The organism is Ruegeria sp. BA12 (assembly GCF_056539625.1).
Window position 1 is genome coordinate 288357 of sequence record NZ_JBQFVF010000003.1, and the last position, 57671, is coordinate 346027.

A 57671-nucleotide genomic window follows, 5' to 3' on the forward strand; every position below is an offset into this window, starting at 1 on the left:
ATAATCCACCTCGGCCCCCAGCTTCTCCAACTCATCCAGCAGCACCAACGCCGGGCTGCGGCGGGTGTCTTCGACATCGCGCTTATAGGCGATGCCCATCAGCAAAATATTCTGCCCGGTCAGCGGCTGCCCGGTTTCCGCCAGCGCCGAGCCGTTGCGTGCCGTCAGCTCTGCAGCCATGCGCGCAGCCAGCATCTGCGGGACGGCGTCGTTGCTGGAGCGTGCCAGGTTGATGATCGGCGTATCCGAGCCCGCATCCGCCGCACGCCAGGCCAGATAGGCGGGGGATACCGGAATGCAGGCCCCGCCAATGCCGGGGCCAGGATAGAAGGGCATGAAGCCAAAGGGCTTGGTGGCCGCGGCCTCGATCACCTCCCAGACGTCCACATCCATTGCCTCAAGCGCGGTTTTCAATTCGTTGACCAGGGCGATATTGACGGTGCGAAAGCTGTTTTCGACCAGTTTGACGGCCTCGGCGGTAGCGGCTGAACTGACCGGCACGGCGCTGGTGACGATGGCGCGATAAAAATCTTCGACCAGTTGCCGCGACAGCGGGTCGTCGGCACCCACCACTTTGGGAATGCTGTGCGTGTCGAACTTGTCATTGCCGGGATCTTCGCGTTCGGGTGAGAAGGCCAGAAAGAAATCGCTGCCCGCACGCAGACCGCCGGCCTCAAGAATGGGCTGGACCAGAGTTGTCGTGGCCCCGGGCCAGACGCTGCTTTCCAGTACCACCATCTGACCCGGACGCAGATGCTGCGCGATGGTTTGGGCTGCGGCAGCAACAAAGCGCATGTCCGGGTCCTGCGCATCGGTCAGCGGGGTCGGAACGCAGATCAGCACGATATCGGCCTCGACCAGTGCGGCAGGGTCCTGCGTGGCGCGAAAACGCCCGCTGTCCACAGCCTGCGCGATCCGGTCGGATGCCAGATACGAGATGACCTGATCGCCCTGATTGATCCGCGCCACCCGATCGGGGTTTAGGTCAACACCGGTCGTGTCGAACCCCTCATCATAGGCGGTCAGCGCCAGCGGCAGGCCGACGTAGCCCAACCCCACCACCGCGACCCGCGCGTCGCGCGCCGCGATAAGCTGCCCGAGGGACTGATGGTGCGAGGTTTCGTAGTTCATAATTTACCCTGATCTTACAAAGTCAGACTGAAATCAATTCACGGTATGGCTGTCGGAAATTCTAACCTTTTCCACGGATAGGAGGAAGGGGGTGCGAATCCAACAAATTTGTCAGCCTGGTTCCAGACTGCCGTACCGCGTTTCCAATAAGGGTTCAATTCTTGGACGGACACAGAATTGTTGCGGGAAGTTTGAAAAAGGCGCGCCTGGGAAAAATTTCTTTACTTCGGGCTTAGCGCCGTTCGAAACGATGCCTCGGCCAGTTCTGCACCTTTGTCCCAGCTAAAGTTTGAGGCTTGCGCCATGGCTTTTTGCGACAGGTCACTTCGTAGTCCGGGTTCTGTCAGTAAGCGGATGGTTTGATCCGCAAGGGCCTGGCTGGATAGGGGGTCGAAATAAAGCCCGCCATCACCCACCACCTCGGGCAGACTGCCGCGATCCGAGGACAGAACGGGCGTGCCGCATGACATCGCCTCGAGCGCGGGCAGACCGAACCCCTCCCAAAGCGAGGGAAAGACCAGCGCATCGGCCGAATTGAGCAGAGCGGCAAGTTCGGGGTCATCAATCTCGCCGGTGAATAGGATGCGTTCGGACCGGGTGGCATCAGCGGCAGCACTGGCCTTGAGGTCTTCGACATTGTCCCAGAACCGCGCCCCGGTGGTGCGCCCGACAATAGCCAGCCGCGTTTTTGGCGCTTTCTGAAGGATCTGAGGCATGGCCTCAATTAGGCGCAGCACGTTTTTATGTCGGTTGAACCCGCCCAGATAAACTAAAAGCGGTGCGTCAGGTGGGATTCCATAGGTCTCTCGGGCTTTCACCAAAACCCGATTGTCGTGAATAGGCTGAAAGATGTCCTCGGCCCCTTCCGTGATCGTGTCAATTCGCGCGCGGGGAATGCGCAGAATACGCGTCAGGTCATTTGCCGAAGCGTCCGAAATCGTCATCACCCGCGTCGCCTGCACCTTGGCCAGCCAGCATTTGGCCTGCCACAGTCGGAAGTTCAGACGTTTTGGAAAGATCAGGTCGGGAAAGCGTTCGGGTATCGTGTCGTGATAGCAGACTACCGTGGGTCGCCGGGACGGCAGCGGAAAATAGGAATAAACCGCCGGGTAAAAGAACACGTCGCAGTCGATGTGTCGGGCCGCCTTGGCCATTGTCAGCAAATCGGCCCCGCCCCGGGCTTTGGCTCCCGATGAGGCCTCGGACATCGAAAATTCAGAGCCTGCAATGCGGGTTTCGACACCTTCCGGCACGGGTCGTGTCGGTTCCTGATCAAACAGGAGCGTATATCGAAAGCCGGTATCGCGGGCGGCCAGAGCAGTGACCAGATTCCGGGTGAACCGGCCAAAGCCTCGTTCGTTATCCCAGGGTGTTGCGTCAATGGCGATGTGGGTCAAAGGCCTTGGTCCCTGATAACATGCAGTAACTGGTTGCAATTAAACTATTTTCCATACCTGTTGCGCAGATAATCCTGCGTGGCCTCCAACCCAGAGTCGAGGTCGTATTCCGGTGCATAACCTAGTCTGGCCCGCGCATGGGTGATCTGGCAATGCCCCTTGGTCGAGAACAGTTCCAACATATAACGGTCCGGGTAAACCTCGCCCTGTTGCGGCAACCGTTGTTTCACCATTTGCACTATCCCCTCAAACCTCTCGCGACCGATCCAGCCTCGGGCAGCGGCGCTGATCCGGGCAGCCAGCGGCGGTGTGTCCGGGATTGTGCCGGGTTCCTCGGGTGGCAACCGTTCTGCGAGATCGGCCAGCGGAACATAATGAGTGCTGCCCCGACCGATGATGTTGGCATAGCCGGTCAGCAGAGAGGACCATGAAAAAGGACGCGCGCCTGAAATGATGAACCGTTCTTGCCCAAGCCCCTCCAGCACTGCGGCGCGCAGCATGGCCTGTACCAGATCGTCGACGAACACTGCGTTGCACAGCCCCTCGGGTTCGGGCAGCACCACACTGCCGGCGGCCATCCAGTCGGCCAACCGGTCCGTCCAGAGCATGCTACCCGGGCCATAAACCAGCGTTGGTTGCAGGATGGCAACCGGGCAATTTCCTTGTATCAGGGTCTGTTCCATCGCCATTTTGGCTTGGCTGTACGGTGTGCCTCCTGCTTGGGACGCGGGGCTGTCTTCGGTCAGATTTTCCTGTGGCCAGCCGTCATAGACGACGATGGAACTGATATGGATGATCCGTCCGACCTCGACAGCTTCGGCGGCCTGTCTGAGGGTGTCGAATGTTGCAAGGTTTTCGGCTGCAGGCGCGCGCATGTCATAGGCCAGATGAAATAGTACGTCCTGATCGCGCAGGGCGGATTTCATCGCAGCCCCATCCCCAAGCGATCCTGTCACAACCTTTGCGCCCATTGCCGCAAGTGCGTGCGCGCCATGGCGACTGCGCAGCAGAACGGTGACCTTGGCACCCGCATCCAGCAAGGCCGGAACAAGCCGTTTACCAACAAAACCGGTTGCCCCGGTCACGAAGACCGATTTGCCATTCAGGCGGTCCAATCCGGTGATGCTCACACTTCAAATCCTCTTTGATCTCGTTTTGTCGGCAAATGTCATCCTTCAGAAACCTAGCGTGGAGGCAGCGTCTGTGCTACTCCGCTTATAGGTGAATTGTTGTTAAAGATGCCGGGTGTAGCCCTGTTGCGCACCCGTGATTGTTAATGAGGAATTGAATGAAGATCGGTGTGATCGGGGCGGCCGGAAAGATCGGCCAAATGCGGGTTCAGAACATTCTTGAGTCTCCTGATGCTGAATTGGCGGCGGTTCTGGACTTGGAGTTTCATCGCGCTGTGGCTGTGGCGGATGGCGCGCCTGCCTTTACCGATCTCGACCGGTTTTTTGCCACGTCGATGGATGCGGTGGTGATCTCGACCCCGGCACATATACGTGAACCGCTCTGCCTGCGGGCCTTTGCCGAAGGCCTGCATGTGCTGACCGAAAAGCCGCTGTCCCCGACCGTGGAAGGGGCAAGGCGCATCGTCGATGCCGCGAAAAAGGCGGGCAAGGCTTTAGGGGCCGGGTTCAATATGCGCTACTACCCGTCGTTCGCGCATGTGAAAGAGGTCGCATCCTCGGGCGAGATCGGAGAGATCGACCATGTCCGCGTATATGGCGGCCATGACGGGTTGGGCCATTTCACCCATGATTGGGAATATCAGGCCGAATTTTCCGGCGGCGGTGCGTTGTGGGATGTGGGTATTCATATGACCGACATGGCGCGTTTCATTCTGGGCGAGATTACCAGCGTTTATGGAGTGGCCACCAACACGGTCTGGAACGTGCCGGGGTCCGAGGACAACGCTGTGGCAATCTTCAAGAACCCCGATGGTATTCCGGCGATCTATCAGGCCTGCTGGAACGATTGGAAAGGCTATCAAAGCGTGATCGAGGTGTACGGTTCGCGCGGTATGGTGCGCGGGGCCTATGCGCCGATGCAGAACCTTGTCATCACCATGGACAAGCCCGGTGGGGCGCCCAAACGGGTGCGTAAGTTTTATCCGGAAATCATGGTGCGCGAGAAATTGAAATCCTGGAAATCGACCGCGATCCTGTCCTTTGGCGACGAACTGGCCGACTTCATTCGCCTAACCCGTGGTGAAACCGGTCTGAACTGCGCCGACGGTCATGCGGGCCTGCGTGCGGTCGAAATCGCCGCCGCCGTGCCGGAAAGCACACGCAGCGGTCAGCCGGTTGAACTGGACAATCTGGGGGACATGACAATCCAATGAGCAGTGATCCGACCCTTTCCATCGTTCTGACCATCGTGCAAGGCGGCAGCTATGTGCGGGATTTCCTTGAAGCAGTACGCAGTTTCGATGATCCGCCACCGCTGGATGTGATTATTCCCTATGACGCCAGTGTCGCGGATGTGGCGCAATATGCCGATGACTATCCAGAAGTGCGGTTTCTGGACCTTGGCGTGATCGACCCGATCCGCCCGATCACCTCCGAGGCGGGCAAGCACGAGCTTTATGATCGCCGTCGTTCGGCCGGGCTGGCCGCGGCCACAGGAGATATTATTGGCATTCTCGAAGACCGAGGTCTGCCGCAATCCGACTGGGCGCGCACCATTGTGCGGTTGTACGAGGAAACCGGAAAGAACGTGATTGGTGGCGCAATCGAGTGCATGGAGCCGGTCAGCCCGCTGAACTGGGCCTTTTACGTCACCGATTTTGGCCGCTACGGGCGACCGTTTGAAACCGGTCCGGCGGATTGGGTGTCAGACGTGAACTTGACTTATAGCCGCAAAGCCTTGGATGAGACCCAGCACCTGTGGAAAGATCGCTATCACGAGCCAATCGTGCATTGGCACCTGATCGAACAGGGTGAGGAGCTGTGGCTCTCGAACGAGGTGGTCGTGCATCACCACCGGCCCAGGGCGACATTTCGGGAATTGCTGCCCGAGCGGTTCGATTGGGGTCGCCTGTTCGGTGAAATCCGGGTGCGCAATCAAAGCAACGCAAAGCGCCTGATGCTGATCCTGGCGGGGCCACTGATTCCGCCACTGCTTTGGGTGCGTCACTATAAGCTGCAGGCCAGCAAGGGGCGGGGGATGCGGTACCTCAAGACGCTGCCGTATGTCATGCTGCTGTCTACCGCTTGGACGCTGGGCGAAGTCTGGGGCTACATCACCAAACGTCCCTGATCTGCGGTCCTTTTTAGCGACCTGCCAGAGTGTAATAGGTCTTTTCGAATTGCTGGTGCACCCAATCCGGATCGAACCGGTCTTCGAGGCTGCGTTTCAAAGCATTTTCCGCAAGGGTTCGGCGGCGGTCTTCGTCTGACAAGACATCCGCCACGGCAGCGCAGATCGCATCGATATCGGCGATGGGCACGACCGCGCCAACACTGTCATCAATCAGTTCGACCACGCCGGAACAGGCGGTGGCCACCGCCGGGGTTCCGGCCTGGAACGCCTCGGCAATGGTGAAGGGCAGCGCCTCCCACCGCGAGGTCAACAGGAACAGATCCGCCGCGCGCAGGTGTCGGATTGGCTTGTCCGTGCGACCAACAAAACGCAAGTGCTTGCCGAGGCCCTTTTCCTGCGCCAGCGCGTGCAGCTGTGCCTCATCCGGCCCGTCACCTGCAACGATGAAACGATAGCCAGGATGGGTTTCTTTCATCCGCGCGACGCAGTCGATCAGAATGTCGATCCCCTTTTGCGGCAGCAGACGGGCCAGTGTGACGATCACCCGGTCACCATCCCCAAGCAACTCAGCGCGCAGGTTGGCAATGTCCTCTGCACTGTCCTGAGGCGGGGGTGTGACGCCCAGACCGATGACTTTCAGCTTGTCCTGCGGCACATTGCCGATGGTGGCCAGATCCTCGGCGGACCGATGACTGGGCGTGATCACCAGATCGCATTTCGCGGCAATCCGGCCGAATGCGGCGATCCGCTCGGGCTCGGACCCGTGATAGGTAACGGCGACGGGGATGCGCCGCCCGGTGCGGGCCAGAATTGCAACCAGCGCAGGGGCGGATTCATGGCAGTGGATCAGATCGACCGGATTGTTCGCCAGCCAGCGCCGCAACCGCCAAGCCGCGACTGCCGTATGGTGCAACCGGTTGGCGATGTTGCCGCCATCGCCAGCGACATAGCGGGTGGGCAGGTCGAGGAAATCCGGCTGCTGATCAGGCCCGCCCCAGATATCGGCGGTGCCAGCCAGCGTGACGCGATGATCGTGTGTCTGCAGCCACTCACTCAGCCCTAGGATATGCCGGGTGATGCCGCCCATACCGAACTGGGTGCCCATTTCGACAACATGAAGGGGGTCTGAAGAGGAATAGGTCTGCATCTGAAGCGGGATCGAGCCAATTTTCTGAACTATTCCCCGATCATAGCATGCGCACAGCATTTGCACATGCTGTGGTCATAGCCCGTGACAGCCTGCGTATGTTTGCAGCATGTCCGCAACACCGGTGGCTATCTGAGTGTCCAAATGGCTTGTTCCTTTCGATTGTCGCAGGGATCGTGTTTCATACCTGAAAGTTATTGGTTGTTTGGTACAATTCACATGCAGTCGCTGCGCATTCTGATGTTCACCACATTTTACCCGCCCTATTCCTTTGGCGGTGACGCCATAGGGATTCAGCGCATGGCCCGGGCGCTTGTGGCGCGCGGTCACGATGTGACGGTGGTGCATGACGAAGACAGCTATTTGATCCTGGGCGGAAAGCCGCAGGCTGAGGGCGACCCCGATGGGGTGCGGCGGATCGGGCTGCGCAGCCGCAATGGCATGATGTCGAACCTGCTGACCCAGCAGCTGGGTCGACCTGTTGTACACGCAGCCCGCATCCGCGAGATACTGGCCGAACGGAAACCGGATATCATCTGGCACAACAATACATCCCTGATCGGAGGACCCGGTCTGTTGCCGATGGGTGAGGGGCTAAAGGTTTATGAGGCGCACGAGCATTGGCTGGTCTGCCCCACCCATGTTCTGTGGCGGTACGGGCGGGAGCTGTGCGACGCGCGCCAATGCCTACGCTGCGTGCTGAATCACAAACGTCCGCCGCAGCTGTGGCGCTATACCGGCGCGCTGGACCGGGCGCTGGATCATATGGATCTGATCATTGCAAAAAGCGAATTCAGCCGCGCCAAACATCGCGAATTCGGTCTGCGGCAAGACATGCAGGTGCTGCCCTATTTCCTGCCCGATCTCGATCAGAGCGCCCTGCCAGAACCAGCGACCCATGAGCGCCCCTATTTCCTGTTCGTCGGACGTCTGGAAAAGATTAAAGGGTTGCAAGATGTGTTTCCGGCCATTGACCGCTATTCGGATGCCGATCTGCTGATCTTGGGCGACGGTGACTATGCGGATGAGTTAAAGAGCCAAGCCGCAGGCAATGACCGGATTAAATTCCTGGGCCGCAAAACCCTTGAGGAGCTTAACGCCTATTACCGCGGTGCGATCGGGTTAATCGTTCCGTCGGTTTGCTATGAGACGTTCGGCATCATCCTGATTGAAAGCTTCCGTCTGGGCACGCCGGTTATTGCCCGTCGGTTGGGCCCATTCCCCGAGATCGTGGAGCGGGCCGGAGGTGGGTCGCTGTTTGAAACCGAGGATGATTTGATCGCGGCGATGCGTGAATTGCAGCACCAGCCGGACCAGCGCGGGGTGCAGGGAACTGCGGCGCGCAAGGCCTTTCTGGACATTTGGCATGAGACCTCTGTGCTTGAAGCCTATGGTGCGGCGCTGGCGCGTGCGGCGCATGGAAAAGGTGATCGGGCGCTTTCTGCGGCTCTGGAAGCCGGTGCGTTAGAGAACGGAGCGCGTGCAGCATCACTTGCATGAATTGAGCGCTAGGGGGTCAGCGTTCCGATGCGATGGGCATTGGCCATGACCGAGAAGGTGATGGTTGTGGCCGGGATGCTGGGCAGGCTCGAGGCATCGACAAGATGCACCCGTGATAATCCATGCGGCCGCCCCAGGATGTCGGATTGCCCCGCGCCGGGGGCCTTGGCCATAGGGACCGAGCCGCCGACGTGAAAGCTGGACCCCACCTCACCCGGACGGCGGGCAAACGCCAGCGGTATGAGGCCGGCACGTTTCAGCACCTGTGCCAATCGGGACGTCACCCACCCCATCACCATTTCGGTTGCCTCATTGGTCTGCACCGTCGGGACCAGCCGCCTGTCAGTGGCCAGCGTCAGGTCGATCCGGGCGGAATGGGCCGAATGCAGAAACGCCTGCGCCACGATCAGCCGCCGCGCCAGCATCCGCCACAGAACGCCCGATCCCGGCAGTTTGGAGCCGTGGCTGTTGATCAGGTCATGGGCATAAAATTCGTTCCAGGTATAGACCTGCGCATGGACCAGATGGGGTGAGATGTTCGGATCATCCAGTTCGATGAACATCTGCGGCAAGGTGTGATAGGGCCTTTGATCCGGGCGGCGCGGTGTGCGCCAGCGGTGCAGGTTGGGCAGAAAGAAATGCTGGCTGTCCTGTAGTTGCAAACTGGTAGACGGATCCGGCGACGACGTCAAAAACAGCCGCGCCGTTTCCAGAACCCCGGCGGCCACAAAAATGCGACTGGCTTGCAAGGCCTCGCCATCCTCCAGCGTCAAGGTGACGTGGTCGGCCTGTTCTTCGAACCGGCGGGCGAGGCCAGCGCGATATTGAAAGGCCGGGTTACGGCGCAACTCAGTCAGCGTTTTCTGGGCTGAATAGATGTAGCCCCAAGGGCATCCATGTAGGCACTGGCCGCAATATTGGCATCCGGGGTCAACGGCCAGACGCGCCAGTCCGGCATGGGCGCCCAGTTCTGACAGGCTGGTTTTCTGATGCTCCAGACGCTGCAACAACTGCTGCGCCTGTGGGGACGGGGTCAGCGGCACCCGGTCCTGCATCGAAAGGGCGGGGAACAGGGTCTGCAATGCATCCTGCTGGCCGCTTACGGGAAGAAATTCGGCGACGGCGCGGTAATGCGGAGCCAGATCGTCAATTCCAATCGGCCAGTCCGCGATGTCCTCGGCGCGGTTGGGCAGAACCGCCGAACCCCAGAGATTGGACAGCCCGCCCACCGCATGTGAGGCCCGCAACCCGATCCGTTCGGGCGACACCAGTGTCTTGGCGCCCGGCACCATGGCAAAATCCGACCCGAACCGGCGCACCTGCCCGGGCGGTGTGTCGAATTGCGGGGCCTGCCATTTTTTTTGGTCATCAACAGACCAGGTGTCGGGATCCGAAGCCGCAAGCTTGTCACGGCGGTCTTGCGCCGGGGCCTCCAGCCTGCCGCCCGGGTCCAGCATCAGAACCTGACGCCCCCGGTTCAGCAAAGCCATGGCCACAGAGACGCCGGACGGCCCGGAGCCGATCACCAGATCAGTCACAGATGGGAACCTGACGGCTCATGCGGAAACCGGGGCCTGCATTTCAGTGATGATATCTTCGATAGTCTGCTGCAGCGTGCGCATCGGGCGGAATCCAGTGACGCGCTCCAGCTTTGACACATCGGGCAGCCGGCGCTGCATATCCTCGAACCCTTCGGGATATACCGCGTCATAGGGAACATAGCGGATTTCCGAGTTGGACCCGGTGAGTTCAATGACCTTTTCAGCCAAAGCGCGGATTGTGACTTCTTCGTTCGAGCCGATATTGAAAACCTCGCCTTTTGCCTGTGGCGCGTTCATCAGCAACCCCAATGCCTTGACGACATCGGCCACATGACCGAAGCAACGCGACTGCTCGCCACTGCCATGCACCATCAGGGGCGCACCCTCCAGCGCGGCTTTCACGAAATTCGGCAACACCATGCCATAGCGGCCCGTCTGTCGCGGCCCGGTGGTGTTAAAAAACCGCAGAACCGTGACTGGCAGACCGGATTCGCGCGCATGGGCCAGCGCCAGAAACTCATCCAGCGTTTTGGCACAGGCGTAGGACCAGCGCAGGTTGCGCGTGGCCCCAATGGTCAGATCGTCGTCTTCCTGAAACGGAAACTTCGCGCTTTTGCCGTAAACCTCGGATGTAGAGGCGACAAATGTATAGGTCTTGTTTGGCAGCGCCGCATCCAGAACATTCTCGGTACCCGCAACATTGGTCAGGATCGATCGGCTGGGCTCATCCATGATCAGTTTGACGCCAACGGCGGCGGCCAGATGAAAAACGACGTCAGCCGGACGAACCAGATCGGTGACCATCTGGCGATCCAGAATTGAGCCTTCGGTGAATGTGAAATTCGGGTGGTCCGCAACCGAGGTCAGATTTGCCAGCCGTCCGGTCGAAAGATCATCAAAGACCGTGACCGTGTGGCCATCCCGGATCAGCTGTTCCGTCAGATGAGAGCCTATAAACCCGGCGCCACCGGTAACCAGAATATGCATTTGTTCGTACCTGTTACTTGTTGAAAACCAATTTACCGGATCGTACAACCCGCGCTGCGTATCCGGCTATAGCCGCAGGCGGAAAATATCTGTTCACCACGGTTGCCCGCGTATTGCCGCGCGCACCCCTCGCATTGTCTTGCGCGCCGTCAGATAGGCTTTGCCGCGCCCTTCCAAATGCGCTTTCCAACGGGCGATGTCGGTAAAGTAAAACATCTCGAGCCGGGGCAGATCGTGGACATCGTCCCCCGCCTTGGCCACGCCCAGCTTGGTGCCGACCGAAGTGTCGTAATGCTGAGCGATCTGTCTGAGTACGCTGCTATTCGACGCGCCGTAAGGCGGTGCGAAATGCCGGACAGGCTGGCCCAGCCGCGCGGCAATGTCCTGACCGGAGCCACTTACTTCCTCTTCCAGCATGAGCGTATCCAGCGTGGTGAGATCGGGATGGTTGACACTATGCGCGCCAAAACAGACCCCTTCCCCTGCCAGGGCTTCGATCCTGTCCCAACCCATCAGGGGGCGGGGCGGGATGTTGCCTCCGACCCAGTGGTCCATCCCGCCCATCAGGCCCGAGGGCAGATAGACGATGGGGCAGAAGTCATGATCGCGCAGAATGGGCCAGGCGGTATCAGCGAAATCTTCAAAACCGTCATCGAAACTGATGATGACCACGCGGGGGCCGGGCGGGTTGGCCAGCGCATCGGGCGTGACCACCGGCAGGTCGGATGCCGCCAGCGCCTGCATCTGTGCGGCAAAGATGTCAGGCGCGATCGAGGTCGGCCCAGGCGCATCCGAGATCGAATGATACATCAGGATATCGGCCTGCCACGCGGACATGGGTCAGTCCTCCACCACATGGGTGGCAAAGACCTCGCGATACCGGTTCCATTTCGCGCGGTCGACCTGGCCTTTGCCATTGATGCAGTCCGCCGCGCCATAGGCCATGGCAAAGGCGTGGTGGGTGTTGTCATGGGCGAACAATCCCTGACGTCCAAATACGAGCAATCCGTCCAGATTTGAGAGCCACTGATCAACCGTATCAAACCGCGCCTCATACCCCACGTCGTAAACCGGATAGGCGTGGCTCAGCCGTCGGGATTCACAGCGGCGCACCGGCACGGTGACCGGCAGGCCCAGCTGGTCCAACCATTTGGTGAACTCCTGCCCCAGTTCTTCGTCGGACATGGACCACCACTTTTCATCCGGGTCGCAGGGCAGTTCGGCGCACAGCACGGTCACGCCCTTCGGCGCGCCACTGGCGTTATAGTTCTTGGGTTCTGACATCCGGCTGATCGGGATCGACAATTCCGGAAAGTAATGCGCGTCGAACTCGGTGAACTGGTCTGTCTCGAGTACCAGATACAGCAGGATCATGCCCCTAAACCGGATGGCGCGGGCGGCATCGACCACTTCCGGCGGAGGGGCGTCGATCAGGCGCGTCAACCCGGTCAGAGGAATGGTCGACAGGATCAGATCGCCGGTCACATGCCGCTCGCTGTCGCCGTCGCGGATCGTCAACCCGGTGATACGGTCGCCGTCGCGGTCAATCCCAGTGATTTCGGTGTTGAACATAAAGGTGGCGCCATTTGTGCGCGCGCTTTCAAGCATTGCGTCCGAGATTTGTCCGAACCCTTTGCGCGGATAGAAAAATCGCCCGGCGGTTTCGCTGCGCAGCCCAGGCACCAGGCGCAGCATCTTCATCAGGATCTTGCCGACCGATCCGCTGCCGACCCGGCGCTCGGCCAGCTTGACGGCCAGCTTTTCCGGGTCCAGCCCCCACAGCTTGCGCACGTAGGGGAAATAGAAATTGTCCGAAATCGTTGGCCCCAACCCGTCATAAAGCACGGTCGAGAATGTCTCGGGGCCCGTGCTTTTCTTGCGAAAGGGTTTCAGCACCATGTCCCCGATCAGTGACGCGGCAAAGGGCTTGGGCAGGCGCATAAGCGCGTCGGTCAGTTTCAGCGGGAAGTGAATCCATTTGCCGCCCAGCCGGATACGCCCATGGCGCGGGCGCAGCAGCAGATCGTCACCCAACAGCGTTTTCACATCCTGCAGCACCTCAGGCTCTGCCGCAGGGTGAAACCGGTGCGAGCCATAATCGCAAATCACGCCTTCGACCGGGAACGAGGCCGAATTGCCGCCTGCAATGGGTGCGCGTTCGATCACGGTCACCTTTGCCTGCCCGGTCAGGGCGTATGCTGCGGCCAGACCAGCGGGTCCGGCACCGAGTATGATGATTTCAGGCTTATCCTCGCCTGTTGGCCGGGAAACATCCGTCACTTGCACTCTTCCTTTTGGGAATTCGCCGGAGCGCTAAACCGCATCCCGGACATTGTCAGAACCAGCGCGCCAAACCCGCCCGCTGTAAACAGAACGACCTGCCAGACCAGCCCGGCTGCCACGACGGCAGGCGCGCTGGCACCAAAGGGGGCCAGAAAGCCCGCCAGCGTGGCCTCGCGCAGGCCCAGCCCGTTCAACGACACCGGCAGAACTGCGATAATCTTGGCCAGCGGCCAGGCAAATATCCACGGTCCGGCTGCCACATCGACACCCGCCGCGATGGCCAGCCACCAGGCCAGCATGACCAACAACAACTGGATCAAAACCGACGCGATAAAGGCCGCCGCCAGTGTGCCGGGTTTACGCCCCATCCCGGCCAGCGCATCGGCCAGGCGATGCGCAAAGCCTTTGCCGGGCAGCGACGGGATATAGCGCCAGGGCAGGGGCAGCAGGCGCGGCAGCGCAACCATACCCGCCAGCGCTGCAAGCAAGACCAGCGCCACTGGCACGATCATATGCCCGCCCTCGGCCCGCTCCCATGTCAGGACAAACCCCAGGCAGGACAAGGTCAACAAGGCCACCATGTCGATCAGTCGATCCACGGTTGCGCCTGCGACGACCCGCGCCCCGTCTTTCATTGCCGCTTGTGCCATCCCGGCGCGCACCGTATCGCCCCCAATCGCGCCCGGCAGGCACAGATTGGCAGCCAGACCGGCAAAATGCGCCCGGACAGCCAGCAGGGGCGAAAGCCCGCGGCCCAGCAGCAGCCACCATTTCAGCGCTGCACCCACATGGGCCAACAGGAACAGGACCAGTACGCTCAGGAACACCCAGATCGGGATTGCCTTGAATGCCGCCACGATGGCCTCGGCCGGAAGGATCCAGAACAGGATCGCCAGCACCAAAGCCGACCCGGCCACCCGGATCAGCCAGCGCCGTTGATTTGGATCGGAAAGCATGCCGCCGCTCATGTCAGGGTCTGAGGTGTAGCCGCGAGATCATGTCGGCGATCAGCCCCAGCGACCAGATCATGATGGCCGCCAGGAAGGAAAACACCGCCGTTTCGCTGAGGTTCCAGTAGAACATGTCGATAATGAACTTCACCGTGCCCAAAGTGAAAAACGCCAGCCCCAGCGGGATGAACACCCGCAATGGGTTGAACAGGGTACTGATGCGCAGGATCAGGATGATGAAGTTCAGAAAATCGATCGGTCGGATTTTCGATTTACCCACCCGCTTACCGTATTCGATCGGCGTATAGATCATCCGCTTGCCATTCGAGGTCATGCACAGTGTGATCGTGGTGGTGAACGAGAAATTCTGTGGCAGCAGTGGCAGGAACGGGATCAGCTCGGATTTGCGGAACACACGCAGCCCGGAATTGAGGTCGTTGATCTTGCGCTCGGCCAGGAATGAGGCAAAGGCGAACAGGAACTTCTTAGCCGGCCGCCGCAGCAGCGGCACGTTCTTCATTGCGGCGCCCCGATCGCCCACCACCATGTCCTGATCGCGGCACATGGCCAGCATGCCCGGCAGGTAACGCGCCGGATAGGTGCTGTCGGCATCAAGGATGGCCAAGTATTCGTATTGCGCCATCCGCACCCCGCGCTTGAGGCTGGCGCCGTATCCGGAATTGACGTCGTTGAAGGTGACGGTGGCACCGCTGGCCTCGGCTTCGGCGCGGGTGTTGTCCTGGCTGGCATCGTCGACCACGATGATCTCGTACGGAATACCCAGCGGTTCGAGATGGGCCCGCACATCTTCAACAGTGCCACGGACGGCGTTTTCTTCGTTATAGGCAGGGATGACCACGCTCAGACTCATGCCAGAAGTGTCCGGCGTGCCGGTTGGGATGTTGTCCGGGGTGATCTGCTCGGCAACCTTGTTCATGAAAATGAAATCCCTTTGCGTACTTAATATATATTCTGCCCCGCTTGGCATGCATGCCGTTCAGAGCGCGACGGGCTCAATTCCCATCGCTGCTTATTGTATTCAAACACAGACAGGCTGGATATAGACAATAATTTTGACAAATTTCGGTCTTTCCGGGGTCTGGTTGCCAGAATTCACCTATGCATGCGCTTACCCAGTAACGTAAAAAAGCCAGTGATGGTTTCAATTATACCCCGATGAGCCCTTAGGCCTCGGTGTAAGTTTGCTCTGATATTCGGTCATTTTTGATGAGGAGCATAATGTCTAGAGTGTTTCCAAATAGGAACCTATGCAAAGCTATGCAGCACTTTGATCTCATAATGCTTGGAAACTCATGCAATCCAACACATGCGTCCTTGGCGGAATGTTGAGACGTTGGCAGGATATGCCCATTGTCCACGACTATTGTCCGAGGGGTTTTGAGAATGGAAGCAGGCTGGCCGCAGCACCAAGAAGCGACGGGTGATCTCGACAGCAGTGTTTCCAAACCGTTACGCTTTGATTCAGAATGCCCGCGGTTTCGCGTGGCAATAAGTCAGTGGGAAGGGTTTTGATGTCGCGGGGGCGACGTTTCACCAGCGGCGTTGCCTGGATGTCCTTCGGCGTCTGGGCAGAACAGGCATTCAATTTCATTATAATAGCCATTCTGGCGCGGTTGCTTGGGGCCGAGGCCTTCGGCCTGTTGGCAATGGCTGCTGCCTTTGTTTTGTTTTCCGAGTTTCTGGTGCGCGAAACCATATCCGAGATTTTGCTGACTCAGGACACGCTGACACCTGAACGGCTGAATTCGGTCTTTTGGCTTTTGGGGCTTCTGGGCGCTTGCCTGACCGCGTTGATTGTTCTGGGCGCGGGGCCAGTATCAACCTTTTATGACGAAGCGATCGCGGGTCAATTGCTGATCGGTTTGTCGCCAACGGTGCTGATGATATCGCTCACGGCGGTGCCAGTGGCGCTATTGCGGAGAGAGATGCGGTTTCGGGTTCTCGCCGTGCGCGCGGTGCTTGGCGCAATAGTTGGCGGGGTTATCGGCATCGGTATGGCCCTTGCGGGATACGGAGTCTGGAGCCTGGTTGGTCAGCGGGTGGCGATGACCGCCACGAATATCCTTATGGCCTGGGGTGCGGTATCGTGGAGACCCACCTTTCACGTGTCGGGTCACCAGATGCGGCAGGTTCTTCATTTCAGTCACCGGGTCATCGGGCTGCGCGCGGCTGAACTGGCGGCGGTACAGTCACCTGCGGTTTTGATCGGCGCGATGCTGGGCCCGGTTGCAGCCGGGTATTATGCGATTGCCTGGCGGGTCGTGGAAACGGCCTCATTTCTGACCATCACGCCACTGCGCATGGTCTCGCAGCCCGCTTTTGCGGCGGTAACGCGCGGCGGAGGGCGCGCGTCTGAGATGCTATTGGACGTCATGCGCCTGACCGGGTTTGTGACTTTTCCGACCTTTGCCGGATTGGCGGTTCTGTCCGAGCCGGTACTGGTGCTTTTGTTTGGTGAGAAATGGAGCCCCGCAGCCCCGGTTCTAAGTCTGATGTCCGTGTTCGGAATGTATCTCTGCACTGAAAGGGTACAGCAAACATTTTGCCTGGCGTCCGGCCAACCCGGTAGGTTGGCCGTGCTGTCGTGGATCGAGGTGGTCCTTGCAGCCATTGCGGTCACAGTTGCCGCCCCGTATGGCGTGCCGTTCGTCACCGCTGCCTTTACCACTGTCTTTCTGATCATGTGGCCGTTCAAATTCGCCAACCTGGCAGCGATCTCAGGCCAGCCTGTTTCCAGATTGGCATCACTGCATATCCTGCCTTTGGTCTCGGCGGGGATCATGGCAGCGGGGGTCGCGGGATGTCAGGCGGTTTTGGGGGATCAGGCAAACATCTTGCGTCTGATTGTGGGTGTCGTGACAGGTGTGGCGATCTACACCTGCCTTGCATTTGTAACGATGCGTGACCGGTTTGCGGTGCTGAAGGATTTGGCCGCTCGGGTCTGAGATCACCAGATAGGGCTGCCCATTCGGAAGGTGACTTTCTGTTCCGTACCATCGGGTTTCTTCAAGTAGGCGATGACCTCGTTTTCTGTCTCGAGGGGCTCAAATCTAAAACGGCCCAAAGCCTTGTCTCCGTCTCGGACCAGATTAACCGACTGTGCTGCAGTTCCGTTAACTTCGACCAAAGCCGCACTGACATCCGGTGCGCCGATCCGCAATTCAATCTCGATCAGGGTACCGCGCCGTAACGGTTCATGCAGGACCAGCTGTGCCACAGTGCCTTTGGCATCAACCGGATGCACGCGGGACGGTATATAGGCATCCGAGTGCAAGCGCCATGATACGGCGAAAAGAGTGGCCAGCAGCACCAGCAGGTATACCCAACGCAGTGGCCCCATCCTACGCCAGAAACGCAGGTTAGAACTGCCGGTTGAGACAGTCGGTGCCAGACGGGCAGCATAAACAAGCGAGCCGGTAAAAGCGAGAGCTGTGGCCACGAGCCCCAGAATAATCCACAGCACCATTGAATATGCTCCACCCCAAACTCCGTAATGAAGCAGCTCCATCAAATGGTTCAGGCGCGCAAGCCCCCTGAAGTCAGCTGGTGTGTAGATGTTGAGAACCTCTAATGTGAGGGGATCAACAGCTACGGTGATCTCTCCGCGTAGATACGAAAAATCCTGATGCAGCCCAAAGAAACGCAGACTGCCAGCCTTTCCACCGGGGATTGCCAGGTTGACCGGTTGAAAGCCTGGAAGCGCAGCCCGAGCGTGTGCTTCGGCTGCATCGATGACGGACCCGTCAAACCCGTCCGGCAGCGCGGCTTCACGCGGTGCAGGGGGTTGGAACTTTAGTTTTCCCCCCTCAATCCCAAGTCCACCCAGCAGAAAAAAGAAGCTTGTTATAGCAATCAAAAAGACCAGCGGTGCCGCCCAAAGAGCTGCTAGCCGATGGGCGCCGCCTGCCCATGATCTGAAGCCGCCCGAGCTGCTGGGCCATCTGAAAAATCCTTTCCAGAAACGCCGGTAGGTGATCAGCCCGCTGACCATCTGGAAAAGTAATGGGATGGACATCGCACTAATGAGAATGAACACAATTCTTTTATCGATCAGAAACGTATCGTGAAGCCCACCAAGAATGGTGTTGAACCCTATGTCCCTTGTCTCATGAATGACGGTGCCCGTAGTGGGATTTGTCCAGTAATTGATGTTCTCACCCCACCCTGTGCGCCCGTATGTGCGGTCCACGAACCACGAGGTTGGCTGCTTGAGGATCACGAAAACATCGCCTTCAGGATGGGCGGATTTGATCCCGTCATAGATTTGGCCAAAACTTGCTGTGCGCTTGTCTTCTTCTAGGGTCGTCCAGATCGCGGGCCGACCTATGGATTCAATCTCCAACCCGGCCACAAGCAATGTGCCTGTCAGAAACATGAAGGTGAAAAAGGCGGAAAGATATAATCCAATCCAAGTGTGAAGCCTGAATAATCGGTTACGAATTTTACGAGCCATATGAGGTCAAACTCCAATGAGTCCCGATCATAATAGATCAATAGGTCTGCTCTGAACAGCATACAAGCTTCTGATATCACGTTATAAAGCGCCAGCATTGGCGACATTGATCAACAGAGATACATAGTATTCTATTGAAAACCCAGCAACTTCGGCCGGACCCACGAAGTACCGTGACCGCGTCCCAAAGCAAGGTGATCTGCTATGGCCTGGGCTAGTCGAGTTGCTCTACAATTATTGGTCAGGTCGACGCCAAGTTTAAACCACTAACTGCGCCTGCTGATCGGGTTGCGTATCGTCTTTTCTCAGCCGGTGGACCACGACTTGGGGGGCTGGCTGCCCTGATCGGTGTTCATGATCTCAGGAGGGCCGAAGTGGTGGATTGCTTCTTTCATCACATCGACGAAGAAGTCGGTCTCTGTCGTGTTCGGGATGCGCCAGGCCTGAACCTTGCGTGTGTGCCAGCGTAGTTCACAGTCGAGCATCTAATTGGGCCAAGAAAAGGGATGCGTGATTTCCGGATCTACCCCTTCTTGGGTCCAGGAGTTGGAATTAGGGCTGTGGCGCTAAACACACTGCATTCTAAAACATTTTCGCTGATTGCCTGTTGCGCGAATCTGCAAGGGCGCACGATGATATAATTGTGACCGAACCGGCGGTCGGTAACCGGTGTTTGTAGTTGTCAAGCAAAGATATGATATGAAAACCATTTCTATTATCTCACCGTGCTTTAATGAAGAAAGCAATGTGGCGGATTGCTACAAAACCGTTAAAGCGATTTTCGATAAGGATTTGCCTGGCTACAAGCGAGAGCACATTTTCATCGACAATGCTTCAAGTGACCGAACCGTGGAAATTTTGCGGGAAATTGCCGAAAAAGATCAAGATGTGAAGGTCGTTGTGAATGCCCGCAATTTCGGGGTGTTTAGGTCAACGTTCAACGGTCTGCGTTACGCCAGCGGCGACGGTATCGTTGTCATGCTGCCGGTCGATCTACAGGATCCGCCCGAAATGATCCCCGAATTTGTCGAGCTTTGGGAAAGTGGCTATGACGTGGTGGCCGGCGCGCGCAGTACCCGAGAAGAAGGGTTCCTCATGCGCAGCGCGCGTGGTATTTTTTATTCTGTTGTCAATAGGTTATCAGATGTATGGTTGGAACCTTCGGTAGGAGAGTTTCAGTTGATCGACCGCAAGGTTTTGAAGGCCGTGCTGTCTCATAACGATCACTACCCTTATATCCGTGGTATCATTGCAAGCTGCGGCTTCCGCAGGATTATCCTTCCATACGTTTGGAAGGCTCGGAAAAGAGGAATGTCCAAACACAGCCTGATGGCACTGACCGATCAGGCGCTGAATGCGATCTTCTCATTTACACGGGCACCAATGCGGTTCTGTACGCTCAGCGGGCTGGTGATCGCGATCAGTTGTATCCTGTTCTCGATCATTTCTACGCTGCTTTATTTCGTCGACCCGGATCAAGCACCGCGCGGAACCACGACTATTATCGTGGCGTTGTTTTTTCTTTCGGGTGTACAGATGCTGTTTATCGGTATGCTGGGAGAATACATCACTTCAATACACAACCAGGTCCGAGGTGGTCCTATTGTTACCGAACAGGAACGTATCAACATCGAAGGCCCTGCCAGGGACCCAGCAATGCTCAATGATGTAGATCGAGCATAAGGGGTCCATTCCGGGTTGGTCTTCTGAGCTGGGGCCGCGCTTTGAGTTGCGGGCCTGCGATTACGAATACCACGCTAGCCAAGATGCGTATCTGTTATACCGCTATGACTACGGCATCGGTTTGTCTGACCCATGACATTCTGCAGCGTTCCGTCAGTCTGGAACGTGCCGATTTGATTGTCTTGCTTACGGCAACCTCTTTTTTGGATTCTGGCTGTCGGCGCATTCTTGATAGCGTATTCCGCGACGGTTTTCATGGTTCCAGCTGGCCTGTGGTGCTTGCTCCGAACAGGCTCGGGGTTGACGCTGCGGGACATTGCTCTGGTGCAACGGTTTGACAAAGTCTAACATTGGTAATGTTTTTCTGTTTTTGGGCGCAATTTCAGTTGTCAGTTTCGCCCGCTGGCGTAGGGTCTCGAAATACGAGAATTATGTCAATTATTCTTGCGACATAAGGTGGATGGCGCAGGCCGAAGATATTGGAAGTGCGCTGGTACTTGTGTCCGCACAACACAACATAGGGTCTATCCTTTGTTTCATTGATCATTGGATAAACCGATTTTCCTGCGAGATTTGTGGCTAAGCAGAACGCGGCTGTGATCGAAACCTTCGCCGGACGTGAAGTTTATCTATCTGAGGGATGCCAACTAGGCCTAGGTGCGCTCACAAGGAGCGTTCGCTATAGGCTGGGAACTCTGGCGCAGGGCGGATTTGTCAGGCTTTCTGTTGCCAAGGAAAGCGATCTGTCAGCGCTCGAGAAATGGCTATGAATGCCAGAACGGCCGCAGGCAACACAATCAGCCCCTGCGCTATGATCGGCTGCAAACCAAGTGACAACAGGCCTTCCAACGAAAATGCATTGAAAGCGTAAACCATCACATAGGACAGAATATAGTGAGGCAATCGATTCAGGCCCTTAGAGTCGAATACAAGCCGAGCATGGGTAATGAAGTTCCATAGAACCCCAACAGAAAATGAGATTACCAGCGCGATCTGCGGCGGCAGGCCGGACAGGCTGAGGATGGCAAAAAGTATATAGCCGAACGCGGTGTTCAATATTCCGACCAACACAAAGCGCATGAAGGAATTTCGTCGGGGGGCAAGCAATTTTTTCACAATGCCCTCCCTTCGGCGCGCAGAATATCTGCCACCCCCGAATTCAAGTTATGCTGCGGTATAAAACCGACCTTGTTGCGCAACCGGGTCACGTCCGCCTCCAACAGGTCCGGATCGTCCGGGGCTCGCGCAATTGCGCCCAATTGGACCAGATCGGTGTGATGCATCTGGGTTGCGACCTCTGCAATCAGGTCCCGCACCGCGATTGCGGTGCCGCTGGCAACATTGACCGCACCGACCTCATCGGTGTCCAATAGGCGCGACAACGCGCGGGCCAGATCGTCGACATGCAGAAAGTCACGCTTTTGCAGCCCATCGGTACACTTCACCGGCTGACCCGCACGAAGGTTTGAAATCAGATCCCCAAGCAGCCGCCCTGGCGGCTCGCCCGGCCCGTAAACGAAAAAGATGCGGGCCCAGGCCAGCGAAAGGCCAAGCGCGTCTTGCCCTTTGCACAACGCCAGACTGGTCCCGGCCTTGGCCGCCCCGTAAAGCGTGCGGGGTCGCAATGGGCTTGTTTCTGTCAGGGTCGCCTCAGACCAGTCATATTCGGCACAGCTTCCTGCGCAGACCGCGCGTTGGCCGCCTATGCGTGCAAATTCCTGCACCAGATGCAACGTGGCCGCCATCCAATTCAGATTGGCCGAAGAAACCCAGCGATCGCGCGGCCCGTCATGCCATGCCAGATGAACCAGATGGCTGGCTTGGGCTGTTTCAAGGGCTGTTGTTGTGGCGATGGGGTTCAGCAGATTGCAGATGATGTCGCTGCCCGGGTTCCGGCCCAGTGTCACGACTTCATGGCCTGCCCCTGCCAAAGCCGATGCTGTCGCACGGCCGATCAAACCGGTTGCTCCGCTCAGCAGAACCCGTGCCATTAGCTGATCCTGACCTCTGGCACGGCTGTTGCGAACCGGGTGCCGCAGGCCTTGAGATCGGCCAATTGATCGATGACTTCGTCCCGGATGTTCCAGGGCAGGATCAAAACATAATTGGGTGGTGTCTCGCGCAGCGCCTCGACCCCGTGTACAGGAATGTGGCTGCCGGGCAAAAGCGTGTTCTGCTTGGCCGGGTTGCGATCCACACAATATGAAATCAGGTCGGGCCCGATCTCGGCATAGTTCAGTAATGTATTGCCTTTGGCAGCCGCCCCATACGCGGCGATGGTATCACCGCGGGCCGCGACCTCGCGCAGGAAGGCAAGCAGCCCGTCGCGCACCGCCTCGACCTGGCCGGTAAAGTTCATATAGCCCTCGGGGCGGTCGAATTGCGCCGCCGCTTCGTCAGCGCGGACCTTGGCAAGGCCCGGTCCTTCTGGGTGGCTGGCCCCTTCAAGACAGGCAAATACCCGCAACGAGCCGCCATGAGTGGGCAGTTCCTCGACATCGAACACGCGCAGACCGGCTTTGGCAAAAATCTTTTCGACCGCCAACAGCGACAGATAGGAATAATGTTCGTGATAAATCGTGTCGAACTGCACTTCGTTGATCAGGTTCAGAAGATGCGGAAATTCGACAGTATAGACCGCGTCACCAGTTAGCAAAGTGGCGATTCCGGCGACGAAATCGTTGATGTCAGGCACGTGGGCCAGAACGTTAGCCGAGGCGATCAGTGCCGGTGGTTTCTCGGCTGCGGCGACCTTCTGGGCCAGTGTTTCGCCGAAATAATCGACAAGCGTGCGCACGCCTTTTTCTTCGGCGGCGGCTGCTACGCTACCCGAGGGTTCGATGCCCAGCACCGGAATACCCTTTTCGACAAAATATTGCAGCAGGTACCCATCATTCGAGGCGATTTCGATTACCAGATCATCCGGGCCCAGATGAAGGCGGTCGACCATGTTGTCGACATATGCTTTGGCGTGAGCCAGCCAACTGTCTGAATAGCTAGAGAAATACGCGTAATCGGCATTGAAAATTTCGTCAGCGGGCACCGCATCTTCGACCTGAACCAAATAGCAATCGTTGCAAACCCAGGCATGCAGCGGGTAACGCGGGCAGGCTGTGTTCGCGCGTTCGGGCGGTACATAGGAATTGGCCAGTGGCGACAGCCCGAGATCGACCAATGTTTGGCTCAGCGGTGCGGCACAGTGTCTGCAAATAGGTTGTGTCATTGCGGCATCCTCCAGCGCAGGTCCTCGCTCAGCACGCCATTGTGGATATGTTCTTCCAGCGCTTTCAGTCGCATCAGCGGTGAGGACCTGAAATCGGGGTCTTTAAAATGGATTTCATTCAACAAGTGCAGCAGATCGGCGATCGTACCCCTAAGCGTCTGGACGGGCTGATGTTCGGGCGCCAATTGCTTATACAGCGAAAAGTCGACCTTATACGAACGGCTGTCAGGGGCAGCATCGGGATTGATTGAATAGCTGGCCCCTGGCACGGCTTCAGCCACGGCCTGCGCGAGATCGCGGATCTGATAGTTCCACGCATCCGATCCGGCATTGACTGCCAACCATTGGCCACCGGCATCTTCGGTCCGGTTGATTGCCCATTCGATGGCTCGGGCCATGTCACGCACGTCGATGAGCGGCCGCCATGGGCTGCCGTCACTCAGCACAGTGATCTTACCTGCAGTGACGGCGCAAGCGGCAAAATCGTTTAACACTAGATCAAGCCGCAGCCGGGGCGATGGCCCGCAAGCGGTGGCAAAGCGCAGCGCAGTGCGCAGCATTCCTGGCGTGTTCATGGCCTCTAGCGCCCGCTCGGTTCCGATTTTGCTGCGGGCATAGGCTGTCAGTGGATTCAATGGTGCATCCTCGGACCGCGCATCGCCCTCGGCAAATCCATATACGGAACAGCTGGAGGCAAAGACAAACCGCGATACCCCGGCTTCGGCAGCCAGATGTGCGGTCTGTACAATGGCGTCCTGATTGATTTCCGTGGTGACGGTTTCAAACCGCGCACCCATCGGGTCATTTGAAACCGCCGCCAACGCAACAACTGCATCGGCCCCTTGGAACAACGAGGAATCGATGTCGCGGATATCAGCAATGATCTGCTGGTTCAGAAACCGTTCGGGCCACGCATTATGTGTGGTGAGCCGGTCCGAGAAAAACCCGGGATCGACCCCGATCAAGTTGGCGTTGGGCCAGGATTTCCGCAAAGTGGCGGCCACAATCGGACCGATATAGCCCAGATTGCCCAGCAGGATGATTTTCGGAGAAAGCCTTAGGGTCATTCCCAGACCTTCCATGGGGCGTTGTCTTCCTGCCAACGCTCTTCAAGCTGGCGGCGGTCGCGGAGTGTGTCCATCGGTTGCCAGAACCCTCTGTGGCGGAACGCCATCAGATCACCGTCTGCAGCCAAGGACTCAAGCGGGGCGCGCTCCCAAATCTCACTATCTCCATGCAGCAATTCACCGACCGATGGATTCAATACGAAGAACCCGCCGTTGATAAACCCGCCATCGCCCCCCGGCTTTTCGGCGAAACGGTCGATCCGGTCGCCGTCCAGTTCCAATGCCCCAAAGCGTCCCGGTGGGACCACCGCAGTCAGCGTTGCGCGTCTGCCGTGGTTTTTGTGGAACGCGATCAGTGCGCTAATATCGACATTTCCGACCCCGTCCCCGTAGGTCATGCAAAAGGCCTCTTCATCCTTGAGCAGATGCATGACCCGGCGAAGCCGCCCGCCGGTCTGGCTGTCCTGACCGGTATTGACCAGCGTCACGCGCCAGGGTTCCGATCTGCTGTTCGCGATTTCAAGGCCGCCATTAGCCAGATCAATGGTGACGTCCGAACTGTGCAGAAAGAAATTCGCAAAGTACTCCTTGATCACATAACCCTTGTAGCCAAGACAGACGATGAAATCCGTGACCCCGTGGGCAGCGTAGATCTTCATGATATGCCAGATGATCGGTTTGTCTCCGATCTCGACCATAGGCTTTGGTATCCTGACGGTCTCTTCGCTGAGCCTTGTTCCGAAACCACCAGCCAGAATAACGCACTTCATAAAATTGCTCCCTCTCCAATAAGGGGTCAGCCATCAATCGTTAACTACGAACGTCAGCCAGCGACGACCTTGTTCTCAATAAACACCTACATGCAGTAGGCGGGAGCACGTTGCCCGTGTCAAGATTCAGTGGATAGTCAGGTTCGGCACTTGGCCATCGCAGCACAACTGACCCTCAAAAGCACACAATGAAGGAAAACGGGGTGTATTGTTGATTCGGAATTTTGGACGGAAGCGAAGTTGCGACAACACCACTCTTGTCCTTTTCTTCGTTCGGGCTGTTCTTTTGATGCCGTAGGATGGCGCGCTTAATTGCGACCAGACCTAAAGTTTTCCCAGCACAGGCGAAAGAAATTCATGTGCAGATCAGGGCCTGACGAAATAGTTCATGTAACTCAACCTGTTGGCTGGTGGCGTCGAAACTTTTTTTTGCGACGTCCATCCCGACATCGGGCAGCATTTTTCCGAGAGGTCTGCTGTTAATGCACGCGATCTGGCGCAGTGCCTGCCTGTGGGATCGGCAGCCCAAAGTCATGGCAGCACAGATTGCATTTTGCCGGATACGGATTGGGTACGTGAAAGGCCTGGGCATATTATTTGGACCAGTCATTAGGAATTTGTTATGAAATGGTGATAACCTCTAGTAGTTTGTAGTCAGTTTTTTTCGAGTATACGGGTGTTAGTCATTTGCAAAAAGATACCGTTCCTGTCGTAATTATCGGTGGCGGGCCTGCCGGGTTGACTGCAGCCCACGAGCTTCAGAAACTTAGTGACACGCATGTTCCACAGGTCTTTGAGGCCTCGGACATGGTTGGCGGCATTTCACGCACTGAAACTTTCAATGGTTACCGTTTTGATATCGGAGGGCACCGGTTTTTTACCAAGGTGCGCGAGGTTGAAGATATGTGGCACGATGTGATGGGAGATGATTTCATCACCGTGCAACGCCTGAGCCGCATTTTCTATCGCGGCAAGTTTTATGATTACCCGCTGCGTATCTTCAACGCCCTTGGCAATATAGGCCCCTATGAGACCTATAAGATCATCGGCAGCTTCGTGAAATGGAAAATCCGGCCTAAAAAACAAGAAGATACCTTTGAAGAATGGGTCATCAACCGCTTTGGCGGGCGGTTATATTTACATTTCTTCCACAGCTACACCAAAAAGGTCTGGGGAATTCCGCCGTCAGAAATTCGGGCGGACTGGGCTGCACAGCGGATCAAGAACCTGTCTTTGCCCAAGGCGGTCTGGAACGCGATTTCCGGTGCCAATGACACCGCCAGCTTGATTGAAGAATTTCAGTATCCCCGCCTTGGCCCCGGTATGATGTGGGAAAAAACCCGCGATCTGATCCGGGAAAGGGGCGGCAGTGTTGAGACACATTCCGAAGTGGTGCAGGTCAATCGCGACGGCAACCGCGTGACGTCGATTGATGTGCGTCATTGGGACGAAAATGGCGACAAAACGACCGAACGGGTAGAGGGCGAAGAGTTCATCAACTCGATGGCCGTGCGCGATCTGATCCATGCATTTGATCCGCCGCCGCCGCCAGAGGTTGTCGAGGCCGCCGATCGCCTGAGATACCGCGATTTCCTGATCGTGACTTTGATGCTCGATCACGCCGATCCTTTCCCGGACAACTGGATTTATATCCATAGTCCCAAGGTAAAGGTCGGGCGCATCCAGAATTTCCGCGCCTGGTCCAAGGAAATGCTGCCCAACCAGGACACTTCGTCCATCGGAATGGAGTATTTCTGCCAGAAGGGTGACGGGCTGTGGTCGTCGTCAGACGCGGACCTCAAAGAATTGGCCGGTCAGGAACTGGAACAGTTGGGTTTGGCCAAGGCAAGCGATGTCATCGATTTTACAGTGATCAGGCAACCTAAGGCCTATCCGGTTTATGATGGCGACTACAAAGAAGCGCTGGATATTGTCAGTGATTGGCTGAAGACGTTTGAGAATTTTCAGACCGTCGGCCGCAATGGCCTGCATCGTTACAACAATCAGGACCATTCGATGTTGTCCGCCATGTATGCCGCGCGCAATATTTTGGGCGAGGAAAACGACGTTTGGGATGTTAATGTCGAACGGTCCTACCACGAAGAATTCGAGTCAAAGCCTCGAAATAAAGGGTCTGAAACCGCGTTTGAGAAAGGAAACCGCACTCGAATGAGCGGATGAGCTTCGAGCCCGCTTGGTTTGTGCCGGACTTTTTGGACCAACAATTCTTAGAGTTCGAAATGATTGAATGACCAGAACTATGAAGCAATTTTTTTATCTTGGTTTGCTGGCAATTCTGGTCGGCATCGTCTGGATGGGACAGAACATAGCAGGTCAGATTGCAGCAAAAGTTGCATTCGCAGAGGGGCCGTCCCCCTATTTTATCGCCAAGGATGCGTTTTTTTTGTATGTCTGGGCGCCTCTGGTGGCATTGTCGGCGTCGATACTTATTGTCACCCCCGGTCTGCTATTAGCGCTGGGTATTGCTCGACCCGAAGACCGTTTTGAACATTTTCTGTTGAAAGGTTTTACGCTTTCCCTTTTTGGCGTACCTACGATTGCGGCTATTGTGCAGGCTGTCAGCGGTATCCCGATGACAGGAACAGCTTTCCTCGTGCTGATCGTTCTGCTTTGCCTGCCCGGGGCTGCCTTAACCATCAAACGGCCTGCGCAGGACATCTTCCGGGGCCGGGGATGGGACGTGGCCGGTATGGTTCTGCTTCCCTTATTTGTTCTGCTGTTGCTGTCACCCAAATTCTATTGGGAAGCTCTCAATGACGATGGGGCGCACAGCTTGCTGAGCGCTATTCTGTTCATTTCTCGGGGACTGCCGTTTTGGCCTTTGGATGCTGGTTCAATGACCGGTTACCCAAATCCGAAAATGATGACCGAGGTATTTCTGCAAACCAGCTTCCTTCGTGTTTTTGGGTCGTCCGAAGCGGCTCTTCGGTTTGCTTACCTGCCTGGCGTGTCGATTTTATTCGGGGTGATGCTGGCTTTTATCCGTTCACCAAATAACCGCACCGATGTTTGGTCTGTTTTAGGATTGGGCGCAGCCTTGGTTCTGTTTTCTTTCGTGATGGCGTTTAATCCATCCTACAATCCATATTTTGCCGATATTGCCATGCCAATGACGCGCGAACCGCCCATTTTATTGGGAGTTCTGGGGTACATCTTGTTCTTCCGCGACCAGAATTTCGGTTGGATGGCGGTTGTGTCAACGCTAGCTCTTTGCTCCGCACCAAACGGTATTCTGCTGATAGGGTTCTTTCTATTGGCGCACCTGCTTTTGAACTGGTTTCAACCCATTAAGCAGGTGATCGTAGGAGTGTTGATAGCCCTGGCGATTGTGATCCTAGGTTCTTTCTCTTTGGCCATACTGGCAAAAACGGGTGTGACGGGGGTATCCGGTGAATTCAGCACGGGGTCAATTCTGCGTCGTCTGCGCTATGTGACTATATTCGATACGCAGCGGTTTCTGTTCTGGCTTCTGCCCGGCGGGCTTTTGCCTGGACTAGCGCTTTTGGCCTGGCGCTGGCAGGATACGTTTTCCAGAACGCTGACACTCATGACTGTAGGGTACGTTCTGTTCTTCTATGTTCAGGCTTATCGTATTCTGCCGCACCATTTTGCACCGGCTGTTCTGTTGCCGCTGATTGTCTTCTGGCGGTTGCGCCCGGTTCAGGCAGCGCCGGCCTCAGCCTTTGTGATGGCGTTGGCAGGGCTTGCTGTCAGTACTTGGCTGAGTTGGCCTACGACTTTGCGCCCATTTACAGTGACCCGCGATTTGGGGCAGCGTATCGCGATTGAAATCGACGCTGACCCGTTTTTTGACCTTGAGGAGATCCGGATTACGCCAGCTCTGATAAGGAAGGCCTTTCCCCCTGGTTGGTCAGATGTCGAATTGCAGGACCAATACTTAGCGGGAACTGTCTCGGTCTATGTGTACGCACAGATGCCGGTTCCAGCCAATGTCACGCCTACTTACTTTGTCCGTTTGGAAACTGAGGCTTTGGCGCCCGATGAAATTCGATTGGGCGAAGCCGTGGAAGGTAGGGTTTTGGTGACTGATCATTTGCCCACCTATGAAGAAGATTTTAGCAATGCAGACGTCCCGGTGAGCATTGCACCCATTTACAAAGTGCCTCGGGAAACAATCTTCGGTCGCGGAGCACAAACCTCTCCACGTCAGGTCTGGGATATTGCAAAGCTATTGGGCCTAAGATAATCAAATCGGCCCCATGCGAAATGTCTATTTCCGAGAAAACGTCTCTTCGCGCTCGTCGTAATACAGGGTGGGGCGTCCCGGAAAAGCCTTAGTCACGGCGTCATTCGCTGTGCCTCCCAGATCCTTTGCGAAAACCGGCTCGTCCAAGGGAAACGAAGGATCATTGAAGAACAGTGCCGAAGCAATTTGGCTTTTCGGATTGATTAAGACCAGCGGTTGGACAAGACCTTCCGTGTCAGGCAGCGACAGATAGCGATAGTGGTCATCATAGGTACGATGCTCGTGATATCTTGTGACGCCTCGGTAGGACAAAAATACTGTCACTGAAAACAAACACAGAATAATAAGCACGGCGTTAAGTTTGTCCGAAGCTGACGAAAGGCCAATGGTTTCCAATCGGATGCCAGTTTCCAGAACTCCTCTGGCACTCAGGAACACCAGGGGAGCGATCATCATGAACCAATATCGTGGGCCCACGTAGAAGCTGGCTACGAACCAATAAAGGGCGTGTGCACCCGCTACGACGATAATGATCGCAAGCATCATCCGGTCCGTGGCGTTGATGCGGCCATAGATCAGCAAGATCCAGACAAATACGAGCGACCCGATCCCCCAACCCATGAAATCGGTATGAAGCGCGCTGATATTGGTCAGCGTGTTGACCAGACCTTCAAACGGGGAATGTTCATGCGGGCGCAGTTCCATGTGGCCCCAGCCTTCTGGGGAGCCTATGTTTTGGCCAAACCCAAAGGCGTTGGATCCATCAACCCAGGTTCGTTGATAATAGTCTGATAATGTTGTCAACAGCGGGTCGCCAGTGAAGTAGTAATTATAGAAAAAGATAAGGCTTCCGGTTGCCACGCATCCCACGCTGTAGCTGAGTACAGTCAGGGGATGGCGTAAGGCACCTCCGCGCCACAACAGAAACAGACCCGTCAGAATTCCAAGCAACAGGCCGTCAAGGTTGCGGGTCAGGAACAACCAACCCAGTGCCAAGCCGGCCACAAACACCAGTAGAACGGCCCGTTTCAATTCACCTTCTTCGGCGCGAAGGATCAAAAGCCAGGCCAGCAAGACAAGAAACAGGGCGAATGTATGGGACATCAGTGACGCCGACATCGCGATGAACCAGGGGGAGGTCGCCAGGATCAGAGTGCTGATGCTGGCCGTACGGGCATTTGTTAACCGTTGCATCACCCCCTGCGCCAGAAAGATGGACGCAGTGCCCAGAATTGGGTTCACCAACCAGGGCACTCCAAAAAAAACTCCCACCGCCAGAAATGCAGGCCATCCGGGCGTGAAGACCGATATCCAGCGCCCGTTATGATGATCTAGCAGATAAAACTCAAAAGCTGCGCGGGGACCTTCCGGCAGTGCCGGCACATAAAGGGCGCCACTCGCATAGGTCTTGGCCTGAAACATATAGGCAAGCTCATCCTGAACATGCGGCACCCGTTCAAAGGCCAACCATTCCAGCACCAATGTCGCAATCAGAAAAACAGTGGCCATGCAGCCTGCCCATCGCCATCCCGCGGGCAGAGTAACCCCTCTGGGCAAGGTGGCAGCCAATGCGATCACCGTCACCAGGTTGATGACCACAAGGATCAGCCCCGCCGCAAGCTGAATGAAATAGACGTCGATTTCGTTTTGGCGAAGATGGTCGAGGATCGGTATGGTGAACGCACCGCTGAGCAAAAGGAACAGAGCAGTGCGTTTTACGCCCAAATCGCTGATAACCTGAGAGAGTTTGCTGTCACTAGAATTTCTAAACAACACAAAAGCCGAAAGGGCGCCCTGTCCGAAAATTATGGCATACATCGCCATTTCGATGGTCGTTCTGGGCGGGAGGCGTAGCGCCGGGTACCAAAGCGGTTGGGTCACATAAAGCTGCGATGCCCCGCCCACAAACAAAAGCAGCAGCATCAAACCCGATAGCGTCAGATCCCACAAAACAAAAACGGAAAAGAGGGTCAGCGCTAGCGCGACCATCAGCATCCACCATTGCGCCAGATCGCGGATGCCGGGCAAGGCACTCTGTACTGAAAAAACAAGTATCAGCACTGCGACCAGCCCGGCAAACCCAGCAAGCGCAATGCGCCACGGACGAGACGGCGCAGGCGATGATTTTAGAAAAACAGTCATGCGCGCGAAGACTGGTTTGAAGCGCTGGCCTTCTGTCTGTTCAGCTGCAGAACTGTATCAACGACCGCTATTAAAAACAGCAAGGCGCCAATGGTTGCCAAACGCGAGCTTGGAAAGATCTCGACCCCGTCCACATGGAAGGCCCAGATATCGACAAGGTTTTCCGATCGCCAGATCAGCAATGCGCCAAGCCCGGCGAACAGAGTGCTGACGATCCGCCCCCTGAACAGCAGCGTCAGCGGGGAGGCCAACAGCACAAAATCATATATATGCAGCGGCGCCAGCGCGACGATAGCTGCGCAGGCCAATCCGAAGATCTGCCAGCTATGTTTGTTGGCGTCGCAGGCGCGCGTCAGCCGGGTAGGGCCATGACACAGCACCACAATGATCACGAGCGTGATGATCGTGGCCACAGAGCTACCGATATCACGATCCGTAACCTCCCAAATGATCAGCCGCAGACCCGTCATGGATTGTGGAAGGTTGGCAATTGTAAAACCGTCATAAGCAGCCAGATTTTGAAAGAAATCCAAAATGGTACTTGGAGCGACCAAAAGCGGCGGCACTGTCAGCAGGGCGGAAAGAAGCACGGCCATCAAAACCACTTTCCGAGAGTGCGCATCAAACAACAGGTATAGGACCACAAAAGGCGCTCCGATCTGCGGTTTGAGCAGTACCAGCGTCAAACCGATGGCTTCGAAAAAGAGGCGTCCGCCGACGCGGCTCCACAGCATAACGGCAATGCCAAGCCCTGCGATCAGAGTCGTCTGACCAACGGAAAACAGGATCGCGGTAGCTTCGAGGATCGCTAAAAGAAAGAACACCACACTGAAAAGCGGGAAAAAAACCTGACCTCCCGTGAACTCGCCGATCATCTGGGCGCGCCCCGGAAATGCGGTGGTAAAAGCGCTGGTCAACATGCCGCAAATTGCGATGACGATCACCAGACCGAAGATATTCCAGACGACACTCGAAGTGTTCAAATCCAGCGCCCCCAAAGGCGCGGCAAAAATCCACCAAGTCGGTGGGTAAGGCCACAGAACCGGGACATGTCCGACCTCAATATTTGCTTCGCCATGCGCCAAAAACGTCGGGCCGTAGGGGTTTATGCCACTGTGCCACATGTCACCCGCCACCCAGATGAACCGGAAATCATACCCTGCGGGAAGGGCAGACAGTTGCGTGATCTTCAGCAGCAGATAAGCCAACGCCAAGGCAAACATAAGCAGCGAAAGACAAAGGGTAACGCGCCGTGCAATAACGGGGCTGATGAACAATCGTCGCGCATTGCTGTCCGGTGTCATTCGCGACGAAGCTGTTGCTCTGTCAATGTCGTCCATAAAAAACTGTCACCACTAAATCACCGTCGCCCGGTACTAATTGCGATCGACCGGACAACAGCCCATAAAACACAGGGCTATTCTAAAGCATGCTGCTCAAAATCAAAGTATTGGTGGTTGCACCTTGGCAGAAATGCAAAACGACAAGTACGGCATGCACATTCTGCTGGATTTGGGGGAATTGTTGCCAGAAGTGCGATCAGGCTCGCCAGGAGCTTAGATCGCGGTCCAACAGATGTTCCAAATCTTCGATTTCCGGCAGCAACCTTTCACGCAGGATCGCGCGTGCGCGGTCTGGCATTTCCACCTCGCGTTTGAGGTTGAATTGGGACAGGCGATCCCTGATTTTCCAGCGCAGTTCCTGTGACATGACACGGGCGATCATTCCGGTGATCGGGTTGGGTTTCATCAGGAAATCCTGAAACAGACGGCTGCGCGGCACGCCGCCGGCATTTACCCGCGATGACAGGTCAGATTGGAAGCTTGTATCGGCCCCGATGAATGCAGTGATGCTGTCGATGACGTCTTTCGGATCGTCCTGAAATTCTTCGTAGGTTCGGATCAGGAATTGGCTGCGGTCGAAAAGCTTGAAATAGCGCGATAATTGCTGTGCATAGAGCGGAAAGCGCGAATACCCAAACAGGGGTTGCCAACCTGCGGCAAGCCGTTCGTTTTCGGCGTCCAATGCAGCGGAAAAATCCTCGAGCGGTTCGATCCGTTGCTTTACCGCATAAAGGTAATGGGACAAGGCCTGATCTATTGGATTTCGCAGAATAACCACCATACGCACCCGGGGAATACGGCGATGAATGCGTTCAGGCGCCTTGGGTGCATAAAGATATAGCGGGGATGCTTCTCCGCAGACCGCCTCCACTGGCGCATCGGAAAACAGGGCATGATAGTCGGCGATCTGCGTGACCGAGTTGTTGACATAGTCCGCGCCCGGCCCAGAGAAATTCAAGGCTTCGCCCTCGAAAGCAAAGAAATTGGGCTCTTTGGCGGACGGCATGAAGATACTCGGGTTTTGCCGCAGATGGCTGTACAGCGCCGTTGTACCGGCCCGCGCGGCGCCAAGGATTAGGAAATCCGGCATCCGTGCCGCAGGGCCCGAAATTTCAGTTTCGGGTGACATGGAGTTTCTGCTTTTGCCCCAGAACGTGATACTCGAACAGGCACCAGACATAGATCGTGGCCGAATAGACGTAATACACTTGGTGATACAGTAGGCATTTAAAGGCAAACCATGCCCCACCATGCCCGGCCATCGTGCGCACCAGATCGAAATTGGCGACCAAAGCCGCCACTAGCAAAAGCAAAGGCAGGGCCCATGCACCCGGCCAGAAGGGCAGGGCCAGAACCGACAACAACAGCAGACCAGCAATCGCGGCCCGAACCCGTTCGGCCATCGAGGTGTTCAGATCGTCTGTCAGCCCTTCGCGTGAAATCATCAGCCGGGCCCAGGGCAGTGCGCGGCAATAGATGTCAGTGGTCAGGCTGTTGCGCATGGTCCAGACCTTCAGATGTTTGCCCTGCAACTGCGGCTCGACAAGGATGCGGTAGCCAGCATTGGCAATCCGATACCCCAGCTCGATATCTTCAATCGACGGGACCTCATAGGTTTTGACGTCGAACCCGCCGACCTCAAGGAAAACGTCGCGCCGGATGGCACCGCACCCAGCCCAGAAAGTTTGGGCCTCGCGCCGTGCGCGTTGGTGGTGATAACGGTGCAAAAGGTTTTTATAGCGCGAAAACCAGGACTGCCCGTCCGGTGCATCATCATACGAGCCGAAAACGGCAGCGACATTATCTTCGGACATGGCGCGGCGGATATGTTCCGGGCCGTCGGGCCAGGCGATGACGTCGGAATCGACGAACCATAGTATATCGCCCGTGGCGTGCTGCGCAGCCAGGTTGCGGGCTGCGCCCGGCCCACCATTGACCGGTGTTGTCAGGACCGTCGCCCCCATCTCGTGTGCAAGCGCGGCCGTTCCGTCTGGGGACTGGTCATCCACAACCAGAACCTGCTGCACCTGTCCGACATTCAGCAATTCAATCAGCGGGGTCAGAACGCGGGGCAACATATGCTCGGCATTGTAGGCGGGCATAACGACACTAATGGACAATGAATGATCCGACATCACAAATCCCTTTTGGTGGCGGCGCGCAGGGCAGGGGGCCACCTTATGATAAGAAGAAAGGCTGCAGTGAACGGAAGCAACCACATCACGCGAGCGCCATATCGGTCCGCTGGCTGTGACACCCCACCACAAACCAGCGCATTGACCGCAATTCCTATCAGGATGAATAGGGCAAATAGCTTGATATCGCGCGGCACGCTGCGCGGGGTCAGCAAAAAGACCACGATAACAGCAAACGAAACGGCATAGATAAAGCCGTGCAGCGCATTAACCGGCGTAAGCCAACCGCGATCCTTGGACAGCAGGCCGCCTTGAATCAGATGCAGTTGAGAGTCGTCTAACCGTGCAAGATGGCGAGCGTTGTCAAGCGCCTGCTCTGTCGGGATTGTCATCCAAACGCTGTCACGCAAAATTTGGCGATAACCATTCTTGGCCAGGGCCCAAGATGTGGCAATGGGACGGGAAAGAAACACAGCCTTGGCGAAGTCACGCTGGGAACGTGCAACCTTCTTCTGGTCTTCTGCTGACATAAGCCGGAATGATCCAAGCTTGGGCGAGCGCTCGAAAATGATATGCGACACAGTCAACCGATAGGGATCATCAGACCATGAAAGGGCCTCGTGCAGGGCGCATGTCGGTATGTTTGTGTCGGGGCAGGCGTCGTTCAGGTAGTCCATGCCCGGCCCATCTACAATCAGCCGCGCGGTGATGTGGGGTGTATAGACGACTTCTTTGTTTGTTTTGGTTTCCACCGCGATCTGAAAGGCTTTGCGCTCGGCCACTGCAATCGCAAGCACGATCACAAGCAATATCACTGCCCGCCATCGCCCCCGTGCTTTCATGAATAGGGCGGCCAGGATCACAAAAGGCACCATAAGCCCAGCGATTGCCAGATGTGACGGGTGTGAAATGACGGAAAACACAGCCAGACCTGACATCACAAAAAGTTCCCAGCCTCGCATTGTGCGACCGACCGCCGTCAGCGCAGCGATTACGATCAGCAAAACCGGCGCAAATATGTCCGGCATCATATAGGCGATGTAAAACGGCAATGAGGAAAGAGCCGCAACCAGAAGCGGCACTGTGGTCAGCAAAGATGTGCTGCGGGCCTCTTCCAGAGTGCGGTTTGTCGTCCGTGCCAGAAGCCAAACAACCAGAAATATGCCAGCCATATGAAAGATTGGAACGGCAATAAGGGCGCCCGCGCGAAAAAAGAGGGCCATGACAATGCCATAGATCAGTGACCGGGATCCGGTTGCGGTATTGTCCTGATCCGCAGCGCTACTTCCACCTGCGCTGCCGCTCTCGCTTATTGTTGGCAGCAAACTGTTCAGCGCCACGTTGCCCTGTCGAATATAACTGCCGGTGTCGAAGTAGTAGAGAGGCCCGCCATTTATCAAAAGCACGGACAAACAGGCAAGCACCGCCGCGGCAAGCAGCAGAAATCCTCCAATTCGCCAAGATGGCCTATCAGAGGAAACCGATACGTTCATATCCGTTCTACAGCGCTCTCCGCCGCCACAGCTATGCGCCGGAAATAGGCGATTGTTGCTTCCAGCCCTTCTTCCAGCGGTACGTGAGGTGACCACCCCAGCTGTTCCTGGGCTCGCGTGATATCCGGCTGGCGTTGGATTGGGTCGTCTGGCGGCAACGGGCGCTGCACCAGCTCAGAGTTCGAGCCGGTCTGGCGGATCACTGACTCGGCCAGCTCACGAATGCTCAATTCCACCGGATTGCCCAGGTTAATCGGCCCGGTCACATCATCAGAGGATTCCATCAGCTTAATCAGCCCGTCAATCAGATCGGATACATAGCAGAAGGACCGGGTCTGACTGCCGTCACCGTAAATGGTGATAGGCTCTCCGTTCAGGGCTTGCATGATAAAATTGGATACGACACGCCCATCATCGGGATGCATGTTCGGCCCGTAGGTGTTGAAGATCCGCGCCACTTTGATCGGCAGGTTGTGCTGGCGGTAATAGTCAAAGAACAACGTCTCGGCACAGCGTTTGCCCTCATCATAACATGAACGCGGTCCGATCGGATTGACGTGGCCGACGTAATCCTCGGTTTGCGGGTGAATTTGCGGATCGCCGTAAATCTCGGACGTCGAAGCCTGCAGAATTCGAGCACCGACCCGCTTGGCCAGTCCCAGCATATTGATCGCACCATGCACAGCCGTCTTGGTCGTCTGGACCGGATCGTGCTGGTAATGGAACGGAGAGGCCGGGCAGGCCAGATTGTAAATCTCATCCACTTCAACATACAGCGGAAAGGTCACGTCATGGCGCATGACCTCGAAGCGGGGGTTTTGTAGCAGGTGGTGCAGGTTTCCGCGCCGACCCGTGAAAAAATTGTCGACACACAAAACCTCGTGCCCTTGTTTCAGCAGGGCCTCGCACAGGTGCGAGCCGAGAAAGCCTGCGCCACCCGTAACCAGAATCCGCTTGGCGGTTAGATGCATGTCGTTGGGATCAAAATCAGACGCGTTCATCAGCGCTCTCTGCAGTTATAATCCGACCGGTATTGCTTCGCGTCGGTTTTCTAAAACGATCAGGCACTACAAACGAATAAAACAAATAATTCGGCTGCAAATTTGAGCGCCTGCACTCAGTATGTACATCGCGGTTGAGGCTACACGAAATTTAGAGGGGGACGAAGGATAAATATGCGCGCTCTGCGGTTTTTGTGGTTTCCGGTTGTATGAGCCATGTTTCAGAACCAGTTACCAAAGCTGGGCTAAACAATTGTGCGCTCAGACCGAGACTGTTCCGAGTACGTCAAAAAAATAACGTTAAGCCTTTTGGAGCCAAGCGGGGACCAAATGCGGGTGTAACGCATGTTTCAAGACGTGGAATCAATGTTATGGTAAATTTAAGCCGTGCTTACTTACCGGACCTCGTTCAGATGGAGCCACCGGCGGCCTGGCGCAGCATCCAGACCATTCGTGTACACCTGAGCCGGATAAGAGTGGCAATAGCTCGCAAGGTTTCACCGGTTGAATTCAGTCTGCTGCTGGCCAGAACCTTTGGCGTATGTACCATGGCACTGGCAGGCATTGCCAATCCGCGAATTGCCCATCTCAGGCGTGCTTTGCCTCCGGTTCCGTTCAACTGATACGCTTCCTGCGTCATGCGTCGCCATTTCGTCCTGAGCGCGAACCAATCTTGTCTTGACGGATGTTTGACACGAAACCGATCCTCGTACACCAGACTATAACCTCGCGCGACAGCACGCATGGTCCATTCCTGATCTTCCGATATACCGTTTATAAACCCGCCGATCGCGTCGAACACGTCGCGGCGCGTCAGCAGATTGCCTGCACCGGAAAACCCCTGAACCTCGATATATCTGCGGAAATTGAATGCAAAAACGGCCTCGAACGCCTCGGCCCCGCTGCGCGGTGGTGGGGTTTCGTCAAACACGTCAACTCGGCCCCCGACAAGGTCAGCCCGGTTGGCGATTGCGCGGCCGACCGTCAGCCAGTCAGGCGCTGGAACGCAATCGGCATCTATGAAAAACAACCTTGGCGCTGTGGTTGCGGCAATACCCTTGTTTCGTGCATGCGCCGCGCCCTTCTGGGTTTCAGTGATGAACCGCACATCAGGAAAGGCCAGCTTCACCTCGTCCAACGAGACCGGAGACGCGTTGTCTACAACCACGATTTCTGTTTCGGTGGTGTCGTTCTCCATCAACGCCCGCAGGCATCGTTCCAGTCTATCAGGGTCGTTGTAATGGGGAATAATGACCGCATCCGTCGGAGCCGGATCAGTACGAGCCGTACTCATAGCCGAAAGCCTCGCTGATATAGCGACATTTGTTCAGCACGATGCCCATGACCTTCGTCAGCTCTGCCAGTTGCTGTTCGGCCAGGTCAACATGGTCCACGCTGGTTTCTTCGGCGGCACCCAATAGCAGGGCACAGTCAACGTTCTTCAGGAACCCGTGGCTGTCGTCGCTGGCCATCAGCGGCGGAGTATCGAACAGCATGATATCCGGCTGGTACTCTGCTTCGATTTGTTCCAGTGTTTCGATCATGGCCCGGCTTTGCAGAATCTCGGCTGGATTGCGTGTTGACGAATAGTTCAATCCAAAGATTACATTTTCACCATGGCGCAGCGCATGCTGTTCAAACGAAATGTTTCCATTAATGACATCGGACATGCTGTGATTGCCGGTCTGCCGCAGGATTTCGGCCAACCCTCTGCGTCGCATATCAAAATCAATGACGATTGTACGCAGGTCCTTCTGTCGGCTCAGACTAAAGGCAAGATTTGCGGCCGCCGTGCTTTTACCACATCCGCTGTACGGGGATGTCAGGGCGATGCGCCGCCAGCCGTTGGACTGAAGTTGCTGAATCATCTTTGTCCGCAACATATCGTAGGGGGCAGCTTCAGGCCCGCCGTGATAGGCAATCAGACGATTACGAGCGATCAAGTTCTGATCAATCTGCAACTCGGGCAGAGAACTCCAGGCATCTTGGCTGTCATCAGTTGGAACAGGCTGCGGAGCCCCGGGTTGCAGAATAGGTTCCGCTTGGCGGCTTTCGCGTTCATTGCGAGCTTTGCGAATTGCCTCTTGAAGACGATCCATCACACCCTGTCCAATCTTGTAGATACAAAAGTCACCAATAGACCTCCAACTTTTCGATCACTTGTTCTGCAATCAAATCCAGCGGCAAATAATACGTATGAAAGGCCCAAACTGCCGCGGGCACACCAATCAGAATAGCCAGGACAACCATGCTCCAGCCAATCCGGCGCCTAATCATCTCTCCTCGTGAGGGCAAATAGGGAATGGTTGCGATCGGCCAAACTTCGAGCTTGTTGATCAAATCCTCTGGACGACGCACCGTACGGTTGAGAAGTTCCAGCAGAACAACCAAAGCCAGGCCAAGCGAAATGCCAAAGGCAGTTCCCCCTGCCGCTACCATCATGCGGTCGGGTTTTGTCGGTGCAGCTGGCGCGACAGGATATTCGATTACCGATATGCGCTGACCCTGTGCTGTCACTTCAATCCGTTCACCGGTCGATGCCGCCGCCAATCGATCGACCACACTGTTATACTGGGCCTGGATGTTGTCATGATCCCGCTGCAGCTCTGCAAGCGCAATCGCGTTGGCCGGGGTCTGATCAATCGTCAGCGTCAGCTTGGCCAAGCGGTCCACAATTGAAATCCTTTGATCCTCAAGGGCCGAAATCTGAGAATCAAACTGGGCCAGTTGTAGATCCAGCGTCGAGTTGCCCGTCTGAGGGTTAGTCGCTGCTGTATTGGCTGCCTGTTCGGCAACTACAGTTTCTTCCAATTTGGAAATTCTGGCACGCAGAAGCCTTATCTGCGGATTGGTTTCCGAATAGATCGCGAGCTTCGAGTCGAGTTCGTTCAGCAACTGATCCAGCTGCGCCTGCGCAGGTGTTCTGTTTTGCTGTGCTACGCCCACGATCTGGCCGGTTGAACCATAAATCTCCAAAAGTTTCTCGCGTTGGCTTTTAAGCGAGAAAATCTGCTGATCCGTTTGTTCTAGATTGGTCTGCAATGCCGCTTGCTGCGCGGTTCGGAACTGAAGGTTACTTGGCAATGCGTCGGAATTTTCTCTCTCGAATTCCAATATCCGGGAACTGCGTATATCAAGCTCCTTCCCAAGACGCTCGACTTCTTTTTCAAAAAAACTAAGCGTATCTGACGCGCGGTTCTTGCGATAGGTCACGTCGAGCTTCTGAATCTCGGTCAGGTATTCATTCAACACCCCGGCAGCGATCTGACCCGATCGCGCATTGAAGAAAATTGTCATTAGGTTGGCTTGGCCCTGACCAGAGCTGATTTGAATCGTCGTGTTGTTGCGCATGACACCAACAATTTGATCGGGGCTTGCATTGTCTATGTTTTCCAGAACCAACTGCTTTCGCGCTATTTCCAGAAGAACCGGCCGTGTGAGCAGGCGCTGCTCAACGATCTGCATCTGTTCGAAAGCAGGAGTATTGACAGTACTGGACGCCAGGTGCCCAGAAATCTGAGGAGATTCAACGATCAGCCGCATTTGAGCCTCGTATGACGGAGGCAACGTTATCGCTATGATGACGGAAGCCACCGAAACAACCAAAGACACAGCAAGGAAATACGGGAGCCGCCTCAGAAAAATGGAAGAATAGTAACGAACCGGGCCCATTTCAGACTATTGCCTCCTTTTCTAGTGAATTCCCCCCGAAGAATACACCATCTTCGACCACTTGATTGACAACATCTTCATCAACTTTGTCAGCTTCGTTGGTCCAAGCGTACATCAGGGCGAAATCGCAAAACTGATTCACCAGGCGCGGAACGCCGCGGGTCTGCTGAAAAATCAGTGCGCAGGCGTCATCCGTGAACTCCTCGCCTGAGCCACCCGCCGTCTTCATCCGGTGCCGGATGTAGGCTTCGACCGAAGCTTCATCCATCCGCTCCAGATGGAAACTTGCAGCCACCCTTTGCGTCAACTGGCGCATTTTCGGGTCCAGAACCAAATCACGTAGTTCGGGCTGTCCGACCAGAACAAGCTGGATCAACTCATCCGTGTTGGCATTGATGTTGGTCAGCATGCGGATTTCTTCAAGCCCTTCGACTGTCAGGTTCTGCGCTTCATCGAAAATCAGAGCCACCCGCCGCCCAGCGGCATATTCCGAGACCAGAAAATCCTGCAGCGCCCTGAACAGCTGCACGTAGGTGGCGTCTTTATTAATCGGCAAACCCAGCGCATGAAGCACCCATTGCAGCAACTCTCCTCGCCCGCCCTGTGCGTTGGAGATCAGCCCGACGGTGATCTGCTGCTCCATTTCGCTCAGAAGTTGCTGAACCAGGGTCGTCTTGCCGGCCCCGATCTCACCAGTCAGCAGCGTAATCGGTGCGCAGCTCATGATCCCAAATTGCAGCACCGAATAACCGCGTTTATGCAGCGGTGACCAATACATAAACCCAGGGTCCGGAAGCAGCGTAAAGGGGCGCCGGTCCAGCCCGAAGAATTCTAAATAAAACCCGTCACTGGACGCCATTGCACCACGGTTGCCTTCCGCCTTGTCAAACCTCGTACTGGCCCCCCGGAGATTACCCACACTCATACCCTGAACCACCAGAAACCTCTTACACGATACACATATTACATAAATCAAATGCAGCTGGGGACTACTCTGCCACAAAATCACACTAGCAATCAGCACTAAATTTCACACTTGGTGATTTGGCGCTCGCCCACCTCAATCCCTGGTGGTATCCGTCGTAATGCCCATCAAACACTTGAGAAGACTGTGCAGAAAAGCGGCAAAGAGACCAAAGACTAGCCTCACAAAGAAAATTCCCGCCCCGCCGCACAATGCAGTATTAAGCACCAAAAACTAAGTTTTATGCAAATTGTTGCAGTATTGGATACAGAATCTCACAAGACCCTCAATCAGGTCTGGCGCATCCCAGCTCCAAACAACCCTGAAATACCCACTCTTTTCAGGTTCTGCGCACAAAGCTGTCATGATTAATGTTTTGCAAGATGACCAGAATTTGTTAATCTTTGCGAGTGGAGCAGGCTGGTATCGTGTGTGTAAACGGCAATGCTCTGCAATATAATAAAACAATATTTCTTAAATATGTGACGAGGTTGAGCGTAGTCAGTTTCTGAGTTGGGTAAGTGGTTCTTGGTTTTTTGTTTGTGCTGGGGGTTTAAATAGTGACAAGTCATTCGAAGGACGTAGCCGATACTGGCTACTCTAATATTTCTGTTGCACCTGCCCTGGCGACCTACCCAGGGATTTACAGAAGTGTAGGAAAACGCATCTTTGATATCGTCTTTGTGCTGCTTGCAGCGCCGTTTGTTGTGCCCATGGTTTTGTTCTTGGCCGTATTTCTGGCCTGCCAGGGTGTGACGCCTTTTTATCGGCAGGAACGGGTAGGCAAAGACGGCAAGATTTTCAAAATGCTCAAGCTGCGCACCATGGTGCATGACGCCGAGACAGTTCTCAAAAAGCATCTGGCAAACAACCCGGGCGCACGGGAAGAGTGGGATCGCAATCAAAAGCTCCTCAATGATCCGCGCATCATCAAGTTCGGGTCGTTTCTGCGCAAATCCTCGATGGATGAGCTACCGCAGTTCTGGAACGTTTTCACAGGCGAGATGTCCATGGTCGGCCCCCGCCCTATGATGGTGAACCAGCAAAAACTGTATCCTGGCGATTTCTACAATTCCATGCGGCCGGGCATCTCTGGGCCGTGGCAGGTTTCCAAACGCAACCAGTCTACTTTTGCCGAGCGTGCATTTCATGATACTGAGTATTGGAAGAGTATGTCGTTCGGCACTGATCTTTCCATCCTGATCAGGACGGTTTCCGTTGTTTTGCGCGGCACCGGCTGCTGAGGCAGGGCACGCCACAAGGTGGGTACCTTTCGTAGATTCTGCGGGAGTACAGCGTTGCGTGTAACTTTTTTATCCTTTGGCAACAGATTGGCGGCTGTTTTTTTGGCGGCAGTTCTGGTGTTGAGCGCATGTGACACAGCCGAAGAACGGGCCGAGGCACATTTTCAGGCTGGTCTAGCCCTCCTTGAAAAGGATGATGTCGAGAGCGCGCTGTACGAATTCAAAAACGTCTTCAAACTGAATAGCAAACACAAAGAAGCCCGCCTGATCTATGCCCGGCTGGAACGTGAACGCGGCAATACCTCGATCGCTTACAGCCAGTTTCTGTTACTGGTTGAGCAATACCCGGACAACCTCGAAGGACATCGCGCGTTGGCTGAGATGGCTTTGGAAACTGAGAACTGGGAAGATCTGCGCCGCTATGCGGGTGTTGCAAAAGAACTTGCCCCCGATGACATCGAGATCAAATCCCTCAACAACTCGCTGACCTATACCGAGGCCGTCAACACCAAGAAAACAGCCGAGGCAGAACTCACCGTCGCCATCGCCCATGATTTCCTAAAGGACCGCCCCGACCTGTTGTCCGCGCGACAGATCGTCATCGACGATCTGGTCCGCTCTCAGGATTGGGAAACTGTGTTAAGCGAAACCGATATTGCTCTAAGCTTTGCGCCGCAGCAGGCCAAGTTGCATACCATTCGGCTCGGCGCGTTGCAGGAACTGCAAAAGCCCGAGGAAATCGAAAAACAGCTGATGCAGATGCAGCAGGTCTTCCCCGAGGACACAAGCATTCAGCAAAGTCTTTTCGAACATTATATTAGCTATAAGAAACTGGATGCCGCCGAAGGCCTTCTGCGGGAACAATCAGAGCAGGAGGCGCAGGACCCCCTTTCGACGCAAAAACTCATCGCGTTTCTGGCAGAGTACCGTGGCCCTGACCTGGCGATTGCCGAGTTGGATCAGATTATTGCTTTGGACACAATCGATACGCCGCGATTCAAAACCACGCGGGCAGTGCTAAAATTCCAGATCGGGGACACGCAAACCGCACTTGGCGAGATGCGGGAGTTGCTTGCGAACGCAAAGCGGACCACGCAAACCCGCGACAGCGAAGTGGAATTCGCCCGGATGCTATTGGATGTCGGCGAGACCAAGGAAGGCCGAGCTTTGATTGAGCGCGTCCTTGTCGAAGACCCAACACACATTGAAGCTGTAAAATTGAAGGCAGCGTGGTTGATAGAAGAAAATAAAATCAACGACACAATCGTGCTGTTGCGCAAAACGCTGGATGTCACACCTCGGGATTCACAGCTTATGACCTTGATGGCGCGCGCCCACGAGCGCAACGATGATCGGGTTGTGATGGGTAAAATGTTGGCACTCGCGACAGAGGCGTCCCGGAATGCACAAAAAGAGACACTGAACTATGCCCGGTTCCTTCTTGAAGAGGACAATCTAGTAGTTGCCGAACGCGTATTGAACGACGCTTTGTACCGGCTTCCCGAGAACCCTGAACTGTTATTGGCTCTCGGCAATGTGTACCTAAACCTGCAAAACTGGGAACGACTCGATGTGGTGTTGAACAAACTCCGCAATCTGGACGACCCAAGCGCGCGTCAACGGTTAGACGACCTCAGATCACAAATGCTGTCGACCCAGCAACGCAAGGATGAACTGACGGCTTTCTTGGACGAACTGGCAAACGATCCTGAATTTGGCCTGTCAGCCGACATTGCGCTTATCCGGCAGATGTTAATACAGGGCGACGTGACCGGTGCCGCCAACCGACTTGATGAATTGCTGGCGGAAGACCCGGGATCGCTGAACCTGCGCTTTATGAAAGCTCGCGTTCTGACGGGTGAAGGTAAGCTCGACGAAGCCGAGCAACTTCACCGCGCGATCCTCAAAGATCACCCGGACGCGGCCCGTGTCTGGGCCAGCTTGTTTTCATTGCATATTCAGCGTGAACAGCTTGAACAGGCCCAAGCCATATTGGATGAAGCGCTATCAACTCTGCCGGAGAATCCAGATCTTTTATTGCTGCAGGCGACAGAACACGAACGCGCCCGGGAACTAGACTTGGCGATTGCGGTCTATGAAAAGCTGTACCCTCTCAGCAACCAGTCTCAGATCGTGGCCAACAAATTGGCAAGCCTTCTGACGAGTCACCGCAACGACGACGAAAGCCTGCAACAAGCGGCGCATCTGGCGCGACGGTTGCATGGGACAAGAATACCCGAATTTCAGGATACTTATGGCTGGGTTGCCTATCAGCTGGGCCGCTATCAAGAAGCGCTCATATACCTTGAGCCAGCGGCCAGGGCTTTGCCGGACCAACCCTTGGTACTTTACCATCTGGGCAAAACCTATGCTGCAATTAACCAGCCACAAGCGGCGTTGCACGCCTTTAGGGCCGCACAAGAAACTGGGGTTACAATAAATGTATCTCCAACATTAGAGGATGAAATAAAGCAATTGAACGCAGCAAATATCGCTGGACAATAATGCGGGGACGGAACGCTGCATTTCTGCCGCACCATGCCCCTGTCAAAAAACCAACAGATTGTTTTGAAAATAACATAAAGGTAAAAAGGGAGGGAAAAGTGAAAGATTTATATATGCGTACAGTTATAAGAGCATTGATTTCTCTAGTCTTCGCCATGGTCGCAGCATCAGCATCGTGGGCGCAAGGCTCGTATCAAATCCAACCGGGTGATGCGCTTCAGGTCGAAGTTCTGGAAGATCCCACGTTGAACCGAACCATATTGGTTCTGCCGGACGGCTCCATTAACTTCCCGCTTGCTGGCTCGCTTCGCGCAGCCGGGCAATCCACCAATGGGCTAAGCTCGTCGCTCTCGTCGGCGCTGTCTTCCAACTTCAATGCACCGCCGACTGTATTTATTTCGGTGGCATCGCTTGCACCACCCCCGTTGCAGGGCGCGCTCGCCCCAACCGGTCCGACGATCGACGTTTTCATAATGGGTGAGGTCAACGCACCTGGGAAACATATTGCGACAGAGGGTACGACCATTCTTCAGATTTTGGCTCAGGCTGGCGGCTTGACCAATTTCGCGGCCAGAAAACGCATCGAATTGCGGCGGCCCGACACTAAAACAGGCGTGATGAACAGATACACCTACAACTACAAAGGCACGGGCGGCGGCATCCAGGGAAATACTTTGCTCAAACCCGGAGACGTTGTTGTTGTTCCAGCACGCCGCTTGTTCGAATAGGGGCTTATACAGGTGGGAAAATTTAGGAACAGGCTGTCCGCTTCGCTGGGGTGCGGGGTAGCTTTTGCTGCATCATTGACGCCAGCAGTTGGTCAACAAAGCCCAATCCCACAACCGCCGATACAGCAGACGACGGCACAGACCACTGCTGCAACGCAGACACCGCTGCAGCAGTCGACCGCCCAATCAACGGTTGTTCAGCAAACGCCCAGCCAACAGCTGATTGCACAACAGGCTCTGCAGAACCCAGCCCGGCAGGTTGGCCCACCCACAATTGTCCAGTCAGCCGGTACGGGGTCTGACTTGATTGTCACGCTAGATTACCTGTCCTCACTGCGGCATGATAACAATCTCAGACTGACAGATCCGTCTCTCGGATCAACTACTTGGTGGGAAAACGAGCTTGCCCTGAATATCCTGAAGCAAGCAAACGATTCCACTTTGGCTATCGATTTATCGGGCTTATACCGGATCGCCAACGAACCGATCATAGGGACTGAATCATCGTTTTCTGATCCATCCGCGCAATTGGCTTATCAGCGTACCCGATTGAACAGCAGCCTTGACCTGCTGTTGGATTATACCGAACGGGATTTGGCCTTTAACCGGTCGCTGACAGACACCAACCTGGATGGCATCATTGATTCCGCCGACGTACTCGGAACCGCCGGAGATCAGATCAACACCCTTGCGAACCTGAGCTGGGCCGTGGGTCTGAATGCCCCTGTGGGATTCCAGTTCGACTACAGCCACCGCGAACGCCGCTATAAGGACACATTCGACCCGAGTCTGATCGAAAACAGATCAGATATTTTTGATTCAGCACTGTTGTTCCAGATTTCTCCGGTTTTACAGGGAAATTTGAGCGTCGGTTACGAAGATTTTACGGCCGAAGACAACGTGCGAACTGAAACGCAGACTACAACTGTTTCAGCGGGTGGAGCATATAACCTCTCTTCCACGACATTCGTCTCGTTGGATGCCGGATACAGCCAGGTCGACGATACGCAACGTGCGACAAATACGAGTAACACCACTGAAAGCTTCGTCTGGAACTTTGCTTGGAACAAGGCGCTGTCAGATGGAAACGCCGACGTACGGATCAATCAAACATTCGGCGTGAACGGCACTAGGCTGAATGCAACTGCCGGACGCAACTACCAGCTAACAAACGGAACGTTGAATTTTGATATTGGTTTCACCCGGGGGCCTTTTGACGAGATAACCCCGATCGGCCAGCTCAACTATTCGTACCGGCTGCTTAGTTCCCGGATCGGTGCAACGATCCAACGACGGGTTGGTACCAGTACCGACAGCTTGGAAACACGCCAGACATTAGCCTTTCTGACATATGACTATTTCATTAATCCTGTTTCGGCGCTCTCTTTCAGTGTCGATGTTCTTGATCAGCAAACAGAAGGTTCAGGTCCATCAAACCCACGCACCCGGGGCACGATCAGCGCCTCTTACAGTCGTGCAATCACAAAGGACTGGGCGATGAATATTGGCTACCAATACGAAAGGGATGACCAAAATAACTTTACTGCCAGCTCAAGCACGGCGTTTTTGACCCTTGGGCGGCGATTCACTCTTAAACCCTGAGCCGCATTAAAATTGAATGCTCACCGGTCCCTTGACGCAGGCCGAGCGTGGCCGTGATCATCGGGATTTTGAGTAACCCGATCCGTCTTTGGATCGGCAGTACATTGGTGTGCTTTGCCACCTAAATCCTGCTGGCAACAACGCCGGGCCAAAGACAAGTGATCGGACCACTTGTTCACCCGCGTCAGCCCATCGCATTCAAGGGAAATAGATTCGACGCATGGTTAGCTTCTTTTAGCTTCGTTTCCGCCTTGTTATTCCTGCATACGGTAACTGCAGGTGGCGGATTCTACGTGGCACACGCTAGACCAGAGATTTGGCATTGTCCTGTGGGGGGGGGCGATAAGAGGTCTTCTAATAGGGTTTGCGAATCGATAGTCGCATGAAGCTTGCCGTATTACTCCGTGCAGTGCTGGATCTGATCACACCCCCAAACTTATTTGGTGGCGGGCATCTAAGTGCGCGTCCCCTTCTTTTTTGCTAACGCTTCTGGCTTCAATCCTGTCTTTGAAAACACTCTTACTGGCGATCCGTGATCGCAACGCTCGTGGGGTCGTTGCTTTTTTTGGAGAGTACCACAGACCCCAAGTCTTATGGCCCCATTGCATACCCTTGTCTTCTCTTATGATCTTCAACGAAACCCCAGTGCCGACAATTGGCAACCCCACACAACAGCCCAATCGGGTGGCCGGATCACTAGGCGATTTACAGGCTACACTTGAAAGATCAGCGAGGATACTGATCGCACGGCAGCTTCAGCTTCAGCTGTTTTGCCTCAAGCAATAGCGGATACCGTCGTAATCTGTGCGATGGATTCTTTTGCAGCAGAAGATCGATGAGTTCAGGGTATTGGCCGCAGCCAAACCGTGGACGCTGTATCAACGCATAGCAGCCCAATAAACTATCTTACGCGCAAATAGAGCCCGTCTGCTCTGCTATTGTGATCTGTGCCTTGCACTCGTTTTCTCGGCGAGTAACTGATTAGATAACCGCACCAATCGCCGCTCTACGTAAAGGAAGTAAAGATGTGAGATCAGAATGTTGATCAAAAAAATCGCAAATGAGAGGGTGAGAAACGCGAAAAGGCTCAAATCGTCCAATTGTGGGATGAACGCCATTAGAAGCGGAATGAGAATCGCATGGATGAGATACAGCGCGTAAGAGGAATCCCCAAGCGGGCTGAGCCAACGAAAAAATCGCTGTCCAACGCCACGCGCCTCCAACGAAATGCATCCAATGACCAGCAATATACTTGGGATACCCCATAAAATTACCGAAGGGTATTGTTTGTAACCCAACCAAAGGCTTAGGCCAAACCCAGCCGCAGCTATCAGGATCATGGCGCTTGCTGAGCTGACGGTCGCCTTTAACCCACGTGTTGCCATCCACCCGATCCAAGCACCGGCTGCAAATTCAAGAAGTAAAACACTGGTGACCAATTTGGGAATCCCCATGAACCCCATGCTGGGAGGGATCAAGAAGACGCCCACAAAGATGCTGGCTACAAAAAACACGGTCAACCACAGAACCCGGTAGAACGCTGGCAAACCAAGTGCCAGTGCCAAGGCAAACAGCAGATAAAAGTAAACTTCGTAGGCCAGTGTCCAACCCACAAAGATCAATGAGCTTGCACCTTCTGGCAGCAGGAAAAAGGCGCCAAACCATTTTTCTGCGGTGTCAGGCAGTTGCGCACCCAGATAGAGGGCTGCCGGAATGCTCAGCGCCGCAATTAACCAGTAGGACGGGTAGATGCGCGAAAAGCGTTTTCTTAGAAAGGAACGCCAGTTGCTGCTGCTGTCTTGGTTGGTCCACATCATGATGAAGCCACTGACAACAAAAAAGATATGAACACCGGCAGAACCCAAGCCCGAAATGTAGTTGCTTACCGGAAAAGCGTCAGTGCTTGAAATATCAACAAAATACACACTGTGACGCAATGCAACGGCAGACGCGGCAATCGCCCTGAGCGCTTGAATAGAATATAGCAATACAACATTCCATTTGCCGAAAAGGGAGAAAAACTATGACATGAATTGGTAATACGTCAAGCAAAGTGCCTGGATTCACTTGTTTGCATGCCTTCTCATGCGAGAACTGTTTCCTGAAAATCGTTAAATAGCCAGGGCGGCCCCTACCCTTTCCAAATACGCTGATACGCCGCGATCAGAGCGGGTATCTGATGGGGCCAGGCCATTTCCGCCTCAACCCGCGCACGGCCATACCGGCCCATGGTGGCGCGACGTTCGTCATCCGCCAGCAATTCAGTGATCTTGTCCGCCATATCCACTGGATCGTTGGCTTTTGCATAAAGCGATGCCTCCTGCGCGGAAAAGCGCCCTTCGGTCACATCAAACTGCACGATGGGCTTCTTGAACGCCATGTATTCCAGAATCTTGTTCATGGTGGATTTGTCGTTCATCTCGTTCACCCGGTCCGGGTTCACGCAGACATCCGCGGTCGATAGCACCTCGAACAGGTCATGATCCGGCGCGCGGCCGGTGAAGGTGACATAATCCGACAATCCCATATCAGCGCATTGCTGTTGCAGCTTATCCAGGCTGGGGCCACCGCCCACAAGGCAGAACTGGACATCGTCGCGCCCGTGGACCTGCACCAGATGCGCCACCGACTCCAGCAGTAGGTCGATCCCCTCCTGATCACCCATCACGCCGACATAGCCCACCATATACTTCCGCCCGTTGCGCCAGTCTGGGTTCGGGGGCAGGTGCTGTAAACGGCTCAGGTCCGGGCCCGAGCGGACCACAAAGACATCCTCGGGCGCCATGCCGCCACGTTCGATGGCGATCTTGCGATAGCTTTCGTTGGTGGCAATCGACACCCGCGCCGAGGCAAAGGTCAGCCTCTCGAATTTCTTCATCAGTTTCCAGAAGAAACCCCGCTTGTTGAATTTGGCCTCGTACAGCTCGGGGTTGATGTCGTGGTGGTCAAACAGATAGCGCACCCCGAACAGTTTGAACGGCAGCGCCACCAGAAAGATCAGATCGGGCGGGTTGCAGCCATGTATGACATGGAAACCGCGCGTCAGCTTGATCCGCAACGCCAGCCAGCTTTCCCAGAACAGCGCCGCGCCGTATTCCAGCAGGTAGCCCAGTGCCCCGCTGGCATCCAAAGGCAGAGGGTGGCGATAGACCTTGATCCCCTCGTCTTCCCACACGCGTTCCTCATGGCCTTTGCCGGTGGGGCAGATGACCGACACCAGCGCGCCGGCGGCCGCCAGCGTGCGCGCCTCCATCCAGACCCGGCGGTCGAAAGGCACGGGCAGGTTTTCGACCACGATCAGAACTTTCAACCCCTTCAGGGGTTGGGTCTGGCGCAGTTCCTCAAACGAGATCGGTTGAACGGCAGGCGGCGAGCTAGTCATATTCATAGGTCCGCACCACCTCTGTATCGCCAAGGTTCAGATCATTGATAATCCGGTTCGATCCAATCACCAGATCCCAGGGCCCGGCCTCGGCCGTGGCTCGGTTCACCAGCAGGCTGCCCACATTGGGCAAATGGGTGAAGGCATAGCCCAGGTTCTGTCCCCGCAGATCAGCAGGTTCGATGGCCGGATCATAGATCGACAGTTGATAGCCTGCGTCCAGCAGCCGCCGGGCGATATCGACATTGGGACTTTCGCGCAAATCATCGGTTCCGGCCTTGAAGGCCAGCCCCGCCATCAGCACCCTGCCCCCTTCGGGCAACCGGGCCATGATGTCCTGCGCCTGATAGGTCTTGTGTGCCTGATTGGTCTGCAACAGGCTATCGATCAGATGCGTATGCGCACCGACCTCACTGGCGATATGTTGCAGCGCGCGGACATCCTTGGGCAGGCAAGACCCCCCGAACGCACCCCCGGGGCGCGTGTAATAAGCCGAGATGTTGAGCTTGGTGTCCGAGACAAAAATCTCATGCATGGTTTTTGCCGACACTCCCATCCGGTGGCAGACTCGGCCGATCTCATTGGCGAATGCCACCTTGGTCGCGTGCCAAGTATTGTCGACGAATTTGGTAATCTCGGCCTCTTCAAAGGCGGTGTAGAACACCGGGGCATCCAGGTTTTCGTGCAGGGCGTCCATCACGTCAGAGCGATTTCCATCCGCTGTGCCGACGACGATCTTGGGCGGGTTGAAGTAATCGTCCACCGCCGACACTTCGCGCAGGAATTCCGGGTTGTAGATGATTTCGACGGCCTGTCCCGTCTGCTCCCCCAAAGCGTTCCGAAAGATCGGCTCGATCAGTTGGCGCACCGTGCCAGGCCGGAAGGTAGAGCGATACGCCACCGTCAGTGGCCGCGCCCGATCGGGCGACACGGTCTCGGCAATCTGGCGCGTCACCTCAGCCACAAAATCCATGTTATGCGACCCGTCAGTCGCGCTAGGGGTGCCAACACAGACAATGGCCAAATCTGCATCAGACAGATCCGGTGTTTCCACCACCGCATGTATCAGGTTCTTGCTAAGCGCTTCGGTCAGCAGTTCAGCCACTTTGGGTTCTTTAATCGGGGGCTGACCAGCATTGATTTCAGCAACCTTATCGGCGTTCACGTCGATGCCGATTACCGCGTGCCCTTCGCGAGTCAAACAGCACGCCGCCGTGAAGCCCACATAACCCAGCCCGAAAATTGCAATTTTCATACCGCAATACCGCTCTAAAACTCAGCACCCAATTATCTATCCTGCCGCGACAAAAGACATGTAAACCGTCGTGCTTGGCTTCTTTCTGCATTTGGTGTCCAATTCATGACACCAATTGAGAATGTACTTTGAAACAGAATTCAACGTACGGGTACGAGATACGAGTATCATTTGACAAATAAGACAAAACCGTTGCGAGGCACATACAAAATAGCACTATGCTGACACTTATCAGTCGTCTGATCAGAACACCAGAATCGCGATCTCACACGTCTAAGGACCTCACAATGGATCGCGAATATGGAAACATTAATGCAGATATGCGTCGTTTGTTATGAGTTTGGGAAGTTAACAGTTTGAAGCAGCCGTCCGATCCTGTTGAGGATAAAAGCACGTCTGCCCGCACGTCCGCTCTTGCGGTGGGGGCAACCACATTGCTTGCCTCCAGCCTGTTTCGGCAAGCGCTTGGATTGATCACACTGATCGTAACCGCCCGGCTGCTTGCACCAAAGGATTTCGGAATCGCCGCCTATTTCCTGGTCGCCACGGCCTTTTTGGAAATGATGCAGCGGCAGATCGCAACAGTTCTGATCCGACTGGACGATGTCGCTGTTGAGCATCTCAAAACCGTTTTCACCTTTCAGGTAATCCTTGGCGTCGTTGCTGCGCTGTTTTTCTACGTTACCCAGCCATTGCTTGCCCTGCTCGAAATACCCGAGCTGATCCAACTGGCACCCATTCTTTGTGCCCTTTCACTGATTATAGCTCTGAAAAGCCCCCGCTTCGTCCTTTTTGAACGCAAACTACGGTTCAGCTTCGCCGCCGCCGAGGAAACGATAAGCCGGATCGTGTATTCGATCATTGCAATCAGTCTGGCGTGGCTTTGGGGTGATTTCTGGTCAATTATCGTCGCCAGTGTCTGTGCGCTGATAACGCGCAGTATCTGGACCTACAGCATGGCCCCCATGACCATACGATTGTCATTGGCACGCTGGCGCGATTGTTTGTCCTTTTCGGTCTGGACCACGGGCGCCCAAGTCTCATTGTTTTTCTCGAACAACATGCCGCAACTTATCATCGGTGCCACCCTGGGGCTGGCCGATGCGGGTGTATTCCGGCTTGGGAACAGGTTGAGTACACTTGTCACAACACAGCTGTTCGCCCCGTTGCAACGTGTGCTTTATCCCGGGCTTGCAGATATATCGCGCAACACCGACCGCCAAGATGAGGCGTTTAATCGGCTGAACGAATTGCTTCTTGCGATCGTGTTACCGGTTTCCCTTGGGATGGCATTAGTGGCCAATCATATCGTCGTGGTCGTGATCGGCTGGCAGTGGTTGGGCATCGTACAGGTCATATGGATTCTGGCCCCGCTCAAGGCGCTTGAAACGCTGCACGAAAACGTGCGGTCCGCCGCCTATATTGAAGGCTCTACCAGGATACTGTTTATCCGGAACACGTTCCTTTTGGTGTTCGTCTGCCTGCTGATGCGCGAAGGGGTGGAATTCGGTTTCTCAGGCGCGCTGATCGCAGCAGGCATCGCCAGCTTGGTCACAATCTTTACAACTCTGATGATTGCGAAACGTTATGGAACCCGCACGTTTTTTGGGCCAATAACTGTTGCCTGGCGGTCATTTGTGTCCACTCTGGCGATGGTTTCTGTTGTTCTGTTCGTCAGCAGCGCCTTTGGCAGCGGCGACGCGGTGGGTTGGGCCTATGAAACAGAGGAAGACCTGCCATTGCTGCGCTTTCGATTTGCGATCAAGGTTCTGGTCGGGATCTTGACCTACATCGGTACGCATTTCCTGCTTTGGAAGCTAAGCGGTAAACCCAAAGGCGTCGAAAGCATGACATTGGAGTTGGTGGCCAAAATAAGATCCAGACTCGTCACGGCGCATTAAGGTTCTGCATTGGACTTCGCCTTACTCAGGACATGTCCCGCACCTCAGCTCGAAAGCACTTCTTGCAGAGCGGATACAATGTGATCGATATGATCCTCTGAAAGATATTGATGCAGCGGCAACGACAGAACTTGGTTCTTTAGCGCTATTGCCTCATCCTGACCGGTCCAATCCAGATTTCGATGGAACCCAGCCCACCAAGGCGTGGCACCGATACCACGCGCCTGCAAATCACGCGCTGCCCGGTCGCGCCCGTTCACCACAAGCGGCATGATCAGTGGGCAAGTCTCGGTTTCGAGTTCCGACTTCAACATCTCAACGCCCTGTACCTTTTCGAGACGCTCGCGATATCGATGCCAGTTGGCTCGTCGGATTTTGATGGTATCAGACACCGAAAACGAACGAAGCTGCCGAGACGCAACGACGCTGATACGGCGCCTCTGCAAATCTGGATCAAAGTAATAGTGCCCGGGAATATCGTCCATCTCGTCGGTTGTTACATGGTCCGGTTCTGTCATCCCAGACCCGCCGGACAAAGCACGTTTCAGGATTCGGGCCCGGGTAGATCCCAGCACATTTACCAAGGTTGACCGTGCCACTATCTTCGCGACCACTTTTCCCGGTGCCGGGCGTGGAAACGGCACAGCCGCGGTCAGATCGGGGGCGTTCACGACCAACGCCCCGCCTTCCGGCACCGGTACGAATTTGTGAAAGCAAAAAACCGAGATATCGCCGGTGCGCCCTTCTGCCGGGCTTTTTCCGCTCAGAAGGCTCAGCGCACAATCTTCGATCATCCGCAGCCCATAGTTGTTGCAAAGCGCGCGCAGGGCGGTCAGTTCAGGCTGAATAATTCCAAAATAATGCGTGACATAGATTGCCCGCGTTCGGGCCGTAATCAGTGGCTCGATCCGAGCGGGATCAGTACGCAGGTCTTTACCGACCGGATAAAGCCGCACCTTCAGTCCGGCCTGCACAAGCGGGTCAACCTCTGATCCGCAGTTATAAGCCGGTGCCAGAATTTCGTCCCCGTCCTGCAGCCCCAGCACATCACACGCAGCATGTATCGCGACCCGTGTCTGAAATGCATAATGCACCTTCCGGTTCGCAAGTAGTGCGAGAATACCACCCTGCGCATCCTGCTTCCAAAAACTGCCTGCCCTCATGGGCATGTTCGCAACGGCGTCGGCAATTCGGTTCCGCGTCATCTTGTCAGCGGCTTCCAGCTTTGGCGGGACGTAAAGCGCGATTCATTGTGAAATCCGATCAACCTGAAGCCAAGTTTTTCTATGTTTCTCCGTGACGTGTAATTGTATTCGTGACAGGCGATAAAAAAGCGCCGCGTTCCCGCCTGCAACCTTTCGGCCATCATGGTCCGATGTACCCTGACCTGCAAGCTACGCCCCCTGAATTCAGGCAGGACAACGATCTGAAAGAGTATTTCTGCATCTGACGGCACCGCGCAGAAGAAGTGTTCATCTTCATCGGGACCCAAAATCCAGGCAAGGCAACAGACCTCTCCGTCGAGGGTTGCCGCCCATAGCCAGCGATCTTTGTCGAACCAGCTCTTGTCGCCCCATTCCAGGTTTTCCTCGCCGGATTCCAGTCGCCGCCGCAGGGTCTCGGGCAGATCGTGCCAGCCTGAAACCCTGCTAACTTCAAGTGTTGGATCATCCGCAGGCTGGTTTTTCAGAAAGTCATCCCCATCAAGCTGAAACACCAAATTTCTTCGACGCAATCCGATATCTGCAACGGTTGCCCAAGCTTGATGCAGAAAAGCCCCGGCGCCGCGATGGGCCGCACTACGCAGCAGGATCAGCTTTTTTCTCTGTCCTAATCCAAACACGCGTCACACCTCCTGCAGCGCCGTGGCCCCTACCCCGATTTGGTCAGGGCCTGCGCCGCCCTGACACCGCGCCGTGCGACCTGTTTCAACTGTGACGGAACCACATTTGCCCGGTGGAACAGACGATGAGTGACCAATGTATGTTCTGCCACGCGTCTGACCGGGCGTGGCTTGAAATAGGTTTTATATTCAAGAACGCTGAAATCAGGATGGCTGCGGTCGATATCGGGCAGATACCCTTCGACATCCAAGTTTTTGCATCCCTGCTCCATCGCCCACTTCATCCCCCTGAGCCAAAGCAATGGAGCAATGCGCAGATTACCAATCAGGCTGGCCGCGGCGGGGTCCGCCACAAAACGCCGGGCAAAGGCCGTAATCCGACTGCGATATAACAAAAACCCGCCCAAGAATGTGTCCTGGTGATAAGCGGTGAACAGAACCCCGGCCTCGGGGTCGTTATATACATTCTGAAATCCGGCTTCGTATTCGGGGCGTGTGACCGGGGTCAGGTTGTTGGGCTTGATCACCAGCGCGTTTAGGCAATCAAAAAAAACCGCGATCTGATCAGGCGACGTGATGTGACGGATTTCGACATCCGTTGCCTCGATATTGCGCAGATTTCGACGCGCACTTCTTGAAAACGAGCTGCGCAACTCATCCAAAGAACGGTCGAGGCCAATCAGCCCGGTATCACGATGGGGCGCTGGATCGGTTATCTCCAACCCGGCTTGCGTAAATCTCTGATGCAGCTGATCGGCGTCATCATCCAGCCAATATGGCGTGACCTTGATGGCATCGACCTTTGCAAAACGAGGG

45 protein-coding genes (2 of these 45 cut by a window edge) are annotated in these 57671 nt (G+C 55.5%); 12 read left to right on the forward strand and 33 right to left on the reverse strand.

Features of this window, described 5'->3' with window-relative positions; genetic code table 11:
• The 3 genes from ACR0B0_RS09205 to ACR0B0_RS09215 form a co-directional block, all read right to left on the reverse strand.
• On the reverse strand, positions 1-1131 hold the 5' portion of the coding sequence (locus ACR0B0_RS09205; protein WP_480647445.1) for a nucleotide sugar dehydrogenase. It extends 240 nt beyond the left edge of the window; the window shows 1131 of its 1371 coding nt (coding positions 1-1131); the start codon lies at positions 1129-1131; the stop codon falls past the left edge of the window.
• Between the two features lie 221 nt (positions 1132-1352).
• On the reverse strand, positions 1353-2528 hold the full coding sequence (locus tag ACR0B0_RS09210) for a glycosyltransferase family 4 protein (protein ID WP_170350080.1): 1176 nt from the start codon (positions 2526-2528) through the stop codon (positions 1353-1355).
• Between the two features lie 44 nt (positions 2529-2572).
• Entirely contained in the window at positions 2573-3658 is a 1086-nt protein-coding gene (locus tag ACR0B0_RS09215; RefSeq protein ID WP_170350081.1) for an NAD-dependent epimerase/dehydratase family protein, read from the reverse strand.
• 158 nt (positions 3659-3816) lie between these two features.
• On the opposite strand from ACR0B0_RS09215, the gene ACR0B0_RS09220 reads away from it, so the two are divergent.
• Both ACR0B0_RS09220 and ACR0B0_RS09225 read left to right on the forward strand, forming a co-directional pair.
• Entirely contained in the window at positions 3817-4872 is a 1056-nt protein-coding gene (locus tag ACR0B0_RS09220) for a Gfo/Idh/MocA family protein (RefSeq protein WP_170359863.1), read from the forward strand.
• Entirely contained in the window at positions 4869-5789 is a 921-nt protein-coding gene (locus ACR0B0_RS09225; protein ID WP_480647448.1) for a glycosyltransferase family 2 protein, read from the forward strand. Before ACR0B0_RS09220 ends, ACR0B0_RS09225 begins: the two co-directional genes overlap by 4 nt.
• A gap of 13 nt (positions 5790-5802) precedes the next feature.
• Here the strand turns inward: ACR0B0_RS09225 and ACR0B0_RS09230 are convergent, their stop codons facing one another.
• Positions 5803-6999, reverse strand: coding sequence for a glycosyltransferase family 4 protein (locus ACR0B0_RS09230; RefSeq protein WP_480647450.1), 1197 nt, complete (start codon positions 6997-6999; stop codon positions 5803-5805).
• 159 nt (positions 7000-7158) lie between these two features.
• Here ACR0B0_RS09230 and ACR0B0_RS09235 point away from each other — a divergent pair, with 159 nt between their 5' ends.
• Positions 7159-8439: a glycosyltransferase family 4 protein gene (locus ACR0B0_RS09235; RefSeq protein ID WP_480647452.1), complete on the forward strand. Its 1281-nt coding sequence runs from the start codon at positions 7159-7161 to the stop codon at positions 8437-8439.
• 8 nt (positions 8440-8447) lie between these two features.
• On the opposite strand, the gene ACR0B0_RS09240 is transcribed toward ACR0B0_RS09235, so the two are convergent.
• The 6 genes from ACR0B0_RS09240 to ACR0B0_RS09265 all read right to left on the reverse strand — a co-directional run bounded on the left by ACR0B0_RS09240 (position 8448) and on the right by ACR0B0_RS09265 (position 15137).
• A complete protein-coding gene (locus tag ACR0B0_RS09240) occupies positions 8448-9977 on the reverse strand; it encodes a GMC oxidoreductase (RefSeq protein ID WP_170350086.1) in 1530 nt (509 codons plus the stop codon).
• A gap of 18 nt (positions 9978-9995) precedes the next feature.
• Positions 9996-10967, reverse strand: coding sequence for an NAD-dependent epimerase/dehydratase family protein (locus ACR0B0_RS09245; protein WP_170399693.1), 972 nt, complete (start codon positions 10965-10967; stop codon positions 9996-9998).
• 93 nt (positions 10968-11060) lie between these two features.
• Entirely contained in the window at positions 11061-11804 is a 744-nt protein-coding gene (locus ACR0B0_RS09250) for a polysaccharide deacetylase family protein (protein WP_480647455.1), read from the reverse strand.
• 3 nt (positions 11805-11807) lie between these two features.
• The gene (locus ACR0B0_RS09255; RefSeq protein ID WP_480647457.1) at positions 11808-13247 is read right to left on the reverse strand and encodes a protoporphyrinogen/coproporphyrinogen oxidase; all 1440 of its coding nucleotides are present in this window, start codon (positions 13245-13247) and stop codon (positions 11808-11810) included.
• The gene (locus ACR0B0_RS09260) at positions 13244-14218 is read right to left on the reverse strand and encodes a lysylphosphatidylglycerol synthase transmembrane domain-containing protein (protein WP_480647458.1); all 975 of its coding nucleotides are present in this window, start codon (positions 14216-14218) and stop codon (positions 13244-13246) included. The genes ACR0B0_RS09255 and ACR0B0_RS09260 overlap by 4 nt, the downstream gene beginning before the upstream one ends.
• 1 nt (position 14219) lies before the next feature.
• Positions 14220-15137, reverse strand: coding sequence for a glycosyltransferase family 2 protein (locus tag ACR0B0_RS09265; RefSeq protein ID WP_480647460.1), 918 nt, complete (start codon positions 15135-15137; stop codon positions 14220-14222).
• Between the two features lie 595 nt (positions 15138-15732).
• On the opposite strand from ACR0B0_RS09265, the gene ACR0B0_RS09270 reads away from it, so the two are divergent.
• The gene (locus ACR0B0_RS09270) at positions 15733-17166 is read left to right on the forward strand and encodes a lipopolysaccharide biosynthesis protein (RefSeq protein ID WP_480647462.1); all 1434 of its coding nucleotides are present in this window, start codon (positions 15733-15735) and stop codon (positions 17164-17166) included.
• Positions 17167-17168: 2 nt separating this feature from the next.
• Here ACR0B0_RS09270 and ACR0B0_RS09275 read toward each other — a convergent pair whose 3' ends face one another.
• Positions 17169-18674 (reverse strand): PepSY-associated TM helix domain-containing protein, encoded by a 1506-nt coding sequence (locus tag ACR0B0_RS09275; RefSeq protein ID WP_170350093.1) that lies wholly within the window; start codon positions 18672-18674, stop codon positions 17169-17171.
• A 305-nt stretch (positions 18675-18979) separates the two neighbouring features.
• A complete protein-coding gene (locus ACR0B0_RS09280; protein ID WP_170350094.1) occupies positions 18980-19159 on the reverse strand; it encodes a hypothetical protein in 180 nt (59 codons plus the stop codon).
• A 214-nt stretch (positions 19160-19373) separates the two neighbouring features.
• Here ACR0B0_RS09280 and ACR0B0_RS09285 point away from each other — a divergent pair, with 214 nt between their 5' ends.
• Complete coding sequence (locus ACR0B0_RS09285) at positions 19374-20357, forward strand: glycosyltransferase (protein WP_170376785.1); 984 nt, start codon at positions 19374-19376, stop codon at positions 20355-20357.
• Positions 20358-21071: 714 nt separating this feature from the next.
• Here the strand turns inward: ACR0B0_RS09285 and ACR0B0_RS09290 are convergent.
• From ACR0B0_RS09290 to rfbF, 5 genes are read right to left on the reverse strand one after another with little or no spacing between them, the layout of a single operon-like run.
• The gene (locus tag ACR0B0_RS09290; protein WP_170376783.1) at positions 21072-21473 is read right to left on the reverse strand and encodes a GtrA family protein; all 402 of its coding nucleotides are present in this window, start codon (positions 21471-21473) and stop codon (positions 21072-21074) included.
• Positions 21470-22348, reverse strand: a complete 879-nt coding sequence (locus ACR0B0_RS09295; protein ID WP_170376781.1) for an NAD-dependent epimerase/dehydratase family protein — start codon at positions 22346-22348, stop codon at positions 21470-21472. Before ACR0B0_RS09295 ends, ACR0B0_RS09290 begins: the two co-directional genes overlap by 4 nt.
• Positions 22348-23580 carry a methyltransferase domain-containing protein gene (locus ACR0B0_RS09300; RefSeq protein WP_480647465.1) on the reverse strand — a complete coding sequence of 411 codons (1233 nt, stop codon included), beginning with the start codon at positions 23578-23580 and terminating at the stop codon, positions 22348-22350. The genes ACR0B0_RS09295 and ACR0B0_RS09300 overlap by 1 nt, the downstream gene beginning before the upstream one ends.
• Complete coding sequence (locus ACR0B0_RS09305) at positions 23577-24662, reverse strand: NAD-dependent epimerase/dehydratase family protein (RefSeq protein WP_480647467.1); 1086 nt, start codon at positions 24660-24662, stop codon at positions 23577-23579. Before ACR0B0_RS09305 ends, ACR0B0_RS09300 begins: the two co-directional genes overlap by 4 nt.
• The gene (gene rfbF, locus ACR0B0_RS09310) at positions 24644-25417 is read right to left on the reverse strand and encodes a glucose-1-phosphate cytidylyltransferase (protein WP_480647469.1); all 774 of its coding nucleotides are present in this window, start codon (positions 25415-25417) and stop codon (positions 24644-24646) included. Before rfbF ends, ACR0B0_RS09305 begins: the two co-directional genes overlap by 19 nt.
• A 687-nt stretch (positions 25418-26104) precedes the next feature.
• Here rfbF and ACR0B0_RS09315 point away from each other — a divergent pair.
• Both ACR0B0_RS09315 and ACR0B0_RS09320 read left to right on the forward strand, forming a co-directional pair.
• Positions 26105-27598, forward strand: a complete 1494-nt coding sequence (locus tag ACR0B0_RS09315) for an NAD(P)/FAD-dependent oxidoreductase (protein WP_170376775.1) — start codon at positions 26105-26107, stop codon at positions 27596-27598.
• A 79-nt stretch (positions 27599-27677) separates the two neighbouring features.
• On the forward strand, positions 27678-29645 hold the full coding sequence (locus tag ACR0B0_RS09320) for a hypothetical protein (protein ID WP_480647472.1): 1968 nt from the start codon (positions 27678-27680) through the stop codon (positions 29643-29645).
• Positions 29646-29669: 24 nt separating this feature from the next.
• On the opposite strand, the gene ACR0B0_RS09325 is transcribed toward ACR0B0_RS09320, so the two are convergent.
• From ACR0B0_RS09325 to ACR0B0_RS09370, 10 genes are all read right to left on the reverse strand, one after another.
• Positions 29670-31787 (reverse strand): hypothetical protein, encoded by a 2118-nt coding sequence (locus ACR0B0_RS09325; protein ID WP_480647473.1) that lies wholly within the window; start codon positions 31785-31787, stop codon positions 29670-29672.
• Positions 31784-33127 (reverse strand): glycosyltransferase family 87 protein, encoded by a 1344-nt coding sequence (locus ACR0B0_RS09330; RefSeq protein ID WP_480647475.1) that lies wholly within the window; start codon positions 33125-33127, stop codon positions 31784-31786. The genes ACR0B0_RS09325 and ACR0B0_RS09330 overlap by 4 nt, the downstream gene beginning before the upstream one ends.
• 199 nt (positions 33128-33326) lie before the next feature.
• Positions 33327-34259, reverse strand: a complete 933-nt coding sequence (locus ACR0B0_RS09335) for a sulfotransferase domain-containing protein (protein ID WP_170350105.1) — start codon at positions 34257-34259, stop codon at positions 33327-33329.
• Positions 34243-35265 carry a glycosyltransferase family 2 protein gene (locus ACR0B0_RS09340; protein ID WP_170350106.1) on the reverse strand — a complete coding sequence of 341 codons (1023 nt, stop codon included), beginning with the start codon at positions 35263-35265 and terminating at the stop codon, positions 34243-34245. The genes ACR0B0_RS09335 and ACR0B0_RS09340 overlap by 17 nt, the downstream gene beginning before the upstream one ends.
• Complete coding sequence (locus ACR0B0_RS09345; protein WP_480647477.1) at positions 35265-36677, reverse strand: hypothetical protein; 1413 nt, start codon at positions 36675-36677, stop codon at positions 35265-35267. The genes ACR0B0_RS09340 and ACR0B0_RS09345 overlap by 1 nt, the downstream gene beginning before the upstream one ends.
• Before the next feature lie 77 nt (positions 36678-36754).
• Positions 36755-37759 (reverse strand): UDP-glucuronic acid decarboxylase family protein, encoded by a 1005-nt coding sequence (locus tag ACR0B0_RS09350; protein WP_437440774.1) that lies wholly within the window; start codon positions 37757-37759, stop codon positions 36755-36757.
• Between the two features lie 409 nt (positions 37760-38168).
• Positions 38169-39053, reverse strand: a complete 885-nt coding sequence (locus ACR0B0_RS09355; RefSeq protein WP_170350108.1) for a glycosyltransferase family 2 protein — start codon at positions 39051-39053, stop codon at positions 38169-38171.
• On the reverse strand, positions 39034-39858 hold the full coding sequence (locus ACR0B0_RS09360; protein ID WP_170350109.1) for a CpsD/CapB family tyrosine-protein kinase: 825 nt from the start codon (positions 39856-39858) through the stop codon (positions 39034-39036). Before ACR0B0_RS09360 ends, ACR0B0_RS09355 begins: the two co-directional genes overlap by 20 nt.
• A gap of 31 nt (positions 39859-39889) precedes the next feature.
• The gene (locus ACR0B0_RS09365) at positions 39890-41431 is read right to left on the reverse strand and encodes a GumC family protein (RefSeq protein ID WP_170376757.1); all 1542 of its coding nucleotides are present in this window, start codon (positions 41429-41431) and stop codon (positions 39890-39892) included.
• 1 nt (position 41432) lies between these two features.
• Complete coding sequence (locus tag ACR0B0_RS09370; protein ID WP_254438758.1) at positions 41433-42209, reverse strand: ExeA family protein; 777 nt, start codon at positions 42207-42209, stop codon at positions 41433-41435.
• 746 nt (positions 42210-42955) lie between these two features.
• Here ACR0B0_RS09370 and ACR0B0_RS09375 point away from each other — a divergent pair.
• From ACR0B0_RS09375 to ACR0B0_RS09390, 4 genes are all read left to right on the forward strand, one after another.
• Positions 42956-43639, forward strand: coding sequence for a sugar transferase (locus tag ACR0B0_RS09375; protein WP_170350112.1), 684 nt, complete (start codon positions 42956-42958; stop codon positions 43637-43639).
• Positions 43640-43726: 87 nt separating this feature from the next.
• Positions 43727-46144 carry a tetratricopeptide repeat protein gene (locus tag ACR0B0_RS09380; protein WP_170350113.1) on the forward strand — a complete coding sequence of 806 codons (2418 nt, stop codon included), beginning with the start codon at positions 43727-43729 and terminating at the stop codon, positions 46142-46144.
• A gap of 98 nt (positions 46145-46242) precedes the next feature.
• A complete protein-coding gene (locus ACR0B0_RS09385; protein ID WP_368039997.1) occupies positions 46243-46872 on the forward strand; it encodes a polysaccharide biosynthesis/export family protein in 630 nt (209 codons plus the stop codon).
• Between the two features lie 12 nt (positions 46873-46884).
• On the forward strand, positions 46885-48474 hold the full coding sequence (locus ACR0B0_RS09390; protein WP_480647480.1) for a hypothetical protein: 1590 nt from the start codon (positions 46885-46887) through the stop codon (positions 48472-48474).
• A gap of 935 nt (positions 48475-49409) precedes the next feature.
• On the opposite strand, the gene ACR0B0_RS09395 is transcribed toward ACR0B0_RS09390, so the two are convergent.
• The 3 genes from ACR0B0_RS09395 to ACR0B0_RS09405 form a co-directional block, all read right to left on the reverse strand.
• Positions 49410-50462, reverse strand: coding sequence for an acyltransferase family protein (locus tag ACR0B0_RS09395; protein WP_170350115.1), 1053 nt, complete (start codon positions 50460-50462; stop codon positions 49410-49412).
• Between the two features lie 143 nt (positions 50463-50605).
• The gene (locus ACR0B0_RS09400) at positions 50606-51856 is read right to left on the reverse strand and encodes a glycosyltransferase family 4 protein (protein WP_170350143.1); all 1251 of its coding nucleotides are present in this window, start codon (positions 51854-51856) and stop codon (positions 50606-50608) included.
• Positions 51849-53111 (reverse strand): nucleotide sugar dehydrogenase, encoded by a 1263-nt coding sequence (locus ACR0B0_RS09405; RefSeq protein ID WP_170350116.1) that lies wholly within the window; start codon positions 53109-53111, stop codon positions 51849-51851. Before ACR0B0_RS09405 ends, ACR0B0_RS09400 begins: the two co-directional genes overlap by 8 nt.
• A gap of 356 nt (positions 53112-53467) precedes the next feature.
• On the opposite strand from ACR0B0_RS09405, the gene ACR0B0_RS09410 reads away from it, so the two are divergent.
• Entirely contained in the window at positions 53468-55012 is a 1545-nt protein-coding gene (locus ACR0B0_RS09410) for an oligosaccharide flippase family protein (RefSeq protein ID WP_480647481.1), read from the forward strand.
• A 44-nt stretch (positions 55013-55056) separates the two neighbouring features.
• Here the strand turns inward: ACR0B0_RS09410 and ACR0B0_RS09415 are convergent, their stop codons facing one another.
• The 3 genes in view from ACR0B0_RS09415 to ACR0B0_RS09425 are tightly spaced (at most 29 nt apart) and all read right to left on the reverse strand, a layout consistent with a single transcriptional unit that may run on beyond the window.
• A complete protein-coding gene (locus ACR0B0_RS09415) occupies positions 55057-56217 on the reverse strand; it encodes a DegT/DnrJ/EryC1/StrS family aminotransferase (RefSeq protein WP_170350118.1) in 1161 nt (386 codons plus the stop codon).
• Positions 56214-56855: a GNAT family N-acetyltransferase gene (locus ACR0B0_RS09420; RefSeq protein WP_170350119.1), complete on the reverse strand. Its 642-nt coding sequence runs from the start codon at positions 56853-56855 to the stop codon at positions 56214-56216. The genes ACR0B0_RS09415 and ACR0B0_RS09420 overlap by 4 nt, the downstream gene beginning before the upstream one ends.
• A 29-nt stretch (positions 56856-56884) precedes the next feature.
• Positions 56885-57671: the 3' portion of a lipid II:glycine glycyltransferase FemX gene (locus ACR0B0_RS09425; RefSeq protein ID WP_170350120.1), read on the reverse strand. It continues 305 nt past the right edge of the window; the window shows 787 of its 1092 coding nt (coding positions 306-1092); its start codon lies beyond the right edge, outside the window; it ends in the stop codon at positions 56885-56887.

Bases quoted from the DNA above. Each gene is read 5' to 3' on its own strand.
- ACR0B0_RS09220 (WP_170359863.1), top strand. From the start codon at position 3,817: ATGAAGATCGGTGTGATCGGGGCGGCCGGAAAGATCGGCCAAATGCGG.
- ACR0B0_RS09225 (WP_480647448.1), top strand. From the start codon at position 4,869: ATGAGCAGTGATCCGACCCTTTCCATCGTTCTGACCATCGTGCAAGGC.
- ACR0B0_RS09230 (WP_480647450.1), bottom strand. From the start codon at position 6,999: ATGCTGTGCGCATGCTATGATCGGGGAATAGTTCAGAAAATTGGCTCG.
- ACR0B0_RS09235 (WP_480647452.1), top strand. From the start codon at position 7,159: ATGCAGTCGCTGCGCATTCTGATGTTCACCACATTTTACCCGCCCTAT.
- ACR0B0_RS09245 (WP_170399693.1), bottom strand. From the start codon at position 10,967: ATGCATATTCTGGTTACCGGTGGCGCCGGGTTTATAGGCTCTCATCTG.
- ACR0B0_RS09250 (WP_480647455.1), bottom strand. From the start codon at position 11,804: ATGTCCGCGTGGCAGGCCGATATCCTGATGTATCATTCGATCTCGGAT.
- ACR0B0_RS09260 (WP_480647458.1), bottom strand. From the start codon at position 14,218: ATGAGCGGCGGCATGCTTTCCGATCCAAATCAACGGCGCTGGCTGATC.
- ACR0B0_RS09265 (WP_480647460.1), bottom strand. From the start codon at position 15,137: ATGAACAAGGTTGCCGAGCAGATCACCCCGGACAACATCCCAACCGGC.
- ACR0B0_RS09270 (WP_480647462.1), top strand. From the start codon at position 15,733: ATGTCGCGGGGGCGACGTTTCACCAGCGGCGTTGCCTGGATGTCCTTC.
- ACR0B0_RS09275 (WP_170350093.1), bottom strand. From the start codon at position 18,674: ATGGCTCGTAAAATTCGTAACCGATTATTCAGGCTTCACACTTGGATT.
- ACR0B0_RS09280 (WP_170350094.1), bottom strand. From the start codon at position 19,159: ATGCTCGACTGTGAACTACGCTGGCACACACGCAAGGTTCAGGCCTGG.
- ACR0B0_RS09285 (WP_170376785.1), top strand. From the start codon at position 19,374: ATGAAAACCATTTCTATTATCTCACCGTGCTTTAATGAAGAAAGCAAT.
- ACR0B0_RS09295 (WP_170376781.1), bottom strand. From the start codon at position 22,348: ATGGCACGGGTTCTGCTGAGCGGAGCAACCGGTTTGATCGGCCGTGCG.
- ACR0B0_RS09300 (WP_480647465.1), bottom strand. From the start codon at position 23,580: ATGACACAACCTATTTGCAGACACTGTGCCGCACCGCTGAGCCAAACA.
- ACR0B0_RS09305 (WP_480647467.1), bottom strand. From the start codon at position 24,662: ATGGAAGGTCTGGGAATGACCCTAAGGCTTTCTCCGAAAATCATCCTG.
- rfbF (WP_480647469.1), bottom strand. From the start codon at position 25,417: ATGAAGTGCGTTATTCTGGCTGGTGGTTTCGGAACAAGGCTCAGCGAA.
- ACR0B0_RS09320 (WP_480647472.1), top strand. From the start codon at position 27,678: ATGAAGCAATTTTTTTATCTTGGTTTGCTGGCAATTCTGGTCGGCATC.
- ACR0B0_RS09325 (WP_480647473.1), bottom strand. From the start codon at position 31,787: ATGACTGTTTTTCTAAAATCATCGCCTGCGCCGTCTCGTCCGTGGCGC.
- ACR0B0_RS09330 (WP_480647475.1), bottom strand. From the start codon at position 33,127: ATGGACGACATTGACAGAGCAACAGCTTCGTCGCGAATGACACCGGAC.
- ACR0B0_RS09335 (WP_170350105.1), bottom strand. From the start codon at position 34,259: ATGTCACCCGAAACTGAAATTTCGGGCCCTGCGGCACGGATGCCGGAT.
- ACR0B0_RS09340 (WP_170350106.1), bottom strand. From the start codon at position 35,265: ATGTCGGATCATTCATTGTCCATTAGTGTCGTTATGCCCGCCTACAAT.
- ACR0B0_RS09350 (WP_437440774.1), bottom strand. From the start codon at position 37,759: ATGAACGCGTCTGATTTTGATCCCAACGACATGCATCTAACCGCCAAG.
- ACR0B0_RS09355 (WP_170350108.1), bottom strand. From the start codon at position 39,053: ATGAGTACGGCTCGTACTGATCCGGCTCCGACGGATGCGGTCATTATT.
- ACR0B0_RS09360 (WP_170350109.1), bottom strand. From the start codon at position 39,858: ATGGATCGTCTTCAAGAGGCAATTCGCAAAGCTCGCAATGAACGCGAA.
- ACR0B0_RS09365 (WP_170376757.1), bottom strand. From the start codon at position 41,431: ATGGGCCCGGTTCGTTACTATTCTTCCATTTTTCTGAGGCGGCTCCCG.
- ACR0B0_RS09370 (WP_254438758.1), bottom strand. From the start codon at position 42,209: ATGTATTGGTCACCGCTGCATAAACGCGGTTATTCGGTGCTGCAATTT.
- ACR0B0_RS09400 (WP_170350143.1), bottom strand. From the start codon at position 51,856: ATGACTAGCTCGCCGCCTGCCGTTCAACCGATCTCGTTTGAGGAACTG.
- ACR0B0_RS09405 (WP_170350116.1), bottom strand. From the start codon at position 53,111: ATGAAAATTGCAATTTTCGGGCTGGGTTATGTGGGCTTCACGGCGGCG.
- ACR0B0_RS09415 (WP_170350118.1), bottom strand. From the start codon at position 56,217: ATGACGCGGAACCGAATTGCCGACGCCGTTGCGAACATGCCCATGAGG.